The following is a 57,671-nucleotide window of genomic DNA, read 5'->3' as shown; positions in this document are numbered from 1 at the left end:
CCGGTGTGCCCTGGCTGCTGATCTCCGGGCCGCTGGGTTCGGCCGCGGAATCATCGATAACGTTGCTGTTCAGCAGCCTGTCCCAGCTGGCCCTGGCTTCCAAGGCCGTGGTGGGATCGTTCAAGCCCAGCCTGCACCTGCCCGGTGACACCACCACGCTGCGCGAACTCGGGCAGCCCGGCCTTAACTCCGTTGGACTGCAGCCGCGGGTTACCATCGGGCTGGACCAGACTCGGTTCGCGAGATCGGTGCACTCGATGCGGGTGCATCTACAAGGCTCATACTCGCCGATACCGCCGAGTATGGCCGGTCAGATCGTCGCAACGATCGGCGCGGAGACCATCGACCGCTGGCCAACCGAAAGCAGTGGTGTCATCGACCGCTGGGCGGACGTTCCGGATCGGCTCCTGCAACGGTGGACCGGCGTTGACCTGACGCTGGATGTGTCGGGCAACGTTGGGCGCTGCGGAGATTTCTACACCGCTGGGGCGGGAGATCACGTACTTACCCTGGCCATCGACGGCGACACCGCCTTGCAGAGCAGCCCGGCGGCGCCGCCGGTGCCCGACGGACTGCGATCGGTGCCCTAAGCGCTGATGCCGCAGATCCAGGTGGGCATCGAAGAGCACTCCTTTGACGACACCGCTCGTGCCGTCAGGATTGTGGTTGGTCTGCAGCGTACCAGTTCGGTGCCGCTGCAGACCACCGTGCGGCAAGCATCACGAGAAATGCCCGTGAAGCGTCCTCGGTGGATCACGTAAAAATGCCCGCGAAACGGTCGATCCTCAGCAGGCATGGGAAGTGGGCTGTCGATGTCGTCTCGGGCCGAGATCACCGCGAAGTTCGCCAGGGCGTATGTGGGGGCGCCGAAGGCGGACAAGGGGCAGATTCTGGATCAGGTGGTGGCGGTCACCGGCTGGTCGCGTGACAACGCCCGGCGGCGGTTGAGGGCGGCGGCCGCGCCGCCGGGAGCGGGTCGGCAGGTCGCCAAACGGACTCGCCGGCAACGCAATCCGAAGTACTCCTAGGATGCGCTCAAGGTGTTGCAGAAGGTGTGGGCGGCCTCAGGCGGGCAGTGCGGCCGGTATCTGGCCGCTTCCATGGCACTTCAGTTGGATGCTCTAGAACGCCACGGCGAACTGGTGGACGGCCGTGACCGTTACGGCCCGGCGGTGCGTGCCGAGCTGTTGGCGATGAGCAGCGCCACGATCGACCGCTACCTGCGCGGCGCCAAGGCCCGCGACCAGATCTCGGGTGTGTCGACGACGAAACCCTCCCCGCTGCTGCGGTCCTCGATCACCATCTGCAAAGCAGGCGATGAGGCCGAAGAATCTCCGGGGTTCTTCGAAGGCGACACCGTGGCGCACTGCGGCCCGACACTGAAAGGTGAGTTCGCCCGCACGGTCAACCTCACCGACATGCACATCGGCTGGGTGTTCACCCGCACGGTGCGCAACAACGCCCACCCCCACATCCTGGGCGCCCTCAAAACCGGAATTACTAAAATCCCTATAAGGTAACGGGTTTGGACTTCGACAACGGCACCGAATTCCTCAATAAGGCGGTCATCAAGTGGGCCGCGGACATGGAGATCTTCTTCACCCGCTCACGACCCTACAAGAAGAACGACCAGGCCACCATCGAGTCCAAAAAACAACCACCTCGTGCGTCGCTACGGGTTCTACTACCGCTACGACACCGACGAAGAACGCGCCGTGCTCAACCGGCTGTGGCACCTGGTCAACGACCGGCTCAACTACCTGACCCCCACCATCAAACCCATCAGCTACGGCTGCAGCCGCGACGGTCACCGCCGCCGGCTCTACGACAAGCCCCAGACCCCCCTGGACCGGCTGCTGGCCGCCGGAGTCCTCTCAGCGGCCCAACAAACAGAGCTGCTCACCTACCGCAACAGCCTCAACCCCGCCGCGATCGCCCACCAGATCGCCGACCTGCAAGCCGCCCTGCTCAGACTCGCCAAAGACAAGACCGAACAGCTCTACCTCGCCGCCATACCCGCCGCTCTACCCGCCCTCAAAGCCGGCATCCGCATCAAAAGCAAGACCACCACCTGACCCCGATTTCGCGGGCATTCCTTACGTGATGCATGGACCAGGTTTCGCGGGCATCTTGACTTGATGCATCACGGGCCAGCGTGGGGGTACCGCGGCTGACGAACGCCTGGCTGCCCAGGAGCCGGATCAGGGGTTGCGCCACCAGCACGCCGACCACGGCGATCGGCACGGCAAGGAAATACATCAGCTCGACGCTGCGGCGGATGAAACCGGCGAATGCCGCCAGGTCGCGGGAATACAGTTCGGTCGCGGTGGAGAGCGTGGACTTGAGGAAGAACACCGACAAAACCAGGGTGTTGAGTGCGATCGAGGAGGCCAACCCGTAAACGCCGACCTGGAATGGGTGTTCAGCAGGGACAGGATCACCCCGTCAACGCGCCAGTACAGCACGGTGATGACCGTGACGCCCATTGGAAAAAGGCTCTCCTGCAAGAGATTTGCGGCCTCTCGCAGCGCGAGGATGGGGCGCAGCCGTACCCGCTGGGACGCCGCGCGGCTCTGGATCAGCAACTGCAGCGCCGTCTGAATGAGTTGCGGTACCGCGAACCAGATGACATCGGCTCGGCTGGCCACCAGAAAGCTGATCACGCCCAGCGTCGCCAACCGGCCGACGACGTCGGAGACGGCCACGGCGGTGAACCGCACGGTGACCAGGAACGCCGGTTCCAGTCGCGTCAGCATCGTCACGATGAGCAGCTGGCACGAGAGCACCACGAGCATGGCTCGCACCTCGTGGTCGTGATACACCAGCAATCCAGATCCCGCCGCCACCAGGGTCATCGGAATGCAATAGACCAGGGACAGGCCGTTGTAGATCCGGACCAGGCGTTCCAGATCGTCGGGGGACGAGGTGACGCGGCGCACGATGACCCGGCCGATACCGAGATCCACCAGGCTCGCCCACATTCCGATGAACGCCACCGCAATGGTGAGCTGGCCGTAACGGCCGGGCCCGAGATAGCGCGCGGTCAGCATCACCGAGACCACCGAGGCCAGCATCCCGAGTATCCGGCAGATGAGCTGGATCGAGAACGCCTGCGCCAAACGTGCTACCGGCACGGACGGCACAACCGGGCTGGGCACCGTCGGTTCGGTCATGGTTCGCGGGCCACCTAGTAGGCGCCGCGGCTGGCCAGAACGGCCTTCACCGTTTTGGCGATGATCATGAGATCACCTGCCATCGACCAGTTGTCGACATAGGACAGATCCAACCGGACCGATTCTTCCCAGGAGATTTGGGACCGGCCGCTGACCTGCCATATTCCGGTAACGCCCGGCTTCACCAACAGCCGCCGCCGGACATCACCGTCGTAGCTGTCGACTTCTCGACTCAGCGGCGGCCGGGGCCCGACCACGCTCATGTCCCGCTTGACCACGCGTGATGCATCAAGTCAAATGCCCGCGAAACCTGGTTCATGCATCAGGTAAGGAATGCCCGCGAAATCGGGGTCAGCTGGTGGTCTTGCTTTTGATGCGGATGCCGGCTTTGAGGGCGGGTAGAGCGGCGGGTATGGCGGCGGGGTAGAGCTGTTCGGTCTTGTCTTTGGCGAGTCTGAGCAGGGCGGCTTGCAGGTCGGCGATCTGGTGGGCGATCGCGGCGGGGTTGAGGCTGTTGCGGTAGGTGAGCAGCTCTGTTTGTTGGGCCGCTGAGAGGACTCCGGCGGCCAGCAGCCGGTCCAGGGGGGTCTGGGGCTTGTCGTAGAGCCGGCGGCGGTGACCGTCGCGGCTGCAGCCGTAGCTGATGGGTTTGATGGTGGGGGTCAGGTAGTTGAGCCGGTCGTTGACCAGGTGCCACAGCCGGTTGAGCACGGCGCGTTCTTCGTCGGTGTCGTAGCGGTAGTAGAACCCGTAGCGACGCACGAGGTGGTTGTTTTTTGGACTCGATGGTGGCCTGGTCGTTCTTCTTGTAGGGTCGTGAGCGGGTGAAGAAGATCTCCATGTCCGCGGCCCACTTGATGACCGCCTTATTGAGGAATTCGGTGCCGTTGTCGAAGTCCAAACCCGTTACCTTATAGGGATTTTAGTAATTCCGGTTTTGAGGGCGCCCAGGATGTGGGGTGGGCGTTGTTGCGCACCGTGCGGGTGAACACCCAGCCGATGTGCATGTCGGTGAGGTTGACCGTGCGGGCGAACTCACCTTTCAGTGTCGGGCCGCAGTGCGCCACGGTGTCGCCTTCGAAGAACCCCGGAGATTCTTCGGCCTCATCGCCTGCTTTGCAGATGGTGATCGAGGACCGCAGCAGCGGGAGGGTTTCGTCGTCGACACACCCGAGATCTGGTCGCGGGCCTTGGCGCCGCGCAGGTAGCGGTCGATCGTGGCGCTGCTCATCGCCAACAGCTCGGCACGCACCGCCGGGCCGTAACGGTCACGGCCGTCCACCAGTTCGCCGTGGCGTTCTAGAGCATCCAACTGAAGTGCCATGGAAGCGGCCAGATACCGGCCGCACTGCCCGCCTGAGGCCGCCCACACCTTCTGCAACACCTTGAGCGCATCCTAGGACTTCGGATTGCGTTGCCGGCGAGTCCGTTTGGCGACCTGCCGACCCGCTCCCGGCGGCGCGGCCGCCGCCCTCAACCGCCGCCGGGCGTTGTCACGCGACCAGCCGGTGACCGCCACCACCTGATCCAGAATCTGCCCCTTGTCCGCCTTCGGCGCCCCCACATACGCCCTGGCGAACTTCGCGGTGATCTCGGCCCGAGACGACATCGACAGCCCACTTCCCATGCCTGCCAAGGATCGACCGTTCCGCGGGCATTTTTACGTGATCCACCGAGGACGCTTCACGGGCATTTCTCGTGATGCTTGCCGCCACGTTGATGAACTGCGGAATCTCATCGATGCTGAATCTGCGAAGGATTCGGCCGATCCGTGTGACCCTCGGATCGTCGCGCATCTTGAACAGAATGCCGCCGGCGCCCTCATTCAGCGAAACCAGGCCGTCGATTTGGCTGTCGGCACCCACCACCATCGTTCGAAGTTTAAGCACGGTGAAGGGCTGGCCATTGATGCCTATGCGTTCGGCGCGGTAGGAGACCGGCCCCTTGCTGGTCAGCTTGATAGCGACGGCGGCGGCGATGAGCAGTGGCGATGCGGCGATCAGAGCTGTCAGTGCGAAGCAGAAGTCGAAGGCTCGTTTCTGAAACCGTTGCGCCCCTGAGTATTGCGGTTTTTCGACATGCAGCAGCGGGAAGCCGGCCACGGGGCGCAGGGTCAGCCGGGCCTGCGCGATGTCCATCACCCCCGGCGACACCACCAGGTCCACGTCCAGTGTCTCCAGCTGCCAGATCAGGTTCCTGATCGCGTGCACGCCGAACTGCTCGGTCTGGGTCACCACCACCGTGTCTGCGCCGCATTCGTCGATCGCCGCCAGGGCGTGGGATTCGTCACCAAGGCTCGGGACTTTGCGGCCTTCGACCTGCAGCACGTCGCCGCGCGGCGCCCCCGAACCCGGTATGCAGACCCCGACAACGGAGTAGCCGTCGCGCGGATTGCGGACCAGTTCATGGATGAGGCGCGAAACCCCTGGCCGGTCACCGATAGCCAGTGCGATCGTCTGGCATTGGCCCCGAGCGCGTTTGCGGCCGACATACTTGCGCCACCCGTTGCGACTCGCCAGCAATGCGATGGTGCCGACCGGCAGGGCGACCGCCAGATAGCCGCGGGCCAGGTCGATCTTGGCGAGCAGGGTGACCATTGCGATGGCCCCGAATGTCCAGAATGATGCGCTGCTGATTCGGCGGTATTCATCGATTCCCACCCCGATGACGTGCTGTGATCTCGTGTTGAAGATCGCCAGACACGACAGCCACAGTGCCGCGAACAGAACCGAGAACAGCGTCATGACCGGGCCCGGGTAGCCCGATCTGTTCGGTGAATCGCCGAAGCGCACGTATTGCGCGAGCATGACCGCCGCGAAGACGATCGCCGAGTCGGTGATGCGCAGACTGCGTGAATACTGCAGCCGCCAGCGCCGCACCGTGTCGCGATTGGGCGAGCCCATGGGATCCGGAGTTGCCGGACAATCACCGGTTCGTCGGTGCAGCAACGAGGTCACGCTGGCCCGCTTTCCCTTATGCAGTCGCTGGTTCGGGCTGGGGGGTGTCGCGGACGGAGGCTGGGATGTCGACATGATCACTCGATGGCGGGCCCCCGCAGTAGGTGTGGGGGTAGTAGATCAACTGCGCGCGCGCCGCGCGGAGCAAGGCGATGGGGCCCTGCAACAGATAACGGCGGGCCAACCGGCGTGGCTCGCTGGCCAACCGGTATAGCCATTCCAGGCCGGCTTTCTGCATCCAACCGGGGGCTCGGTTGGTGGCGCCGGCCAGGAAATCAATGGAACCGCCGCACGGCAGGAAAACCCGGGCCCGGTCGCGCAGCCGTACTGGTCGACCCACCGTTCCTGGCGAGGTTTGCCCAAGCTGACGATCAGGATGTCGTTGCGCGCGTTGCGGATAGCGGCCGCCAGGTGTTCTGACGATGATTCGATGTCCTCGGCGGTCGGCGCCCACATGCCCGAAATTGCCAGCGCCGGGTGCCGCGTAGCCAAGGACTCGGCGAGCAGCCGATGGGTCCCGGCGCTGCCGCCAAAAAAGCCGACGCGCTGACCCGAGCGCTCGGCCAACTCCAACAGGCTGGGGAGTAGGTCGGCCCCGGTGATCCGGGGCCATGGCTCGCCCGTGAGCAGCTTGCCCCGCCATGCGATCGGCATTTCGTCGGCCAGCAGCAGCCATTCCAGCCGACCGCGGGGCGCGGCCGCGATTTTGCGGAAATGGAACAGGTGGTCGAGATTCACCGAGCCCACCGAGAGGCACCCCTGGGAGGTGGATTGCAGGCGTGACGCGATGATCGACAGCACCTCATCGAACTCGCGGCGCTCGACGATGGTGCCGCTGACGGCCATTCGCACAGCGGGCGCAGACCGGATGCCCTGGTTCATGTTCTCGCGCTTCCCGTCTCGCCCGGCAGGGGTGCGGCTATTGCGACCGCGCCCGCGGTGGCCTCGAGTGTCACTCGCCGCTCCTTCCGGAACAGGGTGCGGCGACCGGCACCGCGCGATTGCGGTCACCGCGTGCACCATCGCCGACGGAATCCGGGAAGTCAGCCGCCCGCTGCTCATGGCGGGGCTTACGCGTACCCGCCAGAGGGCGGCCGCGACATGATCGTGGGGACCACGCCGTATCGGGGCCCGGGTGATCTGGGCGCGCCGGCCAACGCGCCCCGCGGCGCCGCACCAAGGACTGTTGGCGCCGCGTTGGCGGCGTCGAGCCCGGCGTTGGGTAGCCCGGAAATCGCGCCCCCGTTCAGCGTTGGGATGACGCTGGTCCAGCTGGCCGGTACCGACAACGGGCCCAGTGAGGCGGCGTTGCCCAGTCCGCCCACCACGCCCGATCCCAACGATCCGAGCGCGCTCGCCCCCGAGCTGGCCGCCCCCGCCGCCGCCCCCTGCACGGCCGCGGCAGCTCCGTTCGCCAAGCCCTGTGCGGTCTGTGCCATTCCCAGGATGGACGACATCGCATAAAGCGGGGTGCCGGCCGCCATGAAATAGCTCGGCAGGGCGTAGATCGGGGTGGTGCCGAGTTCGGGGAGTAGCGACGACGTCGCCGCGGTAAGCGCGGAGGTGGGTGATGCGAGCCCGCCGAGCATGGTGGGAACCGCGGAAACCAATCCGGCCAGCGACAATTGATCTGTTCCCGCGACCGCGGCGGCCTGGGCTCCCGAGGCGGCGGTTGCCTGGGTGACCGCGGTGGTTTGGGTGGCCGCCCCAGCCGGATTGACGACCTCCGGCGGCGAGTTCAGCACCGTCAGCGCGCACGCGCTTGCCGAGTTTGCCGCGTAGTCATACATCGCCAACGCGTCTTGCGCCCACATCTCGCTGTATGCGGCCTCGGTGGCCGCGATTGCCGGCGAATTCTGGCCGAAGAAGTTGGTGGCGGTCAGTGTTGCCAGCTGGACCCGGTTGGCGGCCACCACTGGTGGTGGCACGGTCATTGCCAGGGCGGTTTCGTAGGCTGTCACGGCCAGCGCGGCCTGGTTGGCGGCCTCGCCGGCCTGGGTGGCAACCATGGACGTCCACGTCACATACGGCCAGAACGCAGACGCCATGGATAGCGATGCCGGTCCCAACCAGCCGCCACTGGTTAGTCCCGAGACCACTGATTGGTAATAACTCGCGGCGGTCTGCAATTCGGCGGCCAGGCTCGCCCAGCTCACCGCGGCCGCCGACAGCGATCCGGGGCCGGGCCCGGCGTAGATCCGCGCGGAGTTGATCTCCGGCGGCAGGGTGCCAAAATCAATCACTTCATGCCTCAGCTCGTGGTCGCTAGGCGCGACCCGAAGCGCGAGGCTGCTAGCACTGACGCTGTCGGAGCAGCCGGTTTTGTGATGGTCGTGATGGCATGACCCCCTGCCCATCCCCGTGATGCATCAAGTCAAGATGCCTGCGAAACCTGGTTCATGCATCAGGTAAGGAATGCCCGCGAAATCGGGGTCAGGTGGTGGTCTTGCTTTTGATGCGGATGCCGGCTTTGAGGGCGGGTAGAGCGGCGGGTATGGCGGTGAGGTAGAGCTGTTCGGTCTTGTCTTTGGCGAGTCTGAGCAGGGCGGCTTGCAGGTCGGCGATCTGGTGGGCGATCGCGGCGGGGTTGAGGCTGTTGCGGTAGGTGAGCAGCTCTGTTTGTTGGGCCGCTGAGAGGACTCCGGCGGCCAGCAGCCGGTCCAGGGGGGGTCTGGGGCTTGTCGTAGAGCCGGCGGCGGTGACCGTCGCGGCTGCAGCCGTAGCTGATGGGTTTGATGGTGGGGTCAGGTAGTTGAGCCGGTCGTTGACCAGGTGCCACAGCCGGTTGAGCACGGCGCGTTCTTCGTCGGTGTCGTAGCGGTAGTAGAACCCGTAGCGACGCACGAGGTGGTTGTTTTTGGACTCGATGGTGGCCTGGTCGTTCTTCTTGTAGGGTCGTGAGCGGGTGAAGAAGATCTCCATGTCCGCGGCCCACTTGATGACCGCCTTATTGAGGAATTCGGTGCCGTTGTCGAAGTCCAAACCCGTTACCTTATAGGGATTTTAGTAATTCCGGTTTTGAGGGCGCCCAGGATGTGGGGGTGGGCGTTGTTGCGCACCGTGCGGGTGAACACCCAGCCGATGTGCATGTCGGTGAGGTTGACCGTGCGGGCGAACTCACCTTTCAGTGTCGGGCCGCAGTGCGCCACGGTGTCGCCTTCGAAGAACCCCGGAGATTCTTCGGCCTCATCGCCTGCTTTGCAGATGGTGATCGAGGACCGCAGCAGCGGGAGGGTTTCGTCGTCGACACACCCGAGATCTGGTCGCGGGCCTTGGCGCCGCGCAGGTAGCGGTCGATCGTGGCGCTGCTCATCGCCAACAGCTCGGCACGCACCGCCGGGCCGTAACGGTCACGGCCGTCCACCAGTTCGCCGTGGCGTTCTAGAGCATCCAACTGAAGTGCCATGGAAGCGGCCAGGTACCGGCCGCACTGCCCGCCTGAGGCCGCCCACACCTTCTGCAACACCTTGAGCGCATCCTAGGAGTACTTCGGATTGCGTTGCCGGCGAGTCCGTTTGGCGACCTGCCGACCCGCTCCCGGCGGCGCGGCCGCCGCCCTCAACCGCCGCCGGGCGTTGTCACGCGACCAGCCGGTGACCGCCACCACCTGATCCAGAATCTGCCCCTTGTCCGCCTTCGGCGCCCCCACATACGCCCTGGCGAACTTCGCGGTGATCTCGGTCCGAGACGACATCGACAGCCCACTTCCCATGCCTGCTGAGGATCGACCGTTTCGCGGGCATTTTTACGTGATCCACCGAGGACGCTTCACGGGCATTTTTCGTGATGCTTGCCGGCGTATTGCCGCGGTGGCACGCAACGCCATAACCTGGGTCGGAGCGGACGGCGAGCCCTGCTTGGCGCTGTGGCGGATTGGACGGGATGGCCGAAGTGACCGGCGCGTGGGTAGGAGAACTCGCGGGCATGGACATCTTTGTCGGATGCGCGGCGCAGGACCTCATGCCCTTGGCGGCCCGCCTTGCGCCGCTGCGGGCGGCGGCCGGGCAGATCCTGATGCGCCAGGGTGAGCAGGCGGTCTCATTCCTGCTCATCTCGTCGGGCAGCGCCGAGGTCATCCACGTTGGCGACGACGGCGTGGTGATCGTCGAGCAGGCGTTGCCAGGCATGATCGTCGGCGAAATCGCGCTGTTGCGTAACGTCCCGCGCACCGCGACCGTCACCACGGTCGAGCCGCTGACCAGCTGGATCGGCGGCACCGACGCCTTTGACCTGATGGTTCACATACCCGGCATCATGGATCGGTTGGTGCGCACCGTCCGCCAGCGATTGGCCGCCTTCATCACCCCGATCCCGGTGCCATTGCGCGATGGCACGCAGCTGATGTTGCGCCCAGTCCTGCCCGGCGACAGTGAACGCACCGTGCACGGGCACGTTCATTTCTCCAGCGAGACGATCTACCGGCGATTCATGTCGGCCCGGGTGCCCGATTTGGCGATGATGCACTACCTATCCGAGGTCGACTACGTGGACCACTTCGTCTGGGTGATGGTCGACGGCAGTGATCCGGTGGCCGACGCACGCTTCATCCGCGACAGCGTCGATCCGGCCGTTGCTGAGATCGCCTTCACCGTCGCCGACGCCTACCAGGGCAAGGGCATCGGCAGCTTTCTGATCGGCGCCCTAGTCGTCGCCGCCCGCGTCGACGGTGTGGCCAGGTTTTCCGCGCGGATGCTCGCCGACAACCTGCCGATGCGAACCATCATGGACCGCCACGGCGCGGTCTGGCAGCGCGAGGACGTCGGGGTCATCACCACGGTCATCGATGTGCGCGGCCTGCGCGATCTGGGCTTCGGGCGCGAGATGGCCGGCCAGATCAGGCGCGTCGCGCGCCAGGTGATCGAGGCGGTGAGCTGATCGGGGGCCGGTGCGGACTTAAGCACCGGCGAACCCCCTGACGGGGCCCACGCGGCGTGATATGAACGGTCATGCGCCCGCTCTGGATCGGTCTGCTGGCCATCCTGCTGGTGGGCTCATGCGCGCGGTCCCCGGCGCCGGTGATCGTGCCGGTGCGATCCTCCCCGGCGGCGCGCTCCGCCGTCATCAACCCCGCCAACATCAAGCGGGTCGCCCGCGAACTGCCGCCCGGCTACGAAGTGGGCAGTGATGTCCCCGAAGGCGCGCCACCGCGCGCGCTCTGGCATCTGGGGGCCGGTGCGACCGCCACGCCGGCGCGATGCGCGACGCTTGCCGATCCGGGCGATGGGCGCGACCAGTTCGCCCAGGGGGTGTCCGGTTCGGGCGCCGGCGGCATCGTCAATGTGGTGGTGGTCTCGGTGCCGTCGGGCCCGGTGATCGTGGACGACAGCGTGGTCGCTGAGTGTGCGCAATGGACCATGTCCGACGGGAGCACCCGGGCCAACGTCGAGCTGGTCGAAGCTCCCCGCATCGAGGGCGCCCGAACGCTGGGCATGGTTGCCAGGGTTCGGACACCGGTCGAAGCCGGCACCGAAATCGACTCGCAGACATACACGTTCACCGCCTATCTGGGCGACTACTATGCGTTCACCGCAGTGACCACCGACCCGGGTTCGGTGCTGCCGCCGCTGCCGCCGCAGTTCGCCGCGGATCTGCTGGTCAAAACGGTGGCAATGTTACGAAGCTGACCCTTCGTGTTGGGTAGGGTGGCCACGATGTCGAAGGTGGCGCTGGCGCTCGGATTGGTGTGCTTGCTTGTCGGGTGTTCGCACGGAGCCGCGCCTTCGATGGCGGCCGACATCTCCCGAGTCACGGAGCTCAAGTCGAGTTTCGGACCGGACTTCAAAGTCAGCGAGATCCCGCCCCGGGCTATCGATCCACAGTTCTTTGCCGCCCGCAAATTGCCCGACGGACTGACCTTCGATCCGGCCATCTGCGCGACAGCGGCCGTGGGGCCACCGCTGCCCCCCGGTTTGCAGGGCAATATGGCCGCTGTCACCGCCGAAGGCAATGGCAATCGATTCGTCGTCATCGCGGTGGAGACCTCGCAGACCCTGCCGACCAATGACCCGGGTAAGGAGTGCGCCAAGATCGCTTTCTCCGGTGCCGGGGTACGCGGCGGCATTGAGGTGGTCGAAGCCCCGCACATCGAGGGGGTGCACACACTCGGTGTGCATCGCGTGCTTCAGGCCCTGGTGGACGGATCGGCGCACACCGGCGAGCTTTACGATTTCTCCGCGCAATTCGGTGACTATCAGCTCAACGTCATCGCCAATCCGCTCGTCGTCCCGGGCCAGAACGTGGCGCCGGTAGACACCCACCGCGCCCGCGACCTACTCGTCAAAGCGGTGCAAGCGGTGCGTCATTGAGGTTGCTGAGGTTCGCCGGCACCGCTAGCGCACGCCGCGCGGCCGAAACTGGATGCTGACCCGCGGGCCCGCCGGGGTTGATGTCTTGGGCACCGAATGCTCCCAGGTGCGCTGACATGATCCGCCCATCACCAGCAGATCCCCATGGGCCAGTGGAAGCCGCAACGACGCTCCACCGCCGCGCGGGCGCATCGCGAAGATGCGGGTGGCGCCAAGGCTGACGATCGCGACCATGGTGTCCTCGGTGCTGCTGCGGCCGATCGTGTCGCCGTGCCAGGCGACGCTGTCGGAACCGTCTCGATAGCAACACAGTCCGACGGTGGTGAAGGGCTCGCCCAGTTCGCCACCGTAGATGTCGTTGAGCCGCCGCCGCATCCGGGCGAGCTCGGGGTGCGGCGGCTTTTCGATCATCAGGTCATGAAAACTGACCAGCCGGGGCACCTCCACCACCCGGTCATACATCTGGCGCCGCTCGGATCGCCAAGGGACGCGCGATATCAACGCCTCCAGCAGGTCATCGCCGGCTCTGAGCCAGTTCGCGCGGATATCGATGAAGGCGCCGTCGCTGAGTTGTCTTCGCTCGTTGTGCTCGAATAGCGAGCCCTGTACCGCGAACGCCACGGCACCGAGCTTATCGCACATCAGTTCGATGGCGACGTACGGCGCGACCGGTGGAGCCGGCACCGCTACGGTTTGAGTTGTGGTTGATGAGTTGGGCTCCAATTCCGAAGTGGGAACGCTGAAGGTCGTCATCCTGCACCGCTCGGGAACCGAACTGCGCAGGCTCACCCCGCGCAACAGCGACCAGCTGCTCTTTGATGGGCTGCCGTGGGTATCGCGGGCGCAGGAGGAGCATGACCAATTCGCCGAGCTGCTGCGCTCTCGTGGTGTGGAAGTGCTGTTGCTTTCCGAGCTGCTGACCGAGGCGCTCCACAGCGGCGCCGCCCGCATGCAGGGGGTCGCGGCCCCCGTGGATTCGCGTCGGCTTGGAGTACCCTTGGCGCAAGAGCTTTCCGCTTACCTGCGTGGTCTGGACCCGGTTCGGCTGTCGCATGTCCTGACCGCCGGGATGACGTTCAACGAGCTTCCGGCCGATGCCCGCACCGACGTGTCGCTGGTGGTTCGGATGCACCACGACGCGGACTTTGTCATCGAGCCGCTGCCGAATCTGCTGTTCACCCGCGACTCGTCGATATGGATCGGGCCGCGGTTTGTCATCCCGTCGCTGGCGATGCGGGCGCGCGTACGCGAGGCGTCGCTGACCGACATCATCTACGCCCATCACCCGCGCTTTACCGGAATACGCCGCGCCTACGAGTCGCGCACCGCTCCCGTCGAGGGCGGTGACGTGCTGCTACTGGCTCCCGGCGTGGTTGCCGTCGGGGTGGGGGAGCGCACCACGCCGGCCGGTGCGGAAGCATTGGCGCGGAGCCTTTTTGATGACGAACTCGCCCACACGGTGCTGGCCGTGCCGATCGCTCAGCGTCGTGCCCAAATGCATTTGGATACCGTGTGCACGATGGTCGACGTCGACAAGGTGGTGATGTACGCGAACGTCGTCGATGAGCTCACGGCCTTCACCATCGAGCGCCAGCCCGATGGCGTCACCATCAGTGATGCGGCTCCGTTCGTGGAGGCGGCCGCCCGTGCGATGGGCATCGAAAAGCTGCAGGTCATCGGAACCGGTATCGATCCCGTTGTCGCCGAACGTGAGCAGTGGGACGACGGAAACAACACACTGGCGTTGGCGCCGGGTGTCGTCGTCGCCTACGAGCGCAATGCCCAGACCAACGCGCGCCTCGAGGCGGCGGGCATCGAAGTGCTCACCATCGGCGGATCCGAGTTGGGTACCGGCCGGGGGGGCGGTGCATGTCATGCCCGGTCGCCCGAGACCCCTTGCCCTAGCGCCAGCTGGGGAGCCACATCTGCATGTCCCAGGTCTGCTGTGAGATCGGCAGGCCGGTGAGCACCGGAAACAACCACGCGAAGTTTGTCGCCACCAACGCGATGTAGCAGCACACGAAGATCAGCCCCAAGGTGTGCCGCTCCTTGCCCTGGCCGGGCTGGTGGAGGATGTCACCGAGAATCAACGCGATGGCCATCACCAAAAATGGGGCCATGGTCGCCGCATAGAAGAAGTACATCTGTCGATCGATGTCGGCGAACCAGGGCAACCACCCGGCGCAGTAGCCAACCAGGACGGCCGCGTAACGCCAGTCCCGGCGCACAAACATCCGCCACGCCGCGTAGAGCAACACCGGCACGGCCAGCCACCACATTGCGGGTGTGCCGACCAGCATCTCGGCCTTGACACAGGACTGCGGACCGCAGCCGGGAACGTTCTGCTGATCGATGGCATAAAGCACCGGGCGCAACGACATCGGCCAGCTCCACGGCTTGGACTCCCATGGGTGGTGATTGCCGGCGGAATTCGTCAGGGTGGCGTGGAAGTGAAACGCCTTGGCGGTGTAGTACCAGAGCGACCGAATGGCGTCGGGCAGCGGAACCACGCTGTCGGGACCGATGGTCAGGCCCACCTGGTGGCGGTCAATCGCGGTCTCCGACGCGAACCACCCCGCATAGGAGGCCAGGTAGACCCCGAACGGGATGAGCGCCAGCGCATATCCCGTGGGGATGAGGTCGCGACGCAACATCCCCAGCCATGGCCGGGGCACCCGGTACTGACGCCGCGCCGCCACGTCGAACGCCAGCGACATGGCGCCGAAGAACGCGATGAAATACAGACCAGACCACTTGGTGGCGAAGGCCAGGCCCAGCAGCACCCCGGCACCGAAGCGCCACCACCGCACCCCCAGCCGCGGGCCCCAGGCCGTCTCGCCGATACGTCCCTGCAGCATGGCGATGTGCATGCGCGCCCGCACCTGATCGCGATCGACGATGAGCGCGCCGAAGGCCGCCACCACGAAAAACGTCAGGAATCCGTCGAGCAGCGCGGTGCGGGCGGCCACGAAGCTGACGCCGTCACAGATGAGCAGTAGTCCGGCAATGGCTCCGACCAGGGTTGACCGGGAGATGCGGCGCACTATCCGCACCACCAGCGCCACCATGACCACGCCCAGCAGCGCGCCGCTGAATCGCCACCCCAATCCGGTGTACCCGAACAGGGCCTCACCGATCGCAATCATCTGTTTGCCGACGGGAGGATGAACGACCAGGCCGAACCCTGGGTTGTCTTCGATGCCGTGGTTGTTGAGCACCTGCCAGGCTTGCGGTGCGTAGTGTTTCTCGTCGAAGATCGGCGTGCCGGCATCGGTCGGCGAACCCAGGTTCAGGAACCGGGTCACCGCGGCGAGCAGGGTGATTACGCCGGTCACCACCCAGCCGCGCAACCGGTCGACCGGCCCGAAATCCGCGATCGGCACCAGCGGTCCGGGACTGACAACGGGTACCGCACGTTCCCCGGCGACGACGGAGGTTTGTTGAGGCGGTGCGGTCATCGGTGTCGATCGTAGGCTGTCGGTCATGACCGTTGGTCGTCTGCTGCTCGGGGCAACCCCATTGGGCCAGCCCTCGGATGCGTCCGCGCGCCTGATCGATGCGCTCACCAGTGCCGATGTGGTGGCGGCCGAGGACACGCGCCGCGTGCGAACCCTGGCCAAGGCGCTCGACATCTCGATTGGCGGCCGCGTGGTCAGCCTGTTCGATCGGGTTGAGGCCTTGCGGGTGGGCGCCCTGGTCGAGGCGATCGAAGCCGGCGCGACGGTGTTGGTGGTCAGCGACGCCGGAATGCCGATCATCAACGACCCCGGCTATCGATTGGTGGCGGCGTGTATCGAGGCCGGGATCTCGGTGACTTGCCTGCCCGGGCCGTCCGCGGTAACGACGGCACTGGTGGTATCGGGTTTGGCGTCGGACAAGTTCTGCTTCGAGGGGTTTGCGCCACGCAAGAGCGGGGCTCGCCGGGCCTGGCTGGCCTCGCTGGCCGAAGAGCCGCGGAACTGCGTGTTCTTCGAGTCACCGCGCAGGCTGGCGGCGTGCCTGCGCGATGCCGTCGAGCAGCTCGGGGGTTCGCGTCCCGCCGCGGTCTGCCGGGAACTGACGAAGGTGCACGAGGAGGTTCGACGCGGATCGCTCGGCGAACTTGCCGACTGGGCGGCCGAGGGCGTGCTCGGCGAAATCACCGTGGTACTGGCCGGTGCTGCCCCGTTGCACGTCGACCTGCAGTCGCTGGTGGCGGAGGTGGAGAACCTCGTCGCGGGCGGCATTCGGGTCAAAGACGCCTGCAGTGAGGTGGCTACGGGGCACCAGGGCATCCGTACGCGCGAACTCTACGATGCGGTCCAGCTGGCGCGCCGCGAAACGGATGCGGCGCCGTAGCTGCCGATCAGTTGGGTGTGCAGGTGCTCCCGATGGGGCCGATTGTCGGCGTGCACAGGCGCGGGGGCGAGATCTTCGGAGGCGAGATCTTCGGAGGCGCCGGTGCCGGCAGCGCCGGCAGCTGTGGCGGCGCCGGTGGACCGCCCAATGACGGTAGACCGACCTTGGGCGCGGGCAAACCGGCCGGCAGGGAGGGCAAGCCCGCGGCCGGCAGTGCGGGTAGGCCCGCGGCCGGCAGGGCCGGCAGACCGCCCGCTGCCAGTGCCGGCAGCGCCGCTGCTAGCATCGTCGGATCGCCCCCGGGCAGAATGGCCTGAAGGTTTGGCAGGCCGCCCGGCAGCTGCGGCAGTCCGCCCGTCACCATCGCCATCACATCGGTGGCCGACATGCCCGGCAGCGCGGCCTGAAGCATGGGCAGCATGGAGGCCAGCTGCGGTGCTCCGCCCATCACGGCCACCGCCAGCAGGTCGGTGGTTGACACGCTCGCCAGACCCGGCAAGGCATTGGCCGCCTCGGTCAGCAGAGTTGCCGGAGACACTCCAGACAGGGCAGGGAGGCTAAGACCCGGTATTCCGCCCATTGACGCCAGCGTGACCAGACCTGCGGGGGTCAGGCCGGGCAGGGCGGCCAGTCCCGGCGCGGCCAAGGTGGGCAGCAGCGATGATGCCGTCGCCGTGGAGGGCAGCAGCATATTGGTCACGGAGCTGATTGGTACGCTGAGGTCCGGCAGGATTCCTGCCGAGCGCAGGGTGTTGTAGGCGAGCATGACGTAGGTGACTGCCAGTGCGCCGGAAGTCACGGCGCGCGTCACTGAGCCGGTGATGCCCAGCACCGAGCCGACCACGTTCGGCACCGAGGGCACACCGATCGTGGGGAAACCAACCGTCGGAACACCCACGCTGGGAAGACCGACACCGGGGATGCCAACGCCGGGAATGCCGACGTCAGGGACGCCAGCAGGGGGCGGCAACGCGGTCAGGGCCGAACCGCCCACGTCCAGGCCGCCCGATAGGCCCGATCCGCCGGGAATGCGAGCTGCTGCTGGGACCGCGGGTGGCTGCTCCAAGCCCGGCAGCATGGCCTGCGGTGCCTCGGCGGGGGTTATCTCCGCCGGTCCGGCGGGCTGTGCTGGCTCTCCGGGCGGCTTCGGGATCAGGACCGATGCCAGCCGGTCGCATTGCTGCCCCGCGGTGCATGTCCCCTGGTTGGGCGCGTGCATCGGCCCGGACATGGTCAGTGGCGAAACCGCCACCGTCCCGCCCACCATGGCCGCGGCGGCAACGCCAACGACACCGACTCTCATGAAGGTCTCCTCTCGCATTCGACCGCGGCGCGCACACGGGTCGATGCTTAGGAGCTTAGGCGTCAGCGGCCCATTGCGTGGGCGTTGGCCGAAATTCGTTGGTTATCGGGGCCCGGTTTGCTGACTAGCCCACCCTGGTGGCGGTTGTGGGCGCCGGCAAGCCAACGACGGGCGCGGCCTTATGCAGGCATTCTTCCCATTCGGCGCCGGGATCGGAGTCGGCGGTGATGCCGCCTCCCACGCCCAGTACCGCGTTGCCTATCGTGTCGAATTCCACGGTGCGGATGGCGACGTTGAGCTCGCAACCGGCGATTGGAGAGGCCAAACCAACTGTGCCGCAGTAAATTCCACGACGGCGCTGTTCCCATTGCGAAATCAATTGGCGGGCACGGAGTTTGGGTGTTCCGGTGACCGAGGCGGGTGGGAAGGTGGCGTCCAGTAGCGCCGAGGTCGGCAACTCGACCGGGACCTGGGCCGACACCGTGGACACCAGGTGCCACACGCCCGGGGCGCGCCGCACCACCAGCAGTTCGGGCACCGTCACGGTGCCGGTAATCGCAACCCGGCCAAGGTCGTTGCGGACCAAGTCCACGATCATGATGTTTTCGGCCACCTCTTTGGGCGATGCCCGCAACGCCGACGGCCAGGCGTCCAGGGGCAGGGTCCCCTTGATCGGGCTGGATGCCACCGTGTCGCCGCGGCGCTGCAGGAAAAGCTCGGGGGACAGCGATGCGATCGCGCCCCAATCGCCGGCGACATAGGCGGCCCGGGCCGGGGAAGTGCGGGCGACTCCGTCGATGAAGAAATCCAGTGGGTCCCCGGCCACCGTTCCGGTGAACTGGGTGCATACGCACGCCTGGTAGACCTCGCCGGCCGCGATCGCATCCAAGCAGGCCAGCACGCCTTCGCGGTGTGCGTGCCGGTCGGCCGTTCCCCAGTCGATCAGGCAGGTCGCTGCCGGGCGGGCGGATAGCCCCGGGGTTGCTGACAGCGCGTTGCCCAGCCAGTCCGGCATGGGCGCACCGGACAGGCTTTCGTACCACCACTGCCCGTCGCGGTCCCGGCGCAGCACGCTGTCGGTCCAGCCGCCGGCCGCTTCCGGGATTCGGCCACCGTGCCCGTCGGCGCCAGGGTCTGGATAGGACAGGTAGCCCACCCAGCCGCCACCGACCGCGCCCGGCACCGACGCCGCCGCGGTATCGGCGCCGCGCCGGATCGGGAAGGTATCTGTGCTGGTCACCGGCCGCACCGACACACTGGGGGCGATGACTGCCAGCGCGCCGAACCATTCGCCGGTGAGGGCGGCCGGCGGCGGCAGATCCAGTTGCCGGGTGGCATGGCCGACGGCGCGCAGCACCTGGGGGGCGCTGCCAAGATCGCCGAGCCGGTCGATTAACACCGCTTTAGCTTGACAGAACGATGGGTTTTCGCACGCCACGAGTCCAGCCCGGGGCCGGCAGGCGGTGCAGCGGCGCTGGTGAGCGGCAGGGCCGCGACGCCTAGCCGCGGCTGATTTCGTGGGCCCGCGCCACCGCCGTCAGCTTGTCCGGATTACGCATCACATAGAAGTTGGTGATCTTGTCGCCGACGATTTCCAGCGTGATCACTCCCTCCAACTGCCCGCCGAGATAGAACAGGACCGCGGGAGCACTGTTGCACGTCACCAGCTCGACCTGCAGTTCGGTTGCTGCTTTGCGGATGAGCCCGGTGATGGCCCTGGCCACCCGTTCGGCGCCGACCACCGGCTTGCGGGCCGCAGACACCTTGCCGCCACTGTCGGCCAGCCAGGTCGCATCCGGTCCCAGCATCGCCATCAACGCTTCCACGTCGCCGCTGGCAGCGGTCTGCAGAAACTGGGCGGTGAGCTGCGCATTGCGTTGCGGGTCGACATCGCCATACTTCTTGCGCCGCGCGTGGATGTGCGCGCGGGCCCGGTGAGCGACCTGGCGCACCGTCGGAGCGGGCTTTCCCACCGCGTCGGCGATCTCGTCATAGTCGAACCCGAACACCTCGCGCAGTACGAACACCGCGCGCTCGTCGGGGGTCAGGGTCTCCAGCAGGACCAGCATGGCCATCGACACCGATTCCGCGAGTACCAGATCAGCAGACGGGTCGCTCTCGTCGAGCAGCAGCGGCTCGGGGAGCCACGGCCCCACGTACTCCTCGCGGCGGCGAGCGCCGGCCCGCAATGCGTTAAGCGACTGGCGAGTTACCAGTTGGGCCAGGTAGGACTTGGTGTCGCGGACGGCCGACAAGTCGACCGCCGCCCACCGCAAATAGCTCTCCTGCAGCACGTCGTCGGATTCGGTTGCTGAGCCCAGGATTTCGTAGGCAATGGTGAACAACAGCGGGCGCAGCAGGGTGAACCGTTCGGCATGCTCGTCACTGTGCGACGGCGGTGTCATGGGAGCACAACCGGTTGCTCGGCCGACGGTTGGACGGGTCGGCTGCCGCCCTTCAGCCAGAAGTACGAGCCGGGTTTGGCGGCCTCGCGCCGCAGCGCCCACAGCGTGCCCTTGCAGATGGCTTCCTTGACTGCCGCGCCGGCACGGCCGCCGATGATCACGTTCACCGGGGTGTCGTCGGTGTGCGCGAGTTGAATCGTGCCGTAGCTGCGGCCCACGCTGATGCATTGTCCGACGAACGCCTGGTTCAGCGCGACGGGTTGACCTCCAGCGATCCGGCTCAGCACCGTGTTTGCCGCTTGGGCCCCCAGCGGCCCGGCGGCTTGGCAGCTCATCCGCAAGGGCTGGCCCGACGGTGCGACGGCGTCGCCGGCGGCAACGATGCGGTCATCGCTGACGCTGGTCAGCGTCTCATCGGTGAGCAATCGGCCCAGATCGTCGGTGCGGAGCCCGCTGCGGGCGGCCAGATCCGGGACGCCGAATCCCGCCGTCCACACGGTGGCGGCGCTGGTGAGCACCGTGTCATCGGCCAGCACCACCGCATTCCACCGGACTTCGCTGACGGCCGCCGATTCCAGCACGTTCACCCCGAGTTTGCCCAGTTGCCTGGCCACCGAGTGACGGCCGCGGTTGCTCAATGACGGCCCCAGCCTGCCGCCGCAGACCAACGTGACGCGGCGGCCACGCTCGGCAAGTTCGGTCGCGGCCTCGATGCCGGTCAATCCGCCGCCGACCACGGTGATGGCGGCGTCGGCGGGCAGATCGGCCATCGCGTGCCGCAGCCGTGTCGCGCCGTCGAGGTCGGCCACCGAAAATGCGAACTCGGCGGCGCCTGCCACGGCGGGCATCGCCGCGGTGCTGCCGACGGCGTAGATCAGGTAGTCGTAGCGCAGCTCGGATCCCGATGCCAGTAGCAACCGGTGTTCATCGGCGTCGATACGGTCGACGGCGTCGACCACCAGGTGAATGCCGTCGCCGAGCATCGAGTCGTAGTCGACGGTGGCGGTGCCGCTGCCCGCGGCCAACTGGTGCAACCGAATCCGCTCGACAAAGACGGGACGCGGATTCACCACGGTGATCTCCAGGTCCGCACGTGACCTCAAGTGGTTGGCGGCCATGATTCCGGCGTAGCCGCCGCCGATCACGACGACATGGTTACGGTGGTCGGTCATCTCGCTCATCTGCTGCCTCCGTGTTGTTGCCGTTGTTGCGGACGCTTGGGGAACGCAACGGACTTGTGCCCTCAAGACACCGCAGACCGGCCTGCCGTGACAGTAAGGGCCCCGATTATGAGCTGTCTCACTTTCGGCGCGCCCGGTCCCACGGCCGGGCCTGCTTGCGCCAACCACCTCCGGTTAGCTGACCGGGCGTATCGTCACCGCATTGGGCCGTCGCGCGCCGGCTCGGCAGCCCGGCTGGACCGGGCGTGCGTGTTAGGCTCCCTTAACTAGAATCGAGCCGTGAATTTCCCGGTAGACCCGGCGGAAAACCAGGCGAACTGGGGTTTATCAATGCGCACTGGCGTGCATTCGAAAATCTGGGCTCGAACAGGCCGCTCGTCAACTGAAGGTAGTCAGCAACGCGTTGGCGGCGTTGTTATCCGCTCGTTGGATGTCGATGCCGTTGCTCGCCGACCGCGAGGCGTCGATGCTCGGCGCGATCTGGCTCGAATGTGAGAATGGTTCGGACAATTAAGAAACACACATCGATCGTTGTTGCGTGCGTGGTTCTTCTACTGGGCGGGGCACTCGACGGCTGCAGCAGAAGCCACGAAAACAACAGCCCACTGGCCGCGATAGTCAGTCCCGTGATTCCGGCGGCTTCCCAGGAGCTCCCCAACCCGCTGCGCGGCCAGTACGAAGACCTCTTGGAACCGCTGTTCCCGCAACGCGATCCCGCCCAGCAGCGGTACCCGGCCTGGCCGGCGTCGTTCGACGCCAGCTTGCGGCTCCCGTGGCGCCAGCTGCAGCCGGTGGATCCGGCCACGCTGGGGCCCAACCCTCCCGATGAACTCAAGTACGACTTCGGCCTGATCGACGACGCGCTGAGCAAGCTGGCCGATCGTCGCATGCGCTTGACCCTGCGCATCTACGCCTACAACTCCTGCTGCAACGACTCCTACCCGAACAACACCAACATCGCCGTGCCCGACTGGTTGCGCGCGATTCCGGGAACCACCACCAGCTATCCGGGGCCGGCTCACGGCGTGGGTGCCGGAGTGACGCAGGTGGTGCCGAACTTCAACGATCCCACCTATCTGCGCAGCTTCAGCGAGTTGCTGGCAGCGCTGGGCCGCCGCTACGACGGCGACGAACGGCTCAGCGTGTTCGAGTTCTCCGGATACGGAGACTTCAGCGAAAACCACATCGCCTATCTGCGTGACTCGCTAGGTGCGCCCGGTCCGGCTCCCGATGCCAGCGCCGCCGCCCTTGGTTACTACAGCCAGTTCCGCGACCAGAACATCACCACCGATTCCATTCGGCAGCTGGTCGGGGCGAACGTCAGCGCCTTCCCTCGAACCCAATTGGTGACCAGTCCGGCCAACCCGGAGATCGTTCGCGAACTCCTTGCCGACGACGTCACCAAGAAGCTTTCCGCGGCGGTCGGTATCCGGTCGGACTGCCTTGGGGTCTATGCGCCAATGCCGGCCTGGGCGGACGGCAATGGCGCTCACTACGTGCAGACCCAAGATCCCGTGGTCGGGCAGCTGCGTCAACGGCTGGCCACGGCGCCGGTGATCACCGAATGGTGCCAATTGCCCGAGGGCACCACGCGGCAGGCCTACTACGAGAAGGGCCTGCGCGACGTCATGAGATACCACGTCTCGATGACATCGAGCATCAACTTCCCCGACGAGGACTCGCGCTCACCGATGGATCCCAAGCTGTACTTGCTGTGGGCCCAGGCCAATGCGACCGCGGGATATCGCTATTCGGTCGAAGCCAAACCCGGATCCCAGGGGATGGACGGCAAGGCGGCGACCATCTCGGTGGTCTGGACCAATTCCGGCTCCGCCGCTGCGACCGAGAAATGGGTACCCGGCTTCCGGTTGGTGGACTTCACCGGACAGACGATTCGCACGCTGCCATCGAGCGTGGACCTCAAATCTCTGGTTCCCGAGGCGCCCGGTGATCGCAATGCCATTGCGCCGATACCGGCGTCGGCAACCGAGACGGTACGTATCGATCTGACTGGTCTGCCGGCCGGTCACTACACGCTACGGGCTGCGATCGATTGGCAACAGCACAAACCGAATGGTTCGCACCTGGTGGATTATCCGCCCATGCTGCTGGCTCGGGACGGCCGCGACGATTCCGGCTTTTACGCCATTGCGGCACTCGATGTGCCCCGCGACGCGCAGACCTCGGTCAGCGATCAATGACACCGTAGGTTTGCTGACGTTGTGCTGAACGAGTTTCCTGTGCCGGTCGGCGATCTGGGTGCCGGGCCTAGGAGCCCGGCCTCTGGGGGCGCAGGCCGCCCGGACGACGGTCCCTGACGACTCGGGCGGGAATGCCGGCGACCTCGACATCGTCAGGTACCGGCTTGATGACGACCGCGCTCGCGTAGATGACCACACGGCTGCCGACATCGGCGCCGAGCACCGTGGCTCCGACCGAGATGAAAACGTCATCGCCGATCGTCGGGTATTCGCCCGCGCGTCCCTCACCTATTGTCACGCCATGGTGGAGTCGGCAATTCGAGCCGACTTTGGCGTTGCAGTTCACGACAATCGAGCCGATATGGGCGATCGAGAGGCCCGGGCCGAATACGTTGCGCGGGATGTCGAAGCCGAGGCGTTCGCCGAGGAACTTGGTTCGCAGCCGAAGATACGCGGCAACGAGTCGCCCGGCCGGCGTCCGAGCCGAATTCGTCCAATACTCGGACTTGCGTAGCAAACGCTGAAAATGCGCGGGGCACTGCAAGATCCGGTGCCGGAGTCGCCAGCGATCCAGGCCGTAGGCGTGTAGATCCGCGGCCAGGTATGACTCCAGGTCCTTGCGATTCTCGATCACTGCGGAAACATCCTATTGGTCCGCATCCGAAGTTAGTGGGCGCGTCTTGTTCCAGCGGGTGATGTAGGCGCGGACGGCGTGAGTCCCCGCCATCAGGCGTCCGTACAGATTGCTTCAAACCAGCAGATAAGGCCCTGCCACGAAGCCTTTTTCGCAGACGACACACAGCGACTCGCCAAAGAACATACAGTCACTGGTGGCGCGTATGATGCTTGCCGCCGAGGCGAATGCCGCTATCCAGCATCCATGAGCGCATGGAGAATGGGTCGGGCTCCAGAGGCGGCCCGAGCCCGATCCGCTGGCCCAGTGGAGTGGGGTTGACCATTGGATTTGTGGCATCCGAAATCGCGTGACGAGGAGTCGGCCCGCAAGGACGGCGTTGTGTTCGAGCCCTACTTGACGAGCTCCGTCGCGAAGCTGAGTGTTGCGCGGCAGGCGCCGTGATGTGGTGGGTTTTGCTGTTTTGAATCTTGCCGCGTAGAAGTTGCGGTGCGACATTGCCGGTGTTGGCGCGGGGCATCGAGCAACGGCCGCTCGGGGCCTGTCGTTTCCGGGGCTGCAACCGCACACCGCCATCGCCGCATGATCAAGTCGCTGTAGCACCCGTCGAACGACGCCAAAAGGTCATGTCGGCAACATGACTCGCAGCTCAAGATCTGGGGGGCGGCGCCAAATCCAACGTTCGCCCCATGCCGGGCGCCGTCTCGATGGCTCTACTGGGGCTCAATGCCCTGGAGCTTGGCTTCGTCGGACCGTGATACGGGTACCAGGTATCTGTATACTGTGTGGCGGTCCGCTGTGCGTCGTCTGCGAAAAAGGCTTCGCGGCAAGGCCTTATCTGATGGTTTGAAGCAATCTGTGCGGACGCTTGATGCCGGGATCTGGCTTGGCGCCTATACGCTAGCTCTGCGAGCCCGGGTGTCTGGATGGATCCGGTGTCTTTGCATTGAAACCCTTTGGTTAACTTGTTATTTAGCGCAGATGAGGTGAATTCATGTCTTACGATTGTCTTTTCAGCGAGTGCGATGTCGCTTACTCGTACCCGTACTTCACGGCGGCTGATCTCGCCGAGTGATTTAGCCGGATTGTCGATGTGCCGACCTACGTCAGGCGCCGGCGTAGGTCGGCACAATCGCTACTGGTGCTGGACTTCAGTAGAACGTTCTGTCGCGCAACGAATTTTCTCGAGAAGGGCGTCGATGAAGGGTAACGCCTACGATGTCACGACGATGATCGCGCGGACCAGAACCGCGCTTCCCCCCGGACCACGGCTGCCCCGATCAGTGCAGGACGCACTACTAATCCGCCACGGACCGCGCTTTCTGGCTGCGTGTCGGCGGCGCTACGGGGATGTCTTCACGCTTCGAGTCGCATCAATCGGCACGATGGTCTATGTCGCCGATCCGGCCGTCATCAAGTCCGTGTTCGCCGGTGACCCGAACACCCTTCACGGCGGTGCGGCAAGCATGCTTCGAGGCTTGCTCGGTGACAGCTCCCTGCTGGTGGTTGACGACCGAGTCCATCGAGACCGGCGGCGCCTGATGCTGGCACCATTTCACCGCGACGTGATCGAAAGACAAGCCGGGCTGATCGCCGAGATCGCCGCGGAAAACGTCACCGGCTGGCCCGTGGGCACCCCATTCGCGGCCGCAACCAAGATGTCCGAGATCACCCTGGAGGTGATACTTCGAACGGTCATCGGTACCAGCGACGCAGCCCGGCTGGCGGCACTACGCGCAGTCATGCCACGGCTACTCGATCTGCGCCCGTGGGAGACACTGGCCCTGGCCAAACCAAATCTCCTGCAGCGTGGCCCCTGGCGAGGTCTGCATCGACGCATAGCCGATGCCGACGAACTGCTCTACGCCGAGATTGCCGAACACCGCACCGACCCAGGCCTATCCGGGCGCGCTGACACCCTGGCCATGCTGATCCAAGCGGCCTACAACGACGGACGCACGATGGCTGACGGCGAGCTGCGCGACCAGCTGATGACCCTGTTGGTAGCCGGGCACGACAACACCGCGGCAGGGCTCTGCTGGGCGCTAGAATGTCTTACCCGCCATCCGGCCGTCCTGGCCAAGGCAGTGCAGGCCGCCGATGCGAGCGCGGCCGGCGACCCCGCCGGCAACGAGTACCTCGACGCAGTGGTCAAGGAGACCCTCCGGGCCCGTCCGGTGGTCTTTGATTTGGGCCGAGTGCTGCGCAAGCCGATCGAGTTGGCGGGTTATCTACTGCCAGAGGGGGTTATGGTCGTCCCGTCAATCGGGCTGGTGCACGTAAGCGCGGCGCTTTACCCGGGGCCAGAACGGTTCGACCCGGATCGAATGCTCGGCGTGACTTTGGGCCCGACCGGCTGGCTGCCATTCGGCGGCGGTAGTCGTCGCTGCCTCGGCGCGGCCTTCGCCATGGTCGAGATGCGCGTTGTGTTGCGGGAGATCTTGCGTCGGGTCGAACTATGCCCCACGACGGCGGTCGACGAACGGCAGAAGCTGAAAAACGTCATCCTGGTGCCGCATCGCGGGGGGCGCATTTTGGTCCGGGCGATGAGGGGAGTCCCGGCGCCGGCCTAGGTCCTGTCTGCTAATTGCGGACGCGGTGGTAGGTGATGATGGCGGCCAGGGTGGCACCGCCGAGGTAGGTCAGGGCGTATTTGTCGTAGCAGGTGGCGACCGCGCGCCAGTGTTTGAGCCGGTTGAAGCTTCGCTCGACGGTGTTGCGGTGCTTGTAGATTCGGCCTGAGAACCCCGGAGGCCGTCCTCTGTTGCGGCCTTTGGCTTTGCGGCGGGTGATCTGGTCGCTGCGCTCGGGGATGGTATGGGCGATCTTGAGCCGGCGCAGCTGTGCCCGCGTCGAGTCATGGGAGTTCGCCTTGTCCGCCAGCAGGTGAAACGGGGCGTATGAGTTGCTGCACCGGGCGGCCAGCAGTGGCCAAAGCATCGGATTATCACTGGCTTGACCGGCCGACAGTGCCAGGGTGACCGGACTGCACAGCTGGTCGGTCAAGGCGTGGATCTTGGTAGTCAGCCCGCCGCGGGAATGCCCAATGGCGTGGTCATCGGGCTCATGGAGATATTTCTTGTAATTCGACAGATCCCCCTGTGCGGCGCCCGGGGCGCGCTCCGGCTGCGTGTTGGTGGGCGCGCACACTGGTCGAATCGACCGACAACAGTGCGCCCAGGTCGGCGTCCTCGGCGTCGAGGTCAGAGGCGATCGCCGCGAAGATCCGCGCGTAGATGCCATCGACCGACCAGCGTAGATGCCTCTCGGCCACTGATTGCCAGGGACCGAAGTGCTCGGGCAGGTCACGCCACGGAGATCCCGTACGGTAACGCCAGATAATGCCCTCCAGAGTATGTCGATGATCGTTCCACGGCCGGCCACGCCGCCGCCCCGCAGGCAACACCGCCACGATCAGCGACCACAAATCATCAGAAATCGCATGCGTCCGCATCACCCAAACAGCATCAGCCAAAACACCATTCACATTAAGCAGACACGCCCTAGCAGGTGAACACGCGTTTGTGGGTTGGCCCGGCCAGCCCGACCCGAATCAACGATGCGGACTCGCGACCAGCCATTCGGCCTTTTCCGGCTCGCTGGTTTCCAATTGCATTCCGGCACTGTGGAGTTCATCTTGGATCTGCGCGCAGGTAAGGCGCTGCGCGCGAACGGGATGCCGCCACAACTGGCCGTCCAATTCAAAACTGACCGTGCCTTCGAGCACTCCATCACGGTCGGACTTGACATCCATCGTCCGAGTCAGCGGACCATCATCGAACCGGTGGCTACCGCCTTGCTGCATCGACGCGAACCAGCTCGGTGACCTCCACTGAATGAGAGCCTTGCCGGCTGGCTCGAGATGGCCTGCAACGGTGGCTAATACGGCACGCCGAAGTTCGGTCCCCGGATAGTTGATCAGGCTGCTGGCCAGTAGCACGGCGTCGAATCGCTGCCCCAGTTCCAGCTCCTCGATCCGGGCGCAGACCGTCCGGGCGCCCCGAACTTCACCTAACAACGCCGCTGAATCGTCGACGGCGGTGACCCGATAGCCGAGCTTCGCCAGTGGGTTGGCGATCCGCCCGACGCCAGCACCGAGGTCAAGCACCGAACTTCCCGGATCGATCTCGCGCTGGACCAACTCCACCTCGGTGGTTGCGGGTAGGCGCCGCAATAGCTCAACCAAAGTGCCATCGTTTGCCTGCGCACTAACGCCGTATCCCACGACATCGCTGGACATCTCATACAACTATTCTCGGCTGGCGCCGACGCCCGGTAATAAGATCCACTCGAACTGCCGCCATTGGCGCTGAAGCGGATTCGGCCGCGCAACGCGGCCCAAGCCCTCGGCAAGCCGACTGCGGCGCAAGAACATTCCGCTAACGTGATGGGCCAGCCTCGAGCAAGACTCTACCAGAGCATGCCCGGCAAAACCGTTGCGCGGGAAGCGTCCTTGGGGCCACGGCGTCGACCGGCCAAATTGAAAGTAGGGCAGTCGGCCGCGCCGGTAACGCTTACCCGGTTTCGGAAGCCGGCGGCTGGTAGCGCGGGAATACACCGGTGGGCGACGGCATCGCGGTGCCCGGGACCAAGCGTGCGCCGATGGCGTTGAACGACCGCTGATCTGGCCGCTGGCCCAGCAGGTCCAACAACTTGGCGGCCGACTCCGGCATGACGGGCGCAACCAGTAACGCCGCGATGCGCACGGCCTCACATGTGGTGTAGAGCGTCGTGCGGAACCGGGCTTGGTCGGCCTTGGACTCGCTCTTGCGTAGCACCCACGGCTGCTGGTCGGAAAAGTATTTGTTCGCATGGCCGAGCATCAGCCAAATCGATTCCAGGGCAAGGTGCATCGACTGATTGTCGAAGTGTTCGCGCACCCGTTCCAGCAGCCCGTCGGCGATCGCCAGCAGCTCCCTGTCGGCGGCGGAGAATTCGCCGGGCTCGGGTACCGCCCCGCCCAGGTTCTTGGCGATCATCGACAACGACCGCTGGGCCAGGTTTCCCAGCTCGTTGGCCAGATCGGTATTGATCCGGTTGATGATGGCTTCTTCGCTGTAGCTGCCGTCCTGCCCGAATGGGACCTCGCGCAGTAAGAAGTAGCGAACCTGGTCCACTCCATACGTTTCGATCAGGCCCATCGGGTCGATGGTGTTGCCCAGCGACTTGCTCATCTTTTCGCCGCGGTTGTGTAAGAACCCGTGCGCGAAAACCCGGCGCGGCAGCTCGATGCCGGCCGACATCAAGAATGCCGGCCAGTAGACGGCGTGGAACCGGATGATGTCCTTGCCGATCATGTGCAGATCGGCCGGCCAGTAGCGCAGGAAGGCCTCCGAGCCGGTATCCGGGTAGCCGGCCCCGGTCAGATAGTTGGTCAGCGCGTCGACCCACACGTACATGACGTGGTCGGGATGTCCGGGTACCGGAACGCCCCAGTTGAACGACGTGCGGGAGACCGATAGGTCTTTGAGACCATCGGAGACGAAGCTGACCACCTCGTTGCGCCGCACCTCGGGCGCGATGAAATCCGGGTTGGCTTCGTAGTGCGCCAGCAGTTTGTCGGCGTAGGCCGACAGCCGGAAGAAGTAGGTCTGCTCCTCGGTCCAGGTCACCGGGGTTCCGGTTTCGGTGGCTATCCGGGTGCCGTCGACAACTTGGGTCTCCGACTCGACGAAGAACCTTTCATCGCGCACCGAGTACCAGCCGGAATAGCTGTCCAGATAGATGTCGCCGGCCGCATCCATGCGCCGCCAGATCTCCTGGGAGGCCTCGTAGTGGTCGGAATCGGTGGTGCGAATGAACCGGTCGAAGGAGATGTTCAACGCTTCCTGCATGCGCTGGAACACATCCGAATTGCGCCGGGCCAGCTGCGCGGTCGGGATGTCCGCGGCCGCGGCGGCTTGCGCCACCTTCAGCCCGTGCTCGTCGGTCCCGGTCAAGAAGCGGACGTCGAAGCCGTCGAGCCGCTTGAACCGGGCAATCGCGTCGGTGGCGATGTATTCGTATGCATGACCCACATGCGGTGCGGCGTTGGGATACGCGATCGCAGTGGTGACGTAATAGGGCTTCATCTCAGAACCCACCCTATTGGTTAGTCCTATTGTGTGCGCGTGAGCTCCAACCGCGCCGCCAAACGAGAAGCACCGCCCGCCCCGCGGCCCCTGGCACCGTTGATCGACGCGCATACCCATCTCGATGCCTGCGGCGCCGCCGATGCCGCGGGAGTGATCGCCATCGTCGACCGTGCCGCGGCGGTCGGGGTGGAGGCGGTGGTGACCATCGCTGACGATCTGGAATCGGCGCGATGGGTGACCCGTGCGGCCGAGTGGGATCCGCGGGTCTACGCCGCGGTCGCGCTGCACCCGACCCGGGCCGACGCGCTGACCGAGGCCGCGCGCCGTGAAATCGAAGAACTGGTAGCTCATCGGCGGGTAGTGGCGGTGGGGGAGACCGGTATGGACATGTATTGGCCGGGTCGACTGGAAGGATGCGCGGACCCCGACGTGCAGCGGGAGGCTTTTGCCTGGCACATCGACCTGGCCAAGCGGTCCGGCAAGCCGCTGATGATCCACAACCGGCAGGCCGATCGCGAGGTGCTCGACGCGCTGCGCGCCGAGGGCGCTCCCGACACCGTGATCTTCCACTGCTTCTCGTCGGACGCTGCGATGGCCCGCGAGTGTGTGGCGGCCGGATGGTTGCTGAGCCTGTCCGGGACGGTGAGCTTCCGCAACGCCCGCGAGCTGCGCGAAGCGGTCCCGCTGATACCGCTGGACCAGCTTCTGGTCGAAACCGATGCACCTTTTTTGACCCCGCACCCCTACCGCGGTGCAGCGAACGAACCGTATTGCCTGCCCTATACCGTTCGGGCGCTCGCTGAGCTGCTCAATGGTAGTGCTGAGGAATTGGCCCAGGTAACGGCCAGCAATGCTCGGCGAGTGTATGGACTAGGCTAGGCCAACAGGCGATTCCCGGTCCGCGGGTGTAGCACCCCGCCGCCGGAGTTGCTCAACATTGGACGGTTCGTTACCGTCTTGTTATCGAACAGGTGGGCCTCCGGGCCCATTTTGTCATTTTCAGCTGAAAAGGTCGTTGGGTTGTTGCTGAGGTCGGGGATAGACGGACGTTGAATCTGATTACGAAACTTCATCAAACTGAATCGCCCATGTTGCGCGCTGTGGTTGGCGCTCTGCTGGTGGGACTGGTCCTGGCCGGCGGCTACGCAGTTTCTGCGTCCAAGACCGTGACATTGACCGTCGATGGAACCGCGATGCGGGTGACGACGATGATGTCGCGGGTGATCGACATTGTTCAGGATAACGGCTACTCCGTCGGAGACCGTGACGACCTGTATCCGGCCGCCGAAGTGGCGGTGCACAACGCGGACACCATCGTGCTGCGGCGCAGCCGCCCGCTGGAGATCTCGCTGGACGGTCACCAGGTCAAGAAGGTGTGGACCACGGCCTCCACCGTGGATGAGGCACTGGCCCAACTCGCGATGACCGACACGGCTCCGGCCACGGCCTCTCGTGGCAGCCGGGTGCCGCTGGCGGGGATGGCATTGCCCGTCGTCAGAGCCAAGAACGTGCAGATCAACGACGGCGGTGTGGTGCGCAGCGTGCACTTGCCGGCCGCCAATGTCGCGGCGTTGCTGAGCGCGGCCTGCGTCCCGTTGCAGGGCAACGACCAGGTGGCGCCCAGTGCGGCGACTCCGATCGTCGACGGCATGCAGATCGAGGTGACGCGTAACCGCATCGAGCGGGTCACCGAGCGGGTGGAGCTGCCCCCGCCGGCGCGGCGCATCGAGGACCCCGAGATGAACATCAGCCGGGAAGTGGTGGAGGACCCGGGTGCGCCGGGAACCCAGGACGTGACATTCGCGGTCGCCGAGGTCAACGGCGTGGTGACCGGCAAGCTGCCGGTCGCCAACGTGGTGATCACTCCGGCGCGCGAAGCGGTGGTCCGGGTGGGCACCAAGCCGGGCACCGAAGTGCCTGTGGTGATCGACGGATCCGTCTGGGATGCCATCGCGGGTTGTGAGGCCGGCGGCAACTGGGCGATCAACACCGGGAACGGCTACTACGGCGGCGTGCAGTTCGATCAGGGCACCTGGGTGGCTAACGGCGGGCTGCGGTACGCCGAGCGGGCTGACCTGGCCACCCGCGAAGAACAGATCGCGGTGGCCGAGGTGACCCGCCAACGGCAGGGCTGGGGCGCCTGGCCCGTGTGTAGTGGGCGAGCGGGGGCACACTGACCATCCGGCTGCTCGGGCGTACCGAGATCCGGCGGCTGGCCAAAGAACTCGATATCCGGCCACGCAAATCCCTTGGACAGAACTTCGTCCACGACGCCAACACCGTGCGCAAGGTCGTTGCCGTCTCCGGTATCACCCGTTCTGAGCAGGTGCTCGAAGTTGGTCCCGGGCTGGGCTCGCTGACGCTGGCCCTGCTGGAGCGCGGCGCCGCCGTGACGGCCGTCGAGATCGACCCGGTGCTTGCGGCTCGGCTACCCCAAACCGTGGCCGAGCACTCCGATAGCGAGATCGGGCGCTTGACCGTCGTCCACCACGACATCTTGACGCTGCGCGGGCAGGACGTGGCCGACCAGCCGACCGCGGTGGTCGCCAATCTGCCCTACAACGTCGCGGTTCCCGCGTTGCTGCATCTACTCGCCGAGTTCCCGTCCATCCGGGTCGTGACGGTGATGGTCCAGGCTGAGGTCGCCGAACGGCTTGCCGCCGAACCAGGTGGCAAGGAATACGGCGTGCCCAGCGTCAAGGTCGGCTTCTACGGACGGGTGCGCCGCTGCGGCATGGTGTCGCCCACGGTGTTCTGGCCGATCCCGCGCGTCTACTCCGGCTTGGTCCGCATTGACCGCCACGAGACCACGCCCTGGCCCACCGACGAGAACTTCCGCCGGCAGGTGTTCGAATTGGTGGACATCGCCTTCGCGCAACGGCGCAAGACATCGCGAAACGCGTTCCTGGAGTGGGCGGGCTCGGGCAACGAGTCGGCCAATCGGTTGCTCGCGGCCAGCATCGACCCAGCTCGTCGTGGTGAGACGCTGTCCATCGAGGACTTCGTGCGATTGCTCACCCGCTCTGCCGACACCTCCGGTGGGCCGCCCGACGCCGGTGTGGCAGGCGATGAGGGGCAGGTGCCGGGGCCGGTTTCGGCGACCTGATCGGTGGTGGACGCACGCCGGTAGGTGTGTTCGCAGGTTGCAGCGATAGTCTGCTGCGGTGTCGAGGACGTCGGACGGAAACACCGCTGAGTTGTGGGTGCCTACCGGGTCGGCGACCGTAAGGGTCCCCGGCAAGGTCAACCTGTACCTGGCGGTCGGCGATCGCCGCGATGACGGCTATCACGAGCTGACCACGGTGTTTCACGCGGTCTCCCTGGTCGACGAGGTGACGGTGCGCAACGCCGACCTGCTGTCGCTGGAGGTCGTCGGCGAGGGCGCCGACAAACTGCCCACCGACAAACGCAACCTCGCCTGGCAGGCGGCCGAGCTGATGGCCGAACACGTCGGCCGCGCACCGGACGTGTCGATCTTCATCGACAAGTCGATTCCGGTGGCCGGCGGCATGGCCGGGGGCAGCGCCGACGCGGCCGCGGTACTGGTGGCGATGAATTCGCTGTGGGAGCTCAACCTGCCCCGGCGCGACCTGCGCATGCTGGCCGCGCAGCTGGGCAGCGATGTGCCCTTTGCGCTGCACGGCGGTACCGCGCTGGGCACGGGCCGCGGCGAGGAACTGGCGACGGTCTTGTCCCGGAATACCTTCCACTGGGTGCTGGCGTTCGCACGCAGCGGCCTGTCCACCCCGGCGGTGTTCACCGAGCTGGACCGGCTCAGGGACGTGGGGAGTCCACCTCGGCTCGCCGAGCCCGGGCCGGTGCTGGCGGCTCTGGCGGCCGGCGATCCCGAGCAGCTGGCGCCCCTGCTGGGTAACGAGATGCAGGCCGCGGCGGTGAGCCTGGACCCGGCGCTGCGCCGGGCGCTGCGTGCCGGGGTGGAGGCCGGCGCCCTCGCCGGCATCGTCTCGGGCTCCGGTCCGACGTGTGCCTTCCTGTGCCGCACGGCCGAGTCCGCGCTGGATGTCAGCGCGCAGCTGTCGGGAGCGGGCGTCTGTCGTACCGTTCGAATCGCCACCGGACCGGTGCCGGGAGCCCGGGTGGTGCCGACGCCGGGAACCCCGGAGTAGCCGGGCACGATAGTTCGCAGAGCACCGTCTGAGAAGCGGATTGTGAAATCTGCCTCAATACGCGTGAGGGTTTGGCAGTTCTTTAAGAACTTCTTAAGATAATCCGCGGTGACGAGTAGTGATGAGCAAGATGGCGCGAGATTTTTGTCCGCCCAGCGCAGCGCTGGGCGGACGCCTAGTCACCGCCGGCTCGGCTCGCCGAGCCTTGCCCTTGCCCATCACGCGACCCGGTATCGGGTCGAGGATTCATCACTGATTCGAGACCTAACCGCTCCCCAATTGTGTGCGCGCGCCTGTCGCAATGTGACATCAAGCAGGCGGAACATGAAAACCCGGACCCTGGGGCCCGAACCGAGGAGGTTGCTTTGAGCAGGTTTACCGACAAGATGTTCCGCAACGCTCGCGAGACCACCAAGGGCATGGTGACCGGTGAGCCGCACACCCCGGTTCGGCACACCTGGGGTGAGGTGCACGAGCGGGCCCGTCAGATCGCCGGAGGGCTCGCCGCCGCGGGCGTCGGCCCCGGCGACGCGGTCGGCGTGCTGGCCGGAGCCCCGGTGGAGATCGCTCCCACCGCCCAAGGGCTGTGGATCCGCGGCGCCAGCCTGACCATGCTGCACCAGCCCACCCCGCGCACCGACCTGGCGCTGTGGGCCGAGGACACCACGACCGTCGTCGACATGATCGAGGCCAAGGCCGTCGTCATCTCCGACCCGTTCATGGCCGCGGCTCCGGTGCTCGAGGAGCGCGGCATCAGGGTGCTCACCTTCGAGCAGCTGCTGGCATCCGAGCCCATCGACCCCGTCGAAGTCGGCGAGGACGAGCTGGCGCTGATGCAGCTGACATCGGGATCCACGGGTTCGCCCAAAGCCGTGCAGATCACCCACCGCAACCTGTTCGCAAACCTCGAGGCGATGTATATCAGCGCCGAGTACGACGCGGAAACCGACGTGATGGTCAGCTGGCTGCCGCTGTTCCATGACATGGGCATGATCGGGTTCCTGACCGTGCCGATGTACTTCGCCGGTGAGCTGGTCAAGGTCACCCCGATGGACTTCATGCGGGACACCCTGCTGTGGGCCAAGCTGATCGACAAGTACAAGGGCACGATGACGGCCGCCCCCAACTTCGCCTACTCGCTGTTCGCCAAGCGGCTGCGCAAACAAGCCAAGCCGGGCCAGTTCGACCTGTCCAGTCTGCGCTTCGCGCTCTCCGGTGCCGAGCCGGTAGAGCCGTCCGACGTGGAAGACCTGTGTGAAGCCGGCGCACCGTTCGGTCTGCGGCCGCAGGCGATCCTGCCGGCCTACGGGATGGCCGAAATCACCCTCGCGGTGGCCTTCTCCGAGTGCGGCGCCGGTCTGGTGGTCGACGAGGTTGACGCCGACCTGATGGCTGCGTTGCGCCGGGCGGTTCCTGCCGCCAAGGGCAACACCCGCCGGCTGGCCTCGCTGGGCCCGCTATTGCAGGGCATCGAGGCCCGCATCGTCGATGCGGACGGCAACGTGTTGCCCTCCCGGGGTGTCGGAGTGATCGAGTTGCGCGGCGAGTCCGTCACGCCCGGTTACCTCACCATGGGCGGATTCATCCCGGCTCAGGACCAGCTCGGCTGGTATGACACCGGCGACCTGGGCTACCAGATGGAAAACGGCCACGTCGTCGTGTGCGGGCGGGTCAAGGACGTCATCATCATGGCGGGTCGCAACATCTATCCCACCGACATCGAACGGGCCGCGGGCCGCGTCGAAGGGGTGCGTCCGGGTTGCGCGGTAGCGGTGCGCCTCGACGCCGGGCACTCGCGCGAGACCTTCGCCGTGGCCGTCGAGTCGAATGCCTTCGAGGATCCCGCCGAAGTGCGCCGCATCGAGCACCAGGTGGCCCATGAGGTGGTCGCCGAGGTCGATGTGCGTCCGCGCAATGTTGTGGTGCTGGGTCCGGGCACCATCCCGAAGACCCCGTCGGGCAAGCTGCGTAGGTCCAACTCACTGACTCTGGTCACGTAGCCGCCGCGAAGAGACGGATAAAGGCAAGAAACAGTAGAGGCCCCCGCCGCTGGCGGGGACCTCTACTGTTGCGCGCGTAATCAGATCAGCCTGATGCGCCGGGTTGCCCGGACGCACCGGTAGCACCGGTTACGCCGTCGCCACCGACCCCTCCGGTCCTGCCCCCTCCACCAGCACCCGTACCGCCGGTGCCACCAACCCCGCCGGTGCCGCCGGTGCCGCCGGCACCTCCCGCCCCCGCGGTGCCCCCGGCGCCCGCGGCCCCGGACTGACCAAACAGGCCCCTGGCGCCGCCGTTGCCGCCGGTGCCGCCGTTGCCGCCGTTGCCGCCGGCACCGTCGACCCCCGGCCTGGTCACGGAACTGGTGTTATCGCCGCCATGGCCGCCGGTGCCGCCGGTAAGGCCCATCGCGCCGGGGCCGCCATCGAGGCCGTCGCCGCCGGCCCCGCCGGCCCCGCCGACCCCGAACAGCAGCCCACCCCGACCACCGGCGCCGCCATCGCCGCCGTGGCCACCAGCGCCGCCTGGGGCACCGATGCCGCCGGTGCCGCCGGCGGCTGCGGCGATGCTGCTGGCGGCGCCGGTGCCGCCCGTGCCCCCTTGTTGGCCGGGGTTGCCCTCGGCACCAGCTCCACCGGTCTGGGCTGCGGGCCCGCTGAGACCATCGGTGCCGCTCGCGGGCTGAAGGTATGGCGGGGAGGGGTTGGTACCGGCCGCGCCGACAGAGCCGAGACCCCCGTGTCCGCCGGCGCCGCCGGTACCCAACAGGTAGGCGTCGCCGCCGGCGCCGCCACTACCACCGGGTTGGCCATTGCCGAACACGTAGGCGTCTCCGCCGTTGCCGCCGGCTCCACCATTGCCAAACAGCAGCCCGCCGTTGCCGCCGTTGCCCTAGAGCCACCCGCCGGCACCGCCGGCTTGGCCCGGTCCGCCGTCAGCCCCGTTGCCGATGAGCGGGCGCCCGGTGAGCGCGAGAGAGGGCGCGTTGACCACGGACAACACGTCCCGCTCGACGGCGCTGAACGCGGCCTGCGTCTGTTGCAGGGGTGCGGCGCCGGCGGCCTCCGCGCCCGCATATGAGCTGCCGGCCGCCTTCAGGGCGCTTTCGAACTGCTGGTGAAGCGTCGAGGCCTGAGCCGCCAGCGCCTGATATGTCTGACCATAGGTGCCGAACAACGTCGCGACCGCCGCCGATACCTCATCGCCCGCGGCCGCCACCACGGATGTGGTCTGGGCCGCCGCTGCCGTGGTGGCCGCGTTGATGGCCGACCCAATTCGGGCCGTGTCCGCGGCCGCCGCGGACAATGCTTCGGGCGTTACGAGCACAAACGACATGGCGATTCCCTCTCTTGTACAGAGCCGCATTGTGGAGACCCGTCGGACTGCCGCGCCGGGCGACATCGTCGGTACCACAAGGGCATCCGGCCCCTACTGGCGCGCGCGCTTGTGCTGGCGCGTTGGCTGCGGACAGGACATGCACGCCTGGCCGACCGATCACAGTGTTCTCTGAGCAGCGAAGCAATGGTGGAATGTTCTTGCCAAAGTGACCGCTGCCACGGCTTTGCCAGCCGAACAGCCGGCCCCATCGCGGTGTCGAAGGGAGCAGTACCTGATGTTTCGCGGATCACGATCCCTAGCGGCGCGAGTCGCCGCACGCCTTTCTGTCGTTGCCGCTGTCGTGGCCTTTTCCGTGACCGGCTGTAGCGGCGGCAACAAGATCGCTACCGAATCGCCCAGCGCTTCGGTGACCACCGGTGCAGCAAACGGGCAGCGAACCGTTTCGACGACCTACATCACCTACACCTCGAGCCAGCCGTTCGAAGCCACCGCCGATGCGCTGCGCGCCGCCGCCGCCGACAACGGGATGCTCATCGTCGGTGACATCAACCAGGATGCTGAGCTGGCGGCCAACGGCCTGCGGTTGCCGGGCGCGCATAGCTTCTTTGTTGGTAACCCGCAGATCGGTAAGACGTTTTTCGATGCGACTCAAGCGATCGGCACGGTGGTTCCGGTACGGTTGCACGTCTGGGTGGATGGCGATGGCCCGGCGCATATCAGCTACATCGACCCGGCGCCGGAGTTCACCGCCGTCGATCCGGGCCTGGCCGACGCCGGTCAGAAGATCTCGCAAGCAATCCGCACCATCGCCGCGGCCGCGGCCGCGGGCGGCGGCACACCTCAGGAAACCAAGGTGGAGACCAAGTTCGTCACGGTCGACGCATCGACCGCTTTCGAGGCGAGCATTGACGCGTTGCATTCGGCGGCCGACCAGAACGGGATGGTGATTCTCGGTGATGTGAATCAAGCTTCCAGGCTGGAAGCGATCGGAATGCAGCTACAGCGTTCACACAGCTTCTTCGTGGGTGATCCACAGATTGGCAAGACGCTCTTCGGTACCACCCAAGCGATCGGTGCGGTGGTTCCGGTGCGGGTCCATGTTTGGGCGGACGCCCGCGGTCCGGCGCACATCAGCTACTTCGATCCAGCTCCGCTGCTCACCGCCATCGACCCCGGTCGCGCCGACGTGGGACAGCAGCTATCGCAGGCCATCCACGCCATCGCCGAAGCCGCGGCGGCCAAGCGCTAAACCCACACCGGCCTCACCAGGCGTGGACCCGGTTTTGGGCCGGCTCCAGGCCAATTTCGACGAGCAACTCGGTGGCGTCAGCGGCCTGTTCGCAGATCGTGGGTACTTCCGGACGCTCCGGTGAGCTGAAATTCTCCAGCACGAATGTCGCCGGATCCTTGCGGCCGGGCGGGCGGCCGATGCCGATGCGCACCCGCTGGAAGTCCTTGGTGCCCAGCGCCGCTGCCACTGAGCGCAATCCGTTGTGCCCGCCTTCGCCGCCCCCGAATTTGAGCCTGATGCGGCCGAAATCGAGGTCGAGCTCGTCGTGAATGACGATGAGGTCCGCCGGTGGCACCGAGTAAAACTTCGCCAGAGGTGCCACCTGGCGGCCCGACTCGTTCATGTAGCAGCGCGGTTTGGCCAGGACCACCGAGCGCTGCGCCAATCGACCCGTCACCACTTCGGCGCCGGAGCGCTTGTGCACCTTGAACTTTGCGCCCAGCCTGGCAGCAAGGAGGTCGGCAACCATGAACCCGAGGTTGTGCCGGGTACGGGCGTAGTTTTCCCCCGGGTTGCCCAGGCCGACGACCAATAACGGCTCGGCCATACTGCGAACCGCTTACTCGGACTCGGCTTCGGCTTGACCGCCCTCGCCCTCGGCTGCCGCGGACTCGGCGCCTTCTTCGCCACCCGCTTGCTCGAGGTCCTCGGCGGTCGGTGCGGTCACCACGTTGACGACCAGCATCTCGGGGTCAGAAATCAGACCGACGCCCGCCGGCAGCTCGATCTGCCCCGCGGTGAACTGGGTGCCAGGCTCCGCGCCTTCGATCGACACCGTCAGCTGCTCGGGAATCGACATGGCCTCGGCCTCGATTTCGATGGTGTTGGCCTCCTGGGTAACCAGGGTGCCGGGCGCGGCGTCGCCTTCGACGGCAACCGAGACCTCGACGACGACCTTCTCGCCGCGGCGCACCACCACCAAGTCGGCGTGCTGGATGGTGCGGCGGATCGGGTGGATGTCCAGCGCCTTGGTCAGCGCCAGCTGCTCCTCGCCCGCGATGTCCAGGGTGATCACCGCATTGGTGCCGGAGTTTCGAAGGACCGCCGCGTAGTCGTGGGCGGGTAGCTCCAAGTGCTGCGGCTCGGCGCCGTGGCCGTACATCACGGCCGGAACCTTGCCCTCACGGCGGGCTCGCCGGGAGGCGCCCTTGCCGGTCTCGGTGCGTACGGTAACCACTAGTTGGTTGACTGCAGCTTTGGCCATTGTGTCGCTCCTCTGGGCTTGGTGCCTGGTTCATGGCACGGGCGAGGATCGCGACAACCGTCGGTCTCCGTCGATAACGGTGCTCTGATCGGCACACACCCGTCAGCCACCCTCGCCGTGACGCCCGGCAAGGTTAGCGCATCCGCACCTCGGAGTGGAAATTCGCGGCGGGCGGGGGTGCCCACCGGCTACCCCAGCGACTGGTGGGGCCCACGTGACCGGTGTGGCTGGGCCGGTGCGGTGGCGCTCAGAACGGAAATTCGGCTCCCGTGAGCTGCTCGGACAGCTCCCACAGCGCGGCGGCCGCGACTGCGTTCTTGGCGCGCCGGCTGCGGCCCACCGATCGGGTGGGACCGACGTAGCCGAATCTGGGCCCGACATAGGTGTTGCCCGGCAGATCCTGAGAGGCGGCGTACAAAGTCTGGCGGGCCCCGAAATCGGCGTCGGTGGCGATCAGCCTGGTGCCGAACGACACGACCGCATCGCCGAGCTTGCGGCCCGAGGCCCCCTGCAGGTTGGTGTGGGAGAACCCCGGATGGGCGGCCAGCGCGCGCAGCGGCGAGCCGGCCGCCTCCAGGCGCTTTTGCAGCTCGCTGGTGAACAGCAGGTTGGCGAGTTTGGACTGGCCGTAGGCCAGCCAGGGGGAGTACCGCCGGGACTGGTAGTTCAGGTCGGCCAAGTTGATCCGGCCCGTCCAGTGCGCCATGGACGACACCGTGACCACCCGGTCGGTGAGTTTGGGCAGCAACAGGTTGGTGAGCGCGAAATGGCCGAGGTGGTTGGTGCCGATCTGGCTCTCGAAGCCGTCCGCGGTCAGCGCGTAGGGCGTGGCCATGATGCCGGCGTTGTCGATCAGCAGGTCGGACTTGTCGACGCCGGCCGCGAATTCGCGAACCGATGACAGATCTTGCAGATCGAGGCGGCGGACCTCGACCGGGCCGGCATTGGAGCCGGTCATCTGTTGTGCGGCGGCCTCGCCCTTGCTCGTGTTGCGCACGGCCAGGATTACCCTGGCGCCATGGCGGGCCAGCTCGCGCGCGGTGACGGCGCCCAGCCCGCTGTTTGCGCCGGTCACGATGACCGTGCGCCCGGTGAACGACGGTAGATCCGCGGCGGTCCAGTCGGCCATCACTTCACCGCAACCACGAATCCGTTGATGATCGACTCGATGTCGGATGCGCTGCCGGCGGCCTGACTGGCCAGGCTGGTGATGGTCAGTTGGACCAGATACCGCTGGTTGTCCGGCGGCGGCCCGGTGGGAATGACGATCCGATTCCAGCTGTGCATGCGGGCACCCTCGAGGTCGTAGCTGCCCTGCATCATCGACGAGGGAAAACCGTGAAAGTCTGCCGACGAGGCGTCCAGCTGTTTGAAGTTCTCGAACAGTTGCGCGTCGTCGTTGCCGCGCCTGGCGACGTCGGCGGGGTCGAAGTTCCCGCGCAGCAAGAACACGACCAGTCTGGCCGTGGGGTAGTGGCCGCCCTTGGAGATGATCACCGTTTCCGGGTTGATCTTCGGGCCCTCGTAGGGGGACCAGCCCGGTGGTGTCGGGATCGACACGGTAAGGCCTTTGAGGTCGCTCGGCGCGATCTGCTTTCCGCTCACCCCGATGCTTTCCAGGTACTGCGACAGCGGCACGGGCGGGGCGGTGGTGGCGGTGGTGCTAGTTGTTGCGCTCGTGGTCCAGATGGATTTGTAGTCAGGGGGCTCGGGTGTGCTGCAGGCAACCGCCGGCATCGTGACCGCGAGTGAAACGACGGCCGCTGCGATCCGGCGAGCTGTCACAGGATCTCGCGAACGGCCTCGACCGGACGAGCCAGCCGGGTGCCCTTCGGGGTGACCACAAACGGCCGTTCGATGAGCAAGGGGTGCTCGGCCATCGCGTCGAGCAGTTGCGCATCGGTCGCGTCAGCGAGGTTCAGCTCCTCGTACAGCCGGTCGCGTTTGCGCACGGCGGTGCGCACCTCGATGCCGGCATCGCCGATCATGCGCACCAACTCGTCCCGCGTCGGTGGTGTCTTCAGATACTGGACGACGGTCGGCTCCAGGCCCTGCTCACGCAGCAATTCCAGGGTCTTGCGCGACGTGCTGCACTTGGGATTGTGGTAGATGACGGCCTCGGGTGTGGTCCCCGCGGTTCCGGCGGCCATCTACGCGTCTCCGTCGAATAGTCCTGTGACTGAGCCGTTTTCGAATACGGCGCGGATGGTGCTGGCCAGCAGCGGAGCGATGGACAAGACCGTGAGCTGCGGAAAACGCTTGGCCTCGGTGATCGGGAGGGTGTTGGTGACGATCACCTCGCGGGCGCCGCATGCGGCCAGCCGCTCGGCGGCGGGGTCAGACAACACACCGTGGGTCGCCGCGATGATCACGTCGCCGGCGCCGTCGTTGCGCAGCAACTGCACCGCACCCGCAATCGTGCCGCCGGTGTCAATCATGTCGTCGATCAGCACGCAGGTCCGGCCGGCGACGTCGCCCACCACCCGGTTGGAGACCACCTGGTTGGGCACTCGCGGGTCGCGGGTCTTGTGAATGAAGGCCAGCGGAACGCCGCCCAGCGCGTCGGCCCATTTTTCGGCGATGCGCACTCGGCCCGAGTCTGGGGAGACCACGACCATGTTGTTGTCGGAGTAGTTGTCCCTGATGTAGCCGGTCAGCAGGTTCTGCCCGCGCATGTGGTCGACGGGTCCGTCGAAGAAGCCCTGGATCTGATCGGTGTGCAGGTCGACGGTCACGATTCGGTCGGCGCCGGCGGTCTTGAGTAGATCGGCCACCAGCCGCGCCGAGATCGGTTCGCGGCCGCGGTGCTTCTTGTCCTGCCGGGCATAGGGGTAGAACGGCATGACCGCGGTGATCCGCTTGGCGCTGCCGCGCTTGAGCGCGTCGATCATGATCAGCTGTTCCATCAGCCAGGTGTTCACCGGTGCCGGGCAGGACTGCAGAACAAAGGCGTCGCATCCACGCACCGACTCCTGGAAGCGCACGAAGATCTCGCCGTTGGCAAACTCACGCGCGGTCTGCGCGGTCACGTGAACGTCGAGTTCTTTGGCCACCTGTTCGGCCAGCTCCGGATGGGCGCGCCCGCTGAAGAGCATCAGGTTCTTGCGGTTATCGGTCCAGTCGTGGCTCAACGCGCTGCCCTCGCCGTTTCGGGATCAAAAGTGGGATCTGAATGGGAAATCGAACGCCTCATCGTACGTAGCGAAGGGCCTGCACATGTCGCCGGGTAGCCGAGAAACGAATTCACGGTGTCTGATCGGCGTCGGGCGGCGGTGTGGATTGTTCGGCCGAGGCCTTGCGGGCGGCCTCGGCGGACGGGGTTCCCGGACGCTTCTGCTGCACCCAGTCTGCGATATTGCGCTGCGGCCCGCCGGACACCGCGAGCGCGCCCGGTGGAACATCGTCGCGGATCACGGTGCCGGCCCCGGTGTATGCCCCGTCGCCGACATTCACCGGTGCCACGAACCTGGTGCCGGCGCCGCTGCGCACGTGCGAGCCGATGGTGGCGCGGTTCTTGGTCATGCCGTCGTAGTTGACGAACACGCTGCCCGCACCGATGTTGCTGTCGTCGCCGATGTCGGCGTCGCCGACGTAGGTCAGGTGCGGCACCTTGGTGCCGGCGCCAATGGTCGAGTTCTTGGTCTCCACGAAGGCGCCCAGCTTGCCGCCGGTGCCCAGCACCGTGCCGGGCCGCAAGTAGGTGAAGGGGCCGACCGCGGCCGCTGCGCCGATCGATGACGAGCTGCCGTGGGTGCGTACCACCGAGGCGTTGTCCCCGACGGTGACGTCGGTCAGCGTCGTGTCGGGCCCGATTTCGCAGCGGTCGCCGATCTGGGTATGGCCCAGCAACTGGGTCCCCGGCTGGATAACGGTGTCGCGTCCGATCGCCACGTCCACGTCGATCCAGGTGGTTGCCGGGTCGATCACGGTGACGCCGGCCATCTGGTGGGCGGCCACTATCCGGCGGTTCAGCTCGGCGCCCAGCTGGGCCAGCTGGACCCGATCGTTGACGCCGGCCACCAGCGCGCTGTCGTCGATGTGGCGGGCGCTGACGGTTTGCCCGTCGCGGCGCAGGATGGCGATGACGTCGGGCAAGTAGAGCTCCTGCTGGGCGTTGTCCGAGCTCAGCCTGCTCAACGCGGATTGCAGTGCGGTGATTTCGAAGGCGTAGACGCCGGCGTTGACCTCGCGGATTTCGCGCTGTGAGGGCGTCGTATCGGTCTGTTCGACAATGGCCATCACGGCGTTGTCCTGGGTGCGCAGGATGCGGCCGTAGCCGTGCGGGTCGCTCAACGTGGTGGTCAGCACCGTGACGGCGGACGACGTCGCGCTGTGGGTCTCGATCAGGTCGGCCAGCGTTTCGGCGTCCAAAAGCGGGGTGTCGCCCGCGGTGACGACCACGATGCCGGAGTAGTCGGCGGGAAGGGCCGACAGGCTGCAGCGCACCGCGTCCCCGGTGCCCAGCGGCCGATCCTGCAACGTCACGTTGATGGTGCGACCGAGGGATTCGGCCAGCTCGTCGACCAGCGGGGAGATACGTTCGTGGCAGTGGCCGAGCACCACCACCAGGTGTTGCGGTGCGAGCTTGGCCATCGCGTGCAGTGAGTGGGACAGCATGCTGCGCCCGGCCAGGGTGTGCAGCACCTTGGGGGTGTCTGATCGCATCCGGGTGCCAGCCCCAGCCGCCAAGACCACGACCGCAGTGTCACCACGAAACGTCATCGACTCTCCTTTATTGGCTTTTTCTCACGCAAGCTAGGGGTCGGCGTGATGACACGCCCTCCAGGGTGTCATTTCACGTGGAGGTGGGCTAGATGGTGCCACCCAAACAAGCTCCGTCGCCAGGACTCGAACCTGAACTATCTGAACCAAAATCAGAGGTGCTGCCGATTACACCACGACGGACTGCCGGTCGACGGCGAGCATTTCGCCCGCTCGCCACCATGAAACTCTAACGGGTGGGTGGGCCGATTCCCGAGCCCGCGGCAAGCATCACGAGAAATGCCCGTGAAGCGCCCTCGGTGGATCACGTAAAAATGCCCGCGGAACGGTCGATCCTTGGCAGGCATGGGAAGTGGGCTGTCGATGTCGTCTCGGGCCGAGATCACCGCGAAGTTCGCCAGGGCGTATGTGGGGGCGCCGAAGGCGGACAAGGGGCAGATTCTGGATCAGGTGGTGGCGGTCACCGGCTGGTCGCGTGACAACGCCCGGCGGCGGTTGAGGACGGCGGCCGCGCCGCCGGGAGCGGGTCGGCAGGTCGCCAAACGGATTTGCCGGCAACGCAATCCGAAGTACTCCTAGGATGCGCTCAAGGTGTTGCAGAAGGTGTGGGCGGCCTCAGGCGGGCAGTGCGGCCGGTACCTGGCCGCTTCCATGGCACTTCAGTTGGATGCTCTAGAACGCCACTCAGTTGGATGCTCTAGAACGCCACGGCGAACTGGTGGACGGCCGTGACCGTTACGGCCCGGCGGTGCGTGCCGAGCTGTTGGCGATGAGCAGCGCCACGATCGACCGCTACCTGCGCGGCGCCAAGGCCCGCGACCAGATCTCGGGTGTGTCGACGACGAAACCCTCCCCGCTGCTGCGGTCCTCGATCACCATCTGCAAAGCAGGCGATGAGGCCGAAGAATCTCCGGGGTTCTTCGAAGGCGACACCGTGGCGCACTGCGGCCCGACACTGAAAGGTGAGTTCGCCCGCACGGTCAACCTCACCGACATGCACATCGGCTGGGTGTTCACCCGCACGGTGCGCAACAACGCCCACCCCCACATCCTGGGCGCCCTCAAAACCGGAATTACTAAAATCCCTATAAGGTAACGGGTTTGGACTTCGACAACGGCACCGAATTCCTCAATAAGGCGGTCATCAAGTGGGCCGCGGACATGGAGATCTTCTTCACCCGCTCACGACCCTACAAGAAGAACGACCAGGCCACCATCGAGTCCAAAAACAACCACCTCGTGCGTCGCTACGGGTTCTACTACCGCTACGACACCGACGAAGAACGCGCCGTGCTCAACCGGCTGTGGCACCTGGTCAACGACCGGCTCAACTACCTGACCCCCACCATCAAACCCATCAGCTACGGCTGCAGCCGCGACGGTCACCGCCGCCGGCTCTACGACAAGCCCCAGACCCCCCTGGACCGGCTGCTGGCCGCCGGAGTCCTCTCAGCGGCCCAACAAACAGAGCTGCTCACCTACCGCGACAGCCTCAACCCCGCCGCGATCGCCCACCAGATCGCCGACCTGCAAGCCGCCCTGCTCAGACTCGCCAAAGACAAGACCGAACAGCTCTACCCCGCCGCCATACCCGCCGCTCTACCCGCCCTCAAAGCCGGCATCCGCATCAAAAGCAAGACCACCACCTGACCCCGATTTCGCGGGCATTCCTTACCTGATGCATGAACCAGGTTTCGCAGGCATCTTGACTTGATGCATCACGGGATGCCATATCCCGCCGACATCGTCGGCGCCCCATCCACGGTGCAATCCGGGCGCCCAGCGTGCGTGTGGGGCGCGAATATCGCCACCGAAGCGCACTGGAGACACAGTCGGCGCCCAGCCCGCACGCTGGGCGCCGCGGGCCGGAAAACAGATACCCTGTTGGCGTGGCAGGGCCGGAGAAAAAGCCGGAAAAAGAGGCAAAGGCGCCGCGCGCCCGGATGACGGGCAGCGAACGCCGGCATCAGCTGATCGGCATCGCGCGATCGTTGTTCGCCGAACGCGGCTACGACGGGACCTCGATCGAGGAGATCGCCCAGCGTGCCAACGTCTCCAAGCCGGTGGTCTACGAGCATTTTGGCGGCAAAGAGGGCCTGTACGCGGTGGTGGTCGACCGCGAAATGTCGGCCCTGCTGGACGGCATCACCTCGTCGTTGACCAACAACCGATCGCGAGTGCGCGTCGAGCGGGTTGCCCTGGCGTTGCTCACCTATGTCGAAGAACGCACCGACGGCTTTCGCATCATGATCCGCGACTCACCGGCGTCGATCAGCTCCGGAACCTATTCCAGCCTGCTCAACGACGCCGTCAGCCAGGTCAGCTCGATCTTGGCCGGCGACTTCGCCCGCAGGGGCCTGGACTCCGAGTTGGCTCCGCTGTATGCCCAGGCCTTGGTGGGTTCGGTGTCGATGACCGCGCAGTGGTGGCTCGACGCCCGCGAACCCAAAAAGGAAGTCGTCGCCGCGCACCTGGTCAACCTGGTCTGGAATGGGCTGACCCACTTGGAAGCCGATCCGCAGCTGCAAGACGAGTAGTCCGATCCGCGGATGGGCCGCCGGGCTCGATATCGAGAAACGACCGCACCCTAGAATGGCCGCATCATGACCGCACCGGGGGCTGCTAGCCCAGATACCCCGATCGCGGGGCTCGTCGACTTGGCGCTTACCGCGCCTACTTTCCAGCAACTCATCGCGCGTGCCTCCGATCGCCCTGATGAATTGACGTTGGTCGGCCCGGCCAGCGCGCGCTCCTTCGTCGCCAGCGCACTGGCCCAACAGGGACCGCTGCTCGTGGTCACCGCCACCGGGCGTGAGGCCGACGACGTAACCGCGGAACTGCGGGGAGTCTTCGGCGAAGCCGTGGCGTTGTTCCCGTCCTGGGAGACCCTTCCGCACGAGCGGCTCTCACCCGGTGTCGACACGGTCGGCGCCCGGCTGCTGCTGCTGCGCCGGCTGGCTCATCCCGACGACACCCGGCTGGGCCCGCCGTTGCGCGTGGTGGTGACCGCGGTGCGCTCGCTGTTGCAGCCGATGACGCCGCAACTGGGCCGGCAGGAAGCGGTTAGTTTGAGTGTCGGACAAGAAATCGGCTTCGATGAAGTCATCGCTCGGCTGGTCGAGCTGGCCTACACCCGGGTCGACATGGTGGGCCGGCGGGGCGAGTTCGCCGTCCGCGGGGGCATTCTGGACCTCTTCGCGCCGACCGCCGAGCACCCGGTGCGGGTCGAATTCTGGGGCGACGAGATCACCGAAATGCGCATGTTCTCGGTCGCCGACCAGCGCTCCATTCCCGAGATCGAGGTCAGCACGCTGGTCGCGGTGGCCTGCCGGGAGCTGCTTCTGACCGAAGACGTACGGGGGCGAGCCGCGGCGCTGGCCGCCCAGCACCCGGCTTCGGAGAACACCGTGACCGGCAGCGTCATCGACATGCTGGCAAAACTGGCCGAGGGCATCCCGACCGATGGGATGGAAGCGCTGCTGCCGGTGTTGCGCCCCGATGACCATGCGCTGTTGACCGATCAGCTTGCCGAGGGCACTCCGGTGCTGGTGTGCGACCCGGAGAAGGTGCGCACCCGGGCCGCCGATTTGATCAAGACGGGCCGCGAATTCCTCGAGGCCTCATGGTCGGTCGCGGCGATGGGAACCGACGCGCCCGTAGACGTCGAAGCCCTGGGCGGGTCCGGCTTTGCCGAGCTGGACCAGGTGCAGACCGCGGCGAGCAGTTCCGGACACCCGTGGTGGACGCTGAGCCAGCTGTCCGAGGAATCGGCGACGGAGCTGGAGGTCCGCGCGGCACCCTCGGCGCGTGGGCACCAGAAGGATATCGACGACATATTTGCGATGCTGCGCGCGCACGTCTCGACCGGCGGGTACGCGGTGATGGTGGAGCCCGGGACCGGCACCGCCCATCGCATGGTGGAGCGGCTGGCCGAATCCGACATTCCCGCCGCCATGCTGGAACCCGGCGCCGCACCCAAGTTGGGCGTGGTGGGCGTGCTCAAGGGGCCGCTGCGCGACGGCGTCATCGTCCCCGGAGCCAACTTGGTCGTGGTCACCGAGACGAATCTGACCGGCAACCGGGCCACGGCGGTCGAGGGCAAGCGCCTGGCGGCCAAGCGGCGAAACACCGTCGATCCACTGGCCCTGACGGCCGGCGATCTGGTGGTGCACGATCAGTACGGCATCGGCTGGTTCGTGGAGATGGTCGAGCGCACCGTCGGGGGTGCCCGACGCGAGTACCTGGTGCTCGAATACGCCTCCGCCAAGCGGGGCGGTGGTTCCGACAAGCTGTATGTCCCGATGGATTCGCTAGACCAGTTGTCGCGATATGTCGGTGGGCAGGCACCAGCACTGAGCCGGCTCGGCGGCAGTGACTGGACCAACACCAAGACCAAGGCGCGCAAGGCGGTGCTGGAAATCGCCGGCGAACTGGTGGCGCTCTACGCCAAGCGGCAGGCCAGCCCCGGGCATGCGTTCGCCCCTGACACACCGTGGCAGGCCGAGATGGAGGACGCGTTCGGTTTCACCGAAACCGTCGACCAGCTCACCGCGATCACCGAGGTCAAGGGCGACATGGAAAAGTCCATCCCGATGGACCGGGTGATCTGCGGTGATGTCGGCTACGGCAAGACCGAAATCGCGGTGCGGGCGGCGTTCAAGGCCGTTCAGGACGGCAAACAGGTTGCCGTGCTGGTGCCCACCACGCTGTTGGCCGACCAGCATATGCAAACCTTCACCGACCGGATGGCCGGGTTCCCGGTCACGGTCAAGGGTCTGTCCCGCTTCACCGACCCCGCCGAGTCACGCACGGTGATCGAGGGCATGGCCGACGGATCGGTCGACGTGGTGATTGGCACGCACCGGCTGCTGCAGACCGGCGTTCGCTGGAAAGACCTGGGCTTGGTCGTGGTCGACGAGGAACAGCGGTTCGGTGTCGAGCACAAGGAGCACATCAAGTCGTTGCGCAGCCACGTCGACGTCTTGACGATGAGCGCCACCCCCATTCCGCGCACGCTGGAGATGAGCCTGGCCGGTATTCGGGAGATGTCGACCATCCTGACGCCCCCGGAGGAGCGCTACCCGGTGCTGACCTACGTGGGACCCCATGACGACAAACAGATCGCCGCGGCGCTGCGCCGCGAGCTGCTGCGCGACGGGCAGGCGTTCTATGTGCACAACCGGGTCAGTTCCATCGACGACACCGCCGCGCGGATTCGCAAACTCGTGCCCGAGGCGCGGGTGGTCGTCGCGCATGGGCAGATGCCCGAGGATCTGCTGGAACGCACCGTCCAGGGATTCTGGCAGCGTGAATTCGACATCTTGGTCTGCACCACGATCGTGGAGACCGGCTTGGACATCTCCAACGCCAACACGCTGATCGTCGAACGGGCCGACACCTTCGGGTTGTCTCAGCTGCACCAGCTGCGCGGCCGAGTGGGCCGTAGCCGTGAGCGCGGTTACGCCTACTTCTTGTACCCGCCGCAGGCGCCGCTGACCGAGACCGCCTACGACCGGTTGGCGACCATCGCGCAAAACAACGAGCTTGGCGCGGGCATGGCGGTCGCGCTCAAGGACCTGGAGATCCGCGGCGCGGGCAACGTGCTCGGCGTCGAGCAGTCGGGGCACGTCGCCGGAGTCGGCTTCGACCTCTATGTGCGGTTTGTGGGCGAGGCCGTCGAGGCGTATCGGGCCGCCGCCGACGGCAAGATGGTGACCACTCCCGAGGAGCCCAAGGATGTGCGGATCGACCTGCCGGTCGACGCCCACCTGCCACCGGACTACATCGGCAGCGATCGCCTGCGGTTGGAGGCCTACCGGCGGCTCGCCACCGCCACCTCCGACAGTGGCGTCGCGGCCGTGGTGGACGAACTCATCGACCGCTACGGGGCTTTGCCGGAGCCGGCGCTGCGGCTGGTCGCGGTGGCGCGGTTGCGGCTGCTGTGCCGGGCCTCGGGCATCACCGACGTGTCGGCGCCGTCTTCGGCGACAGTTCGGCTGGCACCGATGGATCTGCCCGATTCCGCCCAGGTGCGGCTCAAGCGGATGTATCCGGGAGGCCACTACCGGGCTACGACGTCCACCGTGCAGGTACCCATCCCGCGTGACGGTGGCGTCGGTGCGCCGCGCATCCGGGATGTGGAATTGGTGCAGATGGTGGCCAATCTGGTGACGGCATTGGCAGGCAAGCCGCAACAAGATATTGGTAGAACCAGTTTGTCCGAAGACGATGCGGGCGCCACCGCGTCGGGTAAGGAGCGGCAAGCGCGATGATTGTCGTCCTGGTCGACCCCCGCCGTCCGTCGCTGGTGCCTGTCGAAGCCATCGAGCTGCTCGGGGGCACCGTGCAATACACCGAGGAGATGCCGATCGCGGTGCCCTGGTCACTGCCCGACGCGCATCCGGTGCACGTGGGCGAGGAGGCGCCGGTGCTGTTGTCGTCCGACCCGAACCACCCCGCGGTGGTGGCGAGGCTGGCGGCAGGGGCCAGGCTGATTGCGGCGCCGGATCGCCGGCGCGGGGAACGCCTGCTCGATGCCGTGGCGATGATGGACAAACTGCGCACCGACGGGCCGTGGGAAAGTGAGCAGACCCACGACTCGTTGCGGCGCTACCTGCTCGAAGAGACCTACGAGCTGCTCGACGCGGTACACAGTGGCAGCGTCGACCAGTTGCGCGAGGAGCTTGGGGACCTGCTGCTGCAGGTGCTTTTCCATGCCCGCATCGCTGAAGATGCGGCATTGCTTCCGTTCACCATCGATGACGTCGCCGACACGCTGATGCGCAAGCTCGGCAACCGGGCGCCGGGAGTACTTGCCGGCGAATCGATTTCGCTGCAAGAGCAGATGGCCCAGTGGGAGGAAGGCAAGGCGGCGGAAAAGGCGCGCAATCCACGCGAGTCGGTATTGGACGACGTTCCCACCGGTCAGCCCGCGTTAGCGTTGGCGCAGAAGGTGATTGCGCGGGTCTGCAATGCCGGCCTGCCGGCGCAGCTGATTCCCGCCGAAATGACCTCGATTGCCGTGTCGGCGGATACCGACGCGGAAAACTGCTTGCGCGCCGCGGTTTTGGACTTCTCGGATAACGTCCGCCGCGCCGAGCGGGCGATTGTGGCCGCCCGGCGCGGCGACGCCATGGCAGAGGAACTCGACATGGCGCCGGTCGGGACGATCACCGAGCAGGAGTGGCTGGTGCACTGGCCGTCTGGCAGCGCGGGGGCCGATGTGGCGCCGGAGCCCATGGTCGACGAAGAACCGCCGCAAGACCCAGCAGAGCCCGAAGAACAAGTCGAGGCGCCTGCCGAAGGCGAGACCCCCAAAGAATCCCGGGAATCCCGCGGCGGCAGCAAGAAGCGGAAGGGCAGGCGCTAGGACGAGTCGTCTGCGTACTAGCGGGGACTTCGGAGGCGCTTGAGCCGGTTCTCGCCAACTTTGCGGGGACTCAGAGCCGCTCCATATCAAGCGACCTCTATGAGGTTTGCTGAAATAGCTGATTTCCAGATAGAAGCTGAGAATTGTGCTTGCTGGCCTGTTCGACGGCTAACCAATTCCCGTACCAGGATGCACTCCTGGCTGTGTGCTGGATGAGAACTGCGACGGGGTAACTCTCAAACCCATGGGACGATGATTTAGGTCGTATCGGCCGCCAAGTCGGAACGTGAGCGCGCGGACGGCGAGGTGACCCAACGGAAGCGTAGAGCGCCAGCAGTAGCCAAAGGGAGGATTGTGTCGCCAAGACGTTGGTTGCGCGCGGCCGCCGTTATTGGCGCGACCGCGATGCTCTTGGCGTCAAGTTGCACCTGGCAGCTCAGCTTTTTCATCCCCGAAGGGGTGCCGCCGCCACCGGGTGATCCGGTGCCGCCGGTGGACACCTACGCCAGCGGTCGGCCCGCCGATCAGCTGCGGGAATGGGCCGAGCAACGCGCCCCGGCGCTGGAGATGCCGGTGATTGCGCTGGAGGCCTACGCCTACGCCGCTCGGGTTGCGGAGGTCGAGAACCCGAAGTGCCATATCGCGTGGACCACGCTGGCGGGCATCGGGCAGGTGGAAAGTCACAACGGCACCTATCGGGGCGCGACCATAGCGCCCAACGGGGACGTGCGGCCTCCCATTCGCGGCGTGCGCCTGGACGGAACCGGCGGCACCCTGCGCATCGTCGATAGCGAGCGTGCCAACCTCGACGGTGACGACGGCGTGGAGCGTGCGATGGGGCCGATGCAGTTCATCTCCGAAACCTGGCGGCTCTACGGCGTGGATGCCAACAATGACGGCATCGTCAGTCCGGACAACATCGACGACGCGGCGCTTTCGGCGGCCGGCTATTTATGCTGGCGCGGTAAAGATCTCGCGACTGCGCGGGGATGGATCACCGCTTTGCGCGCCTACAACAACTCCGGCGTCTACGCTCGGGCGGTGCGCGACTGGGCGACCGCTTACGCGGCGGGCCACCCGCTGTAGAAAGATGGAACGCTGACCCAGGCTTTACGCTAAAGGCTGCCGGGGACCTCAACGAACGCCAGGACACAAAGGAGAACCCAGTGCCGATAATCGAGCAGGTCGGGGCCCGCGAGATCCTCGATTCCCGCGGCAACCCGACCGTCGAGGTCGAGGTGGCTCTGATCGACGGAACCTTTGCCCGGGCCGCGGTGCCGTCGGGCGCGTCGACCGGTGAGCATGAGGCCGTCGAACTGCGCGACGGCGGCGATCGCTACGGCGGCAAGGGCGTCAAGAAGGCGGTGGAAGCCGTGCTCGATGAGATCGGCCCGGCGGTCATCGGACTCAACGCCGACGACCAGCGCTTGGTCGATCAGGCCCTGGTTGATCTCGATGGCACGCCCGACAAGTCCCGGTTGGGGGGCAACTCGATCCTCGGCGTCTCGCTGGCGGTGGCCAAGGCGGCCTCGGAATCGGCCGAACTGCCGCTGTTCCGCTACATCGGCGGGCCCAACGCCCACATCCTTCCGGTGCCGATGATGAACATCCTCAACGGCGGCGCACACGCGGACACGGGCGTGGACATTCAGGAGTTCATGGTGGCCCCGATCGGTGCGCCCAGCTTCAGTGAGGCATTGCGCTGGGGCGCCGAGGTGTACCACGCGCTCAAGGCGGTGCTCAAGAAGGCCGGGCTGTCCACCGGTTTGGGCGACGAGGGTGGTTTTGCTCCCGATGTGGCCAGCACCACCGCGGCACTCGATCTGATCAGCCAGGCCATCGAGGCGGCGGGCTTCAAGCCCGGTGTGGACGTGGCTTTGGCGCTCGACGCGGCCGCCAACGAGTTCCACGCCGACGGCAGCTACACCTTCGAGGGCACGCCCCGCACCGCCGCGCAGATGACGGAGTTCTACGCCGGGCTGCTCGGCTCCTATCCGCTGGTCTCCATCGAAGATCCGCTCTACGAGAACGATTGGGACGGGTGGGCCGCACTGACGGCCGAGATCGGTGACCGGGTACAGATCGTCGGCGACGACGTGTTCGTCACCAATCCCGAGCGGCTCGAAGAGGGCATCGACCGGGGCGTGGCCAATGCGCTGCTGGTCAAGGTGAATCAGATCGGGACGCTGACCGAGACGCTCGACGCGGTCGCGCTGGCACACCACAGCGGCTACCGCACGATGATCAGCCACCGCAGCGGTGAGACGGAGGACACCATCATTGCCGACCTGGCGGTGGCCGTCGGCAGCGGCCAGATCAAGACGGGCGCACCCGCCCGCAGCGAGCGTGTGGCCAAGTACAACCAGCTGCTTCGGATCGAAGAGGCTCTCGGTGACGCGGCCCGCTACGCCGGCGATCTGGCCTTCCCCCGATTCGTTGCGGACCCGAAATAGGCCGACGGCCGACGGAAACGTGGCTGAAGCTTCATGGCCGACGCGAAACGTCCCGATCCGAAGCGCCGATCCCCGGCATCGCGCCCGGGCAAAGCCGGCGAGTCGGCGCGCGGGCGTCGCACCACTTCGGTGTCCAGGCCCACACAGGCGGCCAACACCGGGCCGGCCGCCAGTCGCAACACCGCCCGAACGCTGCGTGAGCATGTCGTCGAACCCATCAAGCGCTCATTCACCGAGTCGGTGGAGCAGCGATCCGACCAACGTTTGGGTTTCACCGCCCGGCGTGCGGCCGTGCTGGCCGCGGTCGTCTGCGTGTTGACCCTGACCATCGCCGGGCCGGTTCGGACCTACTTCGCCCAGCGCACCGAAATGGAGCAATTGTCCGCAACCGAAGCGGCGCTGCGCCGCCAGATCGCCGATCTCGAGCAGCGCAAGGGCCAACTGGCCGACCCGGCCTACATTGCGGCGCAGGCCCGTGAGCGCCTTGGCTTTGTGATGCCGGGGGACATTCCATTTCAGGTCCAGCTGCCGCCCGGGGCGGTGGTGGCCCCGCAACCGGGCACCGATGCCGCCATGCCCACGAAGGGCGACCCTTGGTATACGTCGCTTTGGCACACCATTGCCGACGCGCCGCACCTTCCGCCCGCCGCCGCTGAGCCTCCCGCCCCGGAGCCCGAACCTGAGCCCGGACTGCCCGCACCCGTACCGCCCGAGCCGACGGCCCCCGGTGGTTGATCCCGCGGACCTGGAGGCGGTGGCGCGTCAGCTCGGTCGCGAGCCGCGTGGGGTGCTGGAGATCGCCTACCGATGCCCCAACGGCGAACCCGGCGTGGTCAAGACCGCGCCCAGACTGCCCGACGGCACACCGTTTCCCACGCTCTACTACCTGACGCATCCGGAGCTCACGGCGGCCGCCAGCAGGCTCGAGACCACCGGTCTGATGCGCGAGATGACCGAGCGGCTGGGCGACGATCCCGAACTGGCCGCGGCGTATCGGCGGGCGCACGAGTCCTATCTGGCCGAGCGTGACGCGATCGATCCACTGGGAACCAAGGTTTCGGCCGGCGGCATGCCCGATCGGGTCAAGTGCCTGCATGTGTTGATCGCGCATTCGTTGGCAAAGGGGCCCGGGGTGAACCCGTTTGGCGATGAGGCGGTGGCGTTGCTGGCCGCCGAGCCGGGCGCGGCGGCGAACCTGGTGGCGGGACAGTGGCTTTGAAGTGGACGATGGGGACGTGATTAGCCGGGTCGCCGCGATCGACTGCGGTACCAATTCGATTCGGTTGCTCATCGCCGACGCCGGCGGTGGGCAGCTCAATGACGTGCATCGGGAAACGCGGATAGTCAGGTTGGGCCAGGGTGTCGACGCGACCGGTCAGTTTGCGCCGGAAGCGATTGCCCGGACCCGGGCCGCGTTGATTGATTACGCGGCCCTGCTGAAGGTGCACGGCGTCGAACGGGTACGGATGGTCGCCACGTCGGCCACCCGCGACGCCGCCAACCGGGACAGCTTCTTTGCCATGACCGCGGAGGTGCTCGGTGCGGTGCTGCCCGGCGCGATAGCCGAGGTGATCACCGGGGCCGAAGAAGCGGAGCTGTCGTTCTCCGGCGCGGTCGGCGAACTGGACAGTGCTGGAGCTCCTTTCGTGGTCGTCGATCTCGGCGGCGGATCCACCGAGATCGTGCTCGGCAAGGCGGGCAACGAAGTCACCGCGAGTTACTCGGCCAACATCGGCTGTGTTCGGCTGACCGAACGCTGCCTGCACTCCGATCCGCCGACGCCCGATCAGGTGGCCGCCGCCCGCCTGGTGGTGCGCGAAGAGCTGGAACCCGCGTTGCGTGCGGTCCCCCTCGAGGAGGCTCGGACTTGGGTCGGCCTGGCCGGAACGATGACCACGTTGTCCGCCCTGGCCCACAACATGACTACCTATGATGCTGCGGCCATTCATCTTTCGCGAGTCGCCGGTGCTGATCTGCACGCGGTGTGTGACCGGCTGATAGCGATGACGCGCGAGCAGCGTGCCGCACTCCCACCGATGCATGAGGGCCGGGTCGACGTGATCGGCGGCGGTGCGATCGTGGTCGAAGAACTGGCTCGCGAGTTGCGCAGCCGCGCCGGCATCGACGAGCTGACCGTCAGCGAGCACGACATCCTCGACGGCATCGCCCTGGCGCTCTGCGACTAGGTCACATCTGCCACACCGGCCCGGCAGGCGAGTGGCACTCTTTTTGCCCGCCTCGCAGCGACAAGTTCGGTCGATGTCATACCCGCGTGCGACCGTTCGGCAATGAGCTACCTACTTGCCGGCATAGAGCTTCGATACGTGCTGACTATGCAGTTGTCCCAACACGGGCCAGCGACCATCGCCGAAATGATCGACGCGCTGGACTGGCACCACTTTTCGGTCCGCGGCAGGGCATCCAAGGCGCTGTCAGATGCGTTGCGCTGGGAAATCGGACGCGGCAGGGTGCGCCGTCTCGGACGCGGTCGCTATGGGCCGGCCGAAATTCCGCGGGGGACCGAACACCGGATCCACCGGCGGGTGCTGGCTTTGCGCGCGGCAGCCAGGCTGTCGCTGTGAGGCGGGCAAAAAC

At 66.2% G+C, this 57,671-nt stretch carries 53 protein-coding genes, 1 tRNA gene and 7 pseudogenes (1 of these 61 only partly in view); 29 read left to right on the top strand and 32 right to left on the bottom strand.

All coding sequences use genetic code 11. The features are described from left to right. From G6N41_RS01375 to G6N41_RS01360, 4 genes and pseudogenes are all read left to right on the top strand, one after another. Nucleotides 1-746, top strand: a pseudogene (locus G6N41_RS01375) (hypothetical protein) (its annotated part extends 738 nt beyond the left edge of the window); the annotation flags it as partial. Nucleotides 747-812: 66 nt separating this feature from the next. Further along, the gene (locus G6N41_RS01370; RefSeq protein ID WP_198968062.1) at nt 813-1,028 is read left to right on the top strand and encodes a hypothetical protein; all 216 of its coding nucleotides are present in this window, start codon (nt 813-815) and stop codon (nt 1,026-1,028) included. Nucleotides 1,029-1,100: 72 nt separating this feature from the next. Further along, on the top strand, nt 1,101-1,520 hold the full coding sequence (locus tag G6N41_RS01365) for a hypothetical protein (protein ID WP_198913147.1): 420 nt from the start codon (nt 1,101-1,103) through the stop codon (nt 1,518-1,520). A gap of 144 nt (nt 1,521-1,664) precedes the next feature. Next, the gene (locus tag G6N41_RS01360; protein ID WP_231608771.1) at nt 1,665-2,075 is read left to right on the top strand and encodes a transposase; all 411 of its coding nucleotides are present in this window, start codon (nt 1,665-1,667) and stop codon (nt 2,073-2,075) included. A gap of 73 nt (nt 2,076-2,148) precedes the next feature. Here G6N41_RS01360 and G6N41_RS01355 read toward each other — a convergent pair. The 13 genes and pseudogenes from G6N41_RS01355 to G6N41_RS01295 all read right to left on the bottom strand — a co-directional run. Then, a pseudogene (locus G6N41_RS01355) lies at nt 2,149-3,173 on the bottom strand (oligosaccharide flippase family protein); the annotation flags it as partial. Between the two features lie 14 nt (nt 3,174-3,187). Then, nucleotides 3,188-3,451 (bottom strand): annotated as a pseudogene (locus tag G6N41_RS01350) (sugar transferase); the annotation flags it as partial. Nucleotides 3,452-3,524: 73 nt separating this feature from the next. Then, nucleotides 3,525-3,935 (bottom strand): transposase, encoded by a 411-nt coding sequence (locus tag G6N41_RS01345; protein ID WP_231608770.1) that lies wholly within the window; start codon nt 3,933-3,935, stop codon nt 3,525-3,527. A gap of 149 nt (nt 3,936-4,084) precedes the next feature. Continuing rightward, entirely contained in the window at nt 4,085-4,240 is a 156-nt protein-coding gene (locus tag G6N41_RS01340; RefSeq protein WP_198965232.1) for a hypothetical protein, read from the bottom strand. After that, the gene (locus G6N41_RS01335; protein WP_198965176.1) at nt 4,216-4,497 is read right to left on the bottom strand and encodes a hypothetical protein; all 282 of its coding nucleotides are present in this window, start codon (nt 4,495-4,497) and stop codon (nt 4,216-4,218) included. Before G6N41_RS01335 ends, G6N41_RS01340 begins: the two co-directional genes overlap by 25 nt. Before the next feature lie 169 nt (nt 4,498-4,666). Further along, nucleotides 4,667-6,130, bottom strand: a complete 1,464-nt coding sequence (locus G6N41_RS01325) for a sugar transferase (protein WP_407663713.1) — start codon at nt 6,128-6,130, stop codon at nt 4,667-4,669. Between the two features lie 16 nt (nt 6,131-6,146). Beyond that, nucleotides 6,147-6,470: a WecB/TagA/CpsF family glycosyltransferase gene (locus G6N41_RS29400; protein WP_259593354.1), complete on the bottom strand. Its 324-nt coding sequence runs from the start codon at nt 6,468-6,470 to the stop codon at nt 6,147-6,149. Between the two features lie 44 nt (nt 6,471-6,514). After that, a pseudogene (locus G6N41_RS29395) lies at nt 6,515-6,784 on the bottom strand (WecB/TagA/CpsF family glycosyltransferase); the annotation flags it as partial. A 416-nt stretch (nt 6,785-7,200) separates the two neighbouring features. After that, nucleotides 7,201-8,373, bottom strand: a complete 1,173-nt coding sequence (locus G6N41_RS01315) for a PPE family protein (protein WP_198966360.1) — start codon at nt 8,371-8,373, stop codon at nt 7,201-7,203. Between the two features lie 190 nt (nt 8,374-8,563). Beyond that, nucleotides 8,564-9,112 (bottom strand): hypothetical protein, encoded by a 549-nt coding sequence (locus G6N41_RS01310; RefSeq protein WP_231608768.1) that lies wholly within the window; start codon nt 9,110-9,112, stop codon nt 8,564-8,566. Between the two features lie 5 nt (nt 9,113-9,117). Beyond that, nucleotides 9,118-9,279, bottom strand: a complete 162-nt coding sequence (locus tag G6N41_RS01305; RefSeq protein WP_198913342.1) for a hypothetical protein — start codon at nt 9,277-9,279, stop codon at nt 9,118-9,120. Beyond that, nucleotides 9,255-9,536, bottom strand: coding sequence for a hypothetical protein (locus tag G6N41_RS01300; RefSeq protein ID WP_198965176.1), 282 nt, complete (start codon nt 9,534-9,536; stop codon nt 9,255-9,257). The genes G6N41_RS01305 and G6N41_RS01300 overlap by 25 nt, the downstream gene beginning before the upstream one ends. A gap of 72 nt (nt 9,537-9,608) precedes the next feature. Further along, nucleotides 9,609-9,824 carry a hypothetical protein gene (locus G6N41_RS01295; RefSeq protein WP_198965403.1) on the bottom strand — a complete coding sequence of 72 codons (216 nt, stop codon included), beginning with the start codon at nt 9,822-9,824 and terminating at the stop codon, nt 9,609-9,611. Between the two features lie 179 nt (nt 9,825-10,003). Here G6N41_RS01295 and G6N41_RS01290 point away from each other — a divergent pair, with 179 nt between their 5' ends. The 3 genes from G6N41_RS01290 (at nt 10,004) to G6N41_RS01280 (ending at nt 12,435) form a co-directional block, all read left to right on the top strand. After that, nucleotides 10,004-11,005, top strand: coding sequence for a GNAT family N-acetyltransferase (locus tag G6N41_RS01290; RefSeq protein ID WP_198966359.1), 1,002 nt, complete (start codon nt 10,004-10,006; stop codon nt 11,003-11,005). Nucleotides 11,006-11,076: 71 nt separating this feature from the next. Beyond that, entirely contained in the window at nt 11,077-11,754 is a 678-nt protein-coding gene (locus tag G6N41_RS01285) for a DUF5642 family protein (protein ID WP_198966358.1), read from the top strand. 27 nt (nt 11,755-11,781) lie between these two features. Next, nucleotides 11,782-12,435, top strand: coding sequence for a DUF5642 family protein (locus tag G6N41_RS01280; protein WP_198966357.1), 654 nt, complete (start codon nt 11,782-11,784; stop codon nt 12,433-12,435). 24 nt (nt 12,436-12,459) lie between these two features. Here the strand turns inward: G6N41_RS01280 and G6N41_RS01275 are convergent, their stop codons facing one another. Beyond that, the gene (locus G6N41_RS01275; protein WP_198967676.1) at nt 12,460-13,056 is read right to left on the bottom strand and encodes an alpha-ketoglutarate-dependent dioxygenase AlkB; all 597 of its coding nucleotides are present in this window, start codon (nt 13,054-13,056) and stop codon (nt 12,460-12,462) included. 79 nt (nt 13,057-13,135) lie between these two features. Here G6N41_RS01275 and arcA point away from each other — a divergent pair. Then, a pseudogene (gene arcA / locus G6N41_RS01270) lies at nt 13,136-14,340 on the top strand (arginine deiminase). Here the strand turns inward: arcA and G6N41_RS01265 are convergent. After that, nucleotides 14,337-15,893, bottom strand: coding sequence for a dolichyl-phosphate-mannose--protein mannosyltransferase (locus tag G6N41_RS01265; protein ID WP_036456092.1), 1,557 nt, complete (start codon nt 15,891-15,893; stop codon nt 14,337-14,339). The pseudogene arcA and the gene G6N41_RS01265 sit on opposite strands and share 4 nt — an antisense overlap. A gap of 25 nt (nt 15,894-15,918) precedes the next feature. Between G6N41_RS01265 and rsmI the strand changes: the two genes are divergently transcribed. Beyond that, nucleotides 15,919-16,773, top strand: a complete 855-nt coding sequence (gene rsmI / locus G6N41_RS01260; RefSeq protein ID WP_198966356.1) for a 16S rRNA (cytidine(1402)-2'-O)-methyltransferase — start codon at nt 15,919-15,921, stop codon at nt 16,771-16,773. Between the two features lie 7 nt (nt 16,774-16,780). Here the strand turns inward: rsmI and G6N41_RS01255 are convergent, their stop codons facing one another. The 4 genes from G6N41_RS01255 to G6N41_RS01240 form a co-directional block, all read right to left on the bottom strand. After that, nucleotides 16,781-18,076: a hypothetical protein gene (locus G6N41_RS01255; RefSeq protein WP_231608767.1), complete on the bottom strand. Its 1,296-nt coding sequence runs from the start codon at nt 18,074-18,076 to the stop codon at nt 16,781-16,783. Between the two features lie 124 nt (nt 18,077-18,200). Next, nucleotides 18,201-19,475: an aminodeoxychorismate synthase component I gene (locus G6N41_RS01250; protein ID WP_036456095.1), complete on the bottom strand. Its 1,275-nt coding sequence runs from the start codon at nt 19,473-19,475 to the stop codon at nt 18,201-18,203. Nucleotides 19,476-19,575: 100 nt separating this feature from the next. Further along, complete coding sequence (locus G6N41_RS01245) at nt 19,576-20,481, bottom strand: RNA polymerase sigma-70 factor (protein ID WP_198966354.1); 906 nt, start codon at nt 20,479-20,481, stop codon at nt 19,576-19,578. Continuing rightward, nucleotides 20,478-21,662, bottom strand: a complete 1,185-nt coding sequence (locus G6N41_RS01240) for an NAD(P)/FAD-dependent oxidoreductase (protein ID WP_198966353.1) — start codon at nt 21,660-21,662, stop codon at nt 20,478-20,480. Before G6N41_RS01240 ends, G6N41_RS01245 begins: the two co-directional genes overlap by 4 nt. A gap of 497 nt (nt 21,663-22,159) precedes the next feature. Between G6N41_RS01240 and G6N41_RS01235 the strand changes: the two genes are divergently transcribed. Further along, nucleotides 22,160-23,863, top strand: a complete 1,704-nt coding sequence (locus G6N41_RS01235) for a hypothetical protein (protein WP_198966352.1) — start codon at nt 22,160-22,162, stop codon at nt 23,861-23,863. Nucleotides 23,864-23,930: 67 nt separating this feature from the next. Here the strand turns inward: G6N41_RS01235 and G6N41_RS01230 are convergent, their stop codons facing one another. Continuing rightward, nucleotides 23,931-24,497, bottom strand: a complete 567-nt coding sequence (locus tag G6N41_RS01230; protein ID WP_198966351.1) for a serine acetyltransferase — start codon at nt 24,495-24,497, stop codon at nt 23,931-23,933. A gap of 1,199 nt (nt 24,498-25,696) precedes the next feature. Here G6N41_RS01230 and G6N41_RS01225 point away from each other — a divergent pair. Beyond that, nucleotides 25,697-27,070: a cytochrome P450 gene (locus G6N41_RS01225; RefSeq protein ID WP_198966350.1), complete on the top strand. Its 1,374-nt coding sequence runs from the start codon at nt 25,697-25,699 to the stop codon at nt 27,068-27,070. A gap of 10 nt (nt 27,071-27,080) precedes the next feature. On the opposite strand, the pseudogene G6N41_RS01220 reads toward G6N41_RS01225, so the two are convergent. The 3 genes and pseudogenes from G6N41_RS01220 to metG form a co-directional block, all read right to left on the bottom strand. Continuing rightward, nucleotides 27,081-27,954, bottom strand: a pseudogene (locus G6N41_RS01220) (IS5 family transposase). 96 nt (nt 27,955-28,050) lie between these two features. Then, entirely contained in the window at nt 28,051-28,644 is a 594-nt protein-coding gene (locus G6N41_RS01215) for a class I SAM-dependent methyltransferase (protein WP_231608965.1), read from the bottom strand. Between the two features lie 367 nt (nt 28,645-29,011). Next, entirely contained in the window at nt 29,012-30,568 is a 1,557-nt protein-coding gene (gene metG / locus G6N41_RS01210; RefSeq protein WP_198966348.1) for a methionine--tRNA ligase, read from the bottom strand. 33 nt (nt 30,569-30,601) lie between these two features. On the opposite strand from metG, the gene G6N41_RS01205 reads away from it, so the two are divergent. The 5 genes from G6N41_RS01205 to G6N41_RS01185 all read left to right on the top strand — a co-directional run bounded on the left by G6N41_RS01205 (nt 30,602) and on the right by G6N41_RS01185 (nt 36,698). Then, the gene (locus G6N41_RS01205) at nt 30,602-31,450 is read left to right on the top strand and encodes a TatD family hydrolase (RefSeq protein WP_198966347.1); all 849 of its coding nucleotides are present in this window, start codon (nt 30,602-30,604) and stop codon (nt 31,448-31,450) included. Between the two features lie 170 nt (nt 31,451-31,620). Continuing rightward, complete coding sequence (locus tag G6N41_RS01200) at nt 31,621-32,748, top strand: resuscitation-promoting factor (protein ID WP_198966346.1); 1,128 nt, start codon at nt 31,621-31,623, stop codon at nt 32,746-32,748. Further along, nucleotides 32,745-33,677: a 16S rRNA (adenine(1518)-N(6)/adenine(1519)-N(6))-dimethyltransferase RsmA gene (gene rsmA / locus G6N41_RS01195; protein ID WP_198967674.1), complete on the top strand. Its 933-nt coding sequence runs from the start codon at nt 32,745-32,747 to the stop codon at nt 33,675-33,677. The genes G6N41_RS01200 and rsmA overlap by 4 nt, the downstream gene beginning before the upstream one ends. Nucleotides 33,678-33,735: 58 nt before the next feature. Beyond that, nucleotides 33,736-34,698 carry a 4-(cytidine 5'-diphospho)-2-C-methyl-D-erythritol kinase gene (locus tag G6N41_RS01190; protein WP_020729723.1) on the top strand — a complete coding sequence of 321 codons (963 nt, stop codon included), beginning with the start codon at nt 33,736-33,738 and terminating at the stop codon, nt 34,696-34,698. A 365-nt stretch (nt 34,699-35,063) separates the two neighbouring features. Beyond that, nucleotides 35,064-36,698, top strand: coding sequence for a fatty acyl-AMP ligase (locus G6N41_RS01185; RefSeq protein ID WP_020729724.1), 1,635 nt, complete (start codon nt 35,064-35,066; stop codon nt 36,696-36,698). An 85-nt stretch (nt 36,699-36,783) separates the two neighbouring features. Here the strand turns inward: G6N41_RS01185 and G6N41_RS29700 are convergent. Beyond that, nucleotides 36,784-38,034, bottom strand: a pseudogene (locus G6N41_RS29700) (PE family protein). Between the two features lie 343 nt (nt 38,035-38,377). Between G6N41_RS29700 and G6N41_RS01175 the strand changes: the two are divergent. Beyond that, a complete protein-coding gene (locus G6N41_RS01175; protein ID WP_231608766.1) occupies nt 38,378-39,286 on the top strand; it encodes a DUF302 domain-containing protein in 909 nt (302 codons plus the stop codon). Nucleotides 39,287-39,299: 13 nt separating this feature from the next. Here the strand turns inward: G6N41_RS01175 and pth are convergent, their stop codons facing one another. The 8 genes from pth to G6N41_RS01135 form a co-directional block, all read right to left on the bottom strand. Then, nucleotides 39,300-39,875 (bottom strand): aminoacyl-tRNA hydrolase, encoded by a 576-nt coding sequence (gene pth, locus G6N41_RS01170; protein WP_012396025.1) that lies wholly within the window; start codon nt 39,873-39,875, stop codon nt 39,300-39,302. Between the two features lie 12 nt (nt 39,876-39,887). After that, nucleotides 39,888-40,532 (bottom strand): 50S ribosomal protein L25/general stress protein Ctc, encoded by a 645-nt coding sequence (locus tag G6N41_RS01165; RefSeq protein ID WP_198966344.1) that lies wholly within the window; start codon nt 40,530-40,532, stop codon nt 39,888-39,890. Nucleotides 40,533-40,779: 247 nt separating this feature from the next. Next, complete coding sequence (locus G6N41_RS01160) at nt 40,780-41,661, bottom strand: oxidoreductase (RefSeq protein ID WP_198966343.1); 882 nt, start codon at nt 41,659-41,661, stop codon at nt 40,780-40,782. Beyond that, nucleotides 41,661-42,269, bottom strand: coding sequence for an LpqN/LpqT family lipoprotein (locus G6N41_RS01155; protein WP_181005692.1), 609 nt, complete (start codon nt 42,267-42,269; stop codon nt 41,661-41,663). Before G6N41_RS01155 ends, G6N41_RS01160 begins: the two co-directional genes overlap by 1 nt. 44 nt (nt 42,270-42,313) lie before the next feature. Then, nucleotides 42,314-42,682, bottom strand: a complete 369-nt coding sequence (gene arsC / locus G6N41_RS01150) for an arsenate reductase (glutaredoxin) (protein WP_198966342.1) — start codon at nt 42,680-42,682, stop codon at nt 42,314-42,316. Beyond that, nucleotides 42,683-43,663, bottom strand: a complete 981-nt coding sequence (locus tag G6N41_RS01145; protein WP_012396022.1) for a ribose-phosphate diphosphokinase — start codon at nt 43,661-43,663, stop codon at nt 42,683-42,685. It lies immediately after the preceding gene. A gap of 112 nt (nt 43,664-43,775) precedes the next feature. After that, nucleotides 43,776-45,254 carry a bifunctional UDP-N-acetylglucosamine diphosphorylase/glucosamine-1-phosphate N-acetyltransferase GlmU gene (glmU, locus tag G6N41_RS01140; RefSeq protein ID WP_198966341.1) on the bottom strand — a complete coding sequence of 493 codons (1,479 nt, stop codon included), beginning with the start codon at nt 45,252-45,254 and terminating at the stop codon, nt 43,776-43,778. Nucleotides 45,255-45,365: 111 nt separating this feature from the next. Next, nucleotides 45,366-45,437: transfer RNA gene (locus tag G6N41_RS01135), tRNA-Gln, on the bottom strand. Nucleotides 45,438-45,617: 180 nt separating this feature from the next. Between G6N41_RS01135 and G6N41_RS01130 the strand changes: the two genes are divergently transcribed. From G6N41_RS01130 to G6N41_RS01075, 12 genes are all read left to right on the top strand, one after another. After that, complete coding sequence (locus tag G6N41_RS01130; protein WP_198968081.1) at nt 45,618-45,833, top strand: hypothetical protein; 216 nt, start codon at nt 45,618-45,620, stop codon at nt 45,831-45,833. A 109-nt stretch (nt 45,834-45,942) separates the two neighbouring features. Continuing rightward, entirely contained in the window at nt 45,943-46,350 is a 408-nt protein-coding gene (locus G6N41_RS01125) for a hypothetical protein (protein ID WP_198966340.1), read from the top strand. A gap of 5 nt (nt 46,351-46,355) precedes the next feature. Further along, a complete protein-coding gene (locus G6N41_RS01120) occupies nt 46,356-46,904 on the top strand; it encodes a hypothetical protein (protein ID WP_231608765.1) in 549 nt (182 codons plus the stop codon). 293 nt (nt 46,905-47,197) lie between these two features. Beyond that, on the top strand, nt 47,198-47,791 hold the full coding sequence (locus tag G6N41_RS01115; protein ID WP_011742173.1) for a TetR/AcrR family transcriptional regulator: 594 nt from the start codon (nt 47,198-47,200) through the stop codon (nt 47,789-47,791). A 66-nt stretch (nt 47,792-47,857) separates the two neighbouring features. Next, a complete protein-coding gene (gene mfd, locus G6N41_RS01110) occupies nt 47,858-51,526 on the top strand; it encodes a transcription-repair coupling factor (protein ID WP_198966339.1) in 3,669 nt (1,222 codons plus the stop codon). After that, nucleotides 51,523-52,623, top strand: coding sequence for a nucleoside triphosphate pyrophosphohydrolase (locus G6N41_RS01105; RefSeq protein WP_198966338.1), 1,101 nt, complete (start codon nt 51,523-51,525; stop codon nt 52,621-52,623). The genes mfd and G6N41_RS01105 overlap by 4 nt, the downstream gene beginning before the upstream one ends. 354 nt (nt 52,624-52,977) lie before the next feature. Continuing rightward, on the top strand, nt 52,978-53,709 hold the full coding sequence (locus tag G6N41_RS01100; RefSeq protein ID WP_198966337.1) for a lytic transglycosylase domain-containing protein: 732 nt from the start codon (nt 52,978-52,980) through the stop codon (nt 53,707-53,709). Nucleotides 53,710-53,789: 80 nt separating this feature from the next. Then, nucleotides 53,790-55,076: a phosphopyruvate hydratase gene (eno, locus tag G6N41_RS01095; RefSeq protein ID WP_012396016.1), complete on the top strand. Its 1,287-nt coding sequence runs from the start codon at nt 53,790-53,792 to the stop codon at nt 55,074-55,076. Between the two features lie 33 nt (nt 55,077-55,109). Continuing rightward, nucleotides 55,110-55,811: an FtsB family cell division protein gene (locus tag G6N41_RS01090; RefSeq protein WP_011742168.1), complete on the top strand. Its 702-nt coding sequence runs from the start codon at nt 55,110-55,112 to the stop codon at nt 55,809-55,811. Further along, nucleotides 55,804-56,295 (top strand): DUF501 domain-containing protein, encoded by a 492-nt coding sequence (locus tag G6N41_RS01085; RefSeq protein WP_011742167.1) that lies wholly within the window; start codon nt 55,804-55,806, stop codon nt 56,293-56,295. The genes G6N41_RS01090 and G6N41_RS01085 overlap by 8 nt, the downstream gene beginning before the upstream one ends. A gap of 16 nt (nt 56,296-56,311) precedes the next feature. Then, nucleotides 56,312-57,262: a Ppx/GppA phosphatase family protein gene (locus G6N41_RS01080; RefSeq protein WP_198966336.1), complete on the top strand. Its 951-nt coding sequence runs from the start codon at nt 56,312-56,314 to the stop codon at nt 57,260-57,262. Nucleotides 57,263-57,364: 102 nt separating this feature from the next. Next, the gene (locus tag G6N41_RS01075; protein WP_011742165.1) at nt 57,365-57,658 is read left to right on the top strand and encodes a hypothetical protein; all 294 of its coding nucleotides are present in this window, start codon (nt 57,365-57,367) and stop codon (nt 57,656-57,658) included. The last annotated feature ends 13 nt before the right edge of the window (nt 57,659-57,671 follow it).

Origin of the sequence: Mycobacterium shottsii, from assembly GCF_010728525.1 — a bacterium.
GTDB lineage: Bacteria > Actinomycetota > Actinomycetes > Mycobacteriales > Mycobacteriaceae > Mycobacterium > Mycobacterium marinum.
Note: the sequence above shows the minus strand (reverse complement) of the source record. Positions and strands in the feature narration are given on the sequence as shown.

Coding starts and splice junctions, on each gene's coding strand:
- pth (WP_012396025.1), bottom strand. CDS start 39,875: ATGGCCGAGCCGTTATTGGTCGTCGGCCTGGGCAACCCGGGGGAAAAC.
- G6N41_RS01105 (WP_198966338.1), top strand. CDS start 51,523: ATGATTGTCGTCCTGGTCGACCCCCGCCGTCCGTCGCTGGTGCCTGTC.
- G6N41_RS01130 (WP_198968081.1), top strand. CDS start 45,618: ATGTCGTCTCGGGCCGAGATCACCGCGAAGTTCGCCAGGGCGTATGTG.
- G6N41_RS01225 (WP_198966350.1), top strand. CDS start 25,697: ATGAAGGGTAACGCCTACGATGTCACGACGATGATCGCGCGGACCAGA.
- G6N41_RS01295 (WP_198965403.1), bottom strand. CDS start 9,824: ATGTCGTCTCGGACCGAGATCACCGCGAAGTTCGCCAGGGCGTATGTG.
- glmU (WP_198966341.1), bottom strand. CDS start 45,254: ATGACGTTTCGTGGTGACACTGCGGTCGTGGTCTTGGCGGCTGGGGCT.
- G6N41_RS01255 (WP_231608767.1), bottom strand. CDS start 18,076: ATGAGAGTCGGTGTCGTTGGCGTTGCCGCCGCGGCCATGGTGGGCGGG.
- G6N41_RS01160 (WP_198966343.1), bottom strand. CDS start 41,661: ATGGCCGACTGGACCGCCGCGGATCTACCGTCGTTCACCGGGCGCACG.
- G6N41_RS01115 (WP_011742173.1), top strand. CDS start 47,198: ATGACGGGCAGCGAACGCCGGCATCAGCTGATCGGCATCGCGCGATCG.
- G6N41_RS01365 (WP_198913147.1), top strand. CDS start 1,101: ATGGCACTTCAGTTGGATGCTCTAGAACGCCACGGCGAACTGGTGGAC.
- G6N41_RS01335 (WP_198965176.1), bottom strand. CDS start 4,497: ATGGCACTTCAGTTGGATGCTCTAGAACGCCACGGCGAACTGGTGGAC.
- arsC (WP_198966342.1), bottom strand. CDS start 42,682: ATGGCCGCCGGAACCGCGGGGACCACACCCGAGGCCGTCATCTACCAC.
- G6N41_RS01155 (WP_181005692.1), bottom strand. CDS start 42,269: ATGCCGGCGGTTGCCTGCAGCACACCCGAGCCCCCTGACTACAAATCC.
- mfd (WP_198966339.1), top strand. CDS start 47,858: ATGACCGCACCGGGGGCTGCTAGCCCAGATACCCCGATCGCGGGGCTC.
- G6N41_RS01280 (WP_198966357.1), top strand. CDS start 11,782: ATGTCGAAGGTGGCGCTGGCGCTCGGATTGGTGTGCTTGCTTGTCGGG.
- G6N41_RS01240 (WP_198966353.1), bottom strand. CDS start 21,662: ATGAGCGAGATGACCGACCACCGTAACCATGTCGTCGTGATCGGCGGC.
- rsmI (WP_198966356.1), top strand. CDS start 15,919: ATGACCGTTGGTCGTCTGCTGCTCGGGGCAACCCCATTGGGCCAGCCC.
- G6N41_RS01370 (WP_198968062.1), top strand. CDS start 813: ATGTCGTCTCGGGCCGAGATCACCGCGAAGTTCGCCAGGGCGTATGTG.
- G6N41_RS01245 (WP_198966354.1), bottom strand. CDS start 20,481: ATGACACCGCCGTCGCACAGTGACGAGCATGCCGAACGGTTCACCCTG.
- G6N41_RS01235 (WP_198966352.1), top strand. CDS start 22,160: ATGGTTCGGACAATTAAGAAACACACATCGATCGTTGTTGCGTGCGTG.
- metG (WP_198966348.1), bottom strand. CDS start 30,568: ATGAAGCCCTATTACGTCACCACTGCGATCGCGTATCCCAACGCCGCA.
- G6N41_RS01285 (WP_198966358.1), top strand. CDS start 11,077: ATGCGCCCGCTCTGGATCGGTCTGCTGGCCATCCTGCTGGTGGGCTCA.
- G6N41_RS01075 (WP_011742165.1), top strand. CDS start 57,365: ATGAGCTACCTACTTGCCGGCATAGAGCTTCGATACGTGCTGACTATG.
- G6N41_RS01165 (WP_198966344.1), bottom strand. CDS start 40,532: ATGGCCAAAGCTGCAGTCAACCAACTAGTGGTTACCGTACGCACCGAG.
- G6N41_RS01090 (WP_011742168.1), top strand. CDS start 55,110: ATGGCCGACGCGAAACGTCCCGATCCGAAGCGCCGATCCCCGGCATCG.
- G6N41_RS01265 (WP_036456092.1), bottom strand. CDS start 15,893: ATGACCGCACCGCCTCAACAAACCTCCGTCGTCGCCGGGGAACGTGCG.
- G6N41_RS01300 (WP_198965176.1), bottom strand. CDS start 9,536: ATGGCACTTCAGTTGGATGCTCTAGAACGCCACGGCGAACTGGTGGAC.